Raw genomic sequence first — 57,657 nt, 5'->3', positions numbered from 1 at the left:
CGCTCAGTCCTCGGTGAGGGAGAGCAGTTCGTCGAGATAGCAGGTGGCCTCGCGGGCGGCCCGGACGGGGTCCGCCTCCCGGACGGCCTCGGTGAGACCGGCGTGGTCGATCCCCTCAGTGGCGGAGGAGGGACGGTCGGAGGCCTCGTCGCTCTGCTCGTAGGCGGTGTGTGCGATGCTCGCGTAGACGACCTGGGCGATGTCGTCGTAGAGGTCGATGAGCAGGGTGTTGTGGGTGGCGTTGACCACCGCGCGGTGGAAGGTGAAGTCGGCCTCCACGAAGGCGCTCATGTCCTTGGTCCGCCAGGCCTCCTCGCGCAGGGCCATGGCCCGGTCGATGTCGGCCATGTCCTCCTTGCTGTGGCGCATCGCGGCCAGGCGCGCGGCCTCCACCTCGAGGGCGCGACGCACCTCCAGGTTCTCCCGCAGCCGGGAGCGTTCGAGGCGGCGCCGCAGGGCCCCGCCGAGCTCGCTGGAGGCGCGGACGAAGGTCCCCGCGCCCTGTCGGATCTCCAGCAGACCCGCGTGAGCCAGGGCTCTGACCGCCTCGCGGACGGTGTTGCGGCCGACCTCCAGTTGTTCGGACAGTTCGGACTCGGTGGGGATGCGGTCACCGACGCCCCACTCACCGGAGTCGATCTGGGCTCGTAGCTGACTGATGACCTGGTCGACGAGACCGGTCCGGCGTGTCGACGCGAGGGGCACGCTCATACCTCCTAGGGGCGGGTCGCCGGATGACAGGCCCAGCGCACGGGTAGGGAACGGTTAAGGACGGAGCCTAGACCAGTTGCGCGCGGGAATAGGCCACGAACGGCAATGCGTTATCCTCATGAAGTACATAGGGTCATCCTACGAATTTGTGAGCCACGTCCTATGAGCGTCACCCCCACGCGCGAGAACACCGCGCCGGGAACCCCCCCTTCCGGCACCGAACAGCGACGAGCCGCGCCCCGCGCGGCTCTCCTGCTGATCGCCGTCGCGATCGCCCTGGCGGCGCTCAACCTGCGCACCGCGATCACCAGCGTGGGCCCCGTCCTCGACGAGGTCACCCAGGGACTGGGTATGAGTGCTGTGGGCGCCGGCGCCCTCACGACGCTCCCCGTCCTCTGCTTCGCGGTCTTCGGCGGACTCACCCCCCTGCTCAGCCGCCGTCTCGGCTCCCACCGTCTGCTCGTCCTCGCCCTGGCCGCCGTCACCCTCGGCCTCGTCACGCGGGCGATGGCCCCCGAACCCTGGCTGTTCCTCGCCCTCAGCGCCGTGGCTCTCTCCGGCGGGGCCGTCGGCAACGTGATCCTCCCGGCCCTGGTCAAGCAGCACTTCCCGCACCGCGTCGGCCTGATGACCACCGTGTACACGACCGGCCTGGCCGTGGGAACGGCGATCGCGGCCGCCGCCACCGTCCCCCTGGAGCAGGCCACGGGCAACTGGCGGATCGCCCTCGGCTCCTACGCCCTCTTCGGGCTCGCGGCGGCCCTGCCGTGGCTGCTGGCCCTGCGCCACGAACCCGCGCCCGGCGACTCCCGCGAGGCGCTCGGCGTCCGGCAGGTGCTCGGCACCGGGATCGGATGGCAGTCCGTGCTCTACTTCGGCACGCAGTCCTCCATCGCCTACATCATGTTCGGCTGGTTCGCGCAGATGCTCCGCGACCAGGGACTGGACGCCCAGTCCGCCGGGGTGATGCTGGCCTACCTCTCCGCCCTGGGCATCCCCATGTCACTGGTCATGCCCTCGATCATCGTGCGTGTGCGCGACCAGCGCCCCTTCGTGCTGCTCTTCGTCACCGCGTACCTGGTCGGCTTCGCCGGGCTGTGGCTGTCCCCGCTCAACGGCACCTGGGTGTGGACGACCCTGATCGGGATCGGCCTGGGCAGCTTCGTCATGGCGCTGACCATCTTCGCGGTGCGCACCCGCACCGCCGAGGGCACCGCGGCCATGTCCGCCTCCAGTCAGAGCCTCGGGTACCTGATCGGCGGAGCGGGACCGTTCCTGTTCGGACTCCTGCACGAGGTGAGCGGAGGCTGGCACGCCTCGATGGCGATGGTCGTCGGCATGGTGCTCCTCAACCTCGTCGTGGGCCTGCTGATCGCCCGCCCCCGCTACCTGGAGGACGCCATCGCGGCCAGGGCGGCGAAGGAGGGCTGAGTCCCGCGCCGGGTCAGACCGGCAGCCAGTCGATCCGGCCGATGAGGTACACGGCGCCCACGAACGCCACGACGTCGATCACCGTGTGGGCCACCACCAACGGCATCACCCGCCCGTAGCGCAGGTAGAACCAGCCGAACACCAGCCCCATGACCAGGTTGCCGAAGAACATCCCGACCCCCTGGTACAGGTGGTAGAAGGCGCGCAGGACCGAACTGGCCACCACCGCCTTCCACGGTGACCACCCCATCTGCCCCAACCGGTGCAGCAGGTAGCCCACCACGATCACCTCCTCCAGGACGCCGTTCTTCAGCGCCTGGAGCACCAGGACCGGGGTGTCCCACCAGTTGCCGTCCAGCGTGCTGGGCACGATGGTGCGGGTGAGCCCGAGTTGCCAGGAGACCAGGTACACGACCAGACCCCCGGTGCCGATCAGCGCGGCCAGGGCCAGCCCGCTCCCGAGGTCGAACCCCGGTCGGCGAAGGTCGAAGCCGACGGTGCGCGCGGACTCGCCGCCCCGGTGCAGCAGGTACACCACCAGCGCGACGGGAGCGAAGGCGAACACCAGGGCGTACAGCTGGAAGGACAGGTCCAGCCACGGCCGGTCCTCGGCGCGCGAGCGGATGAGGTTGGCGGTCTGGTCGGCCATCGACTCGGGCGAGGTGAGCACGCCCAGGAACGAGATGACCGCCGACACGGCGGCGGCGCCCAGGGAGAGGGCGAGGACGCACAGCACCTCCCAGCGCATCAGGGAGCGGCTGGCGAGCAGGTGCTGGACGGTGGTTCCCGCGCGCGCCGCCTCGGCGGGGCCGGTGGGGGAGGGGAGGGGAGCGCGCGGGTTCGGCTCGGTTCTGTCGGTCACGCGTCGAATCTACGCGCTGTCGACGGAGTGGGGCACGACCTACTCGTCGTCGCCCTCGTCTCCGTCCTCGTCGCCGCCGTCGCCTTCGTCGTCGCCGCCGATGACGTCGTCGATGCCCTGCTCGATGTTCTCCTCGACCTCCTGCTCGATCCCGTCCTTCACCTCCTGCTCGAGGTCGTCGGTGTTCTCGCAGGCGGCCGCACCGAGGACGGCGACGGCGGCGATCGCGCCCGCGGCCACCACGCGGCGGGTCGAGGAGAGGGTCACTCTGCTGAGGTCGTCGAGTTTCACGTCGGCTCCGTGTGTGAGGTCGGGTGCTCGGGGAGGTCGTCCGGAACGTCCCGGGGCCGTGGGGGGCGGCCGGCGGACCCGCGCGGGCGGGCTGTGGCGCTCCGCTCCCGTCGCTTGGAGCCACCGTATAGGGCGGGCCGCCCCCACGCGGGCGGTCACGGGGGATTTCGGGCATACGAAGGCCGCCGGTCATACGCGAGTGACACGGACCGCGCATGGCCGACGGCCAAGGGGAGGCCGTCCCGCCCCGCCCCAGCCACGAAAGCGGGGAGGGACGGCCTCAGGGAACGAAGACCAGGGTCAGTGAGCCGCTGAGAACTGGTCTTCTTCGGTGGAGCCGGTGAGAGCCGTGGTGCTGGCCTCGGGGGAGATGGTCGTGCTGATCGCGTCGAAGTAGCCGGTGCCGACCTCGCGCTGGTGACGGGTGGCGGTGTAGCCGTCGGCCTCGGACGCGAACTCGGCCTCCTGGAGCTCGACGTACGACGTCATGCCGTTCTGGGCGTAGCCCTTGGCCAGGTTGAACATCGAGTGGTTGAGCGAGTGGAAGCCCGCCAGGGTGATGAACTGGAACTTGTAGCCCATGTGGCCCAGCTCGCGCTGGAACTTCGCGATGGTCGCGTCGTCGAGGTGACGCTTCCAGTTGAAGGAGGGCGAGCAGTTGTAGGCGAGCATCTGGTCCGGGTACTCGGCCTTGATGCGCTCGGCGAAGTCGCGGGCGACCTCCAGGTCCGGGGTCGCGGTCTCCATCCAGAGCAGGTCGGAGTGCGGGGCGTAGGCGAGGCCGCGGGCCACGCAGGCCTCGACGCCGTTGCGGAAGCGGTAGAAGCCCTCGGCGGTGCGCTCGCCGGTGGTGAAGGCCTGGTCGCGCTCGTCGATGTCACTGGTGATCAGGGTCGCGGCCTGGGCGTCGGTCCGCGCGATGACCAGGGACGGGACACCGGCGACATCCGCGGCGAGGCGGGCGGCGTTCAGGGTCTTGACGTGCTGGCTGGTCGGGATGAGGACCTTGCCGCCCAGGTGGCCGCACTTCTTCTCGGAGGCGAGCTGGTCCTCCCAGTGGACACCGGCCGCGCCCGAGGCGATCATGCCCTTCATGAGCTCGTAGGCGTTGAGGACGCCGCCGAACCCGGCCTCGGCGTCGGCCACGATCGGGGCCAGCCACTCGGGAGCGGTGTCGTCACCCTCGGACCAGGTGATCTGGTCGGCGCGCATGAGCGCGTTGTTGATGCGGCGGACGACGGCCGGGACCGAGTTGGCCGGGTAGAGGCTCTGGTCCGGGTAGGTGCTGCCGGAGAGGTTGGCGTCGGCCGCGACCTGCCACCCGGAGAGGTAGATGGCCTTGAGACCGGCGCGGACCTGCTGGACCGCCTGGTTTCCGGTGAGCGCGCCGAGGCTGTTGACGTAGTCCTCGGTGTGGAGCAGGTCCCACAGGCGCTCCGCGCCGCGCCGGGCCAGGGTGTGCTCCTCGGTGACCGAACCGCGCAGCTTGACGACGTCGTCGGCGGAGTAGGTGCGCTCGATACCGGCCCACCGGGAGTTGGTCTCCCAGTCGCGCTGGAGTGCGGCGCTGGCTTCCTGACGTCGAGCGCTGGTGCTCATGTTCGTTCCCGCCTTACGTGTAGTCCCCAAGGTCTTCGCACCGGTCGAGAGTCCTTCCAAGGGCCAGGGGGTGAGCCCCTGAGCGGTAAGTTCCCCGCCGGTAACTATGATTCTTGGGCAAGATCCAGGGGTTTTCCACTCGAAATCGGGTGAAGATCGTTGTTTCTTTCCGTAAGATGAAGCCATGGCGTACTTTGGTGCTGAAGAAATACCGTCTTTGACAGGTGACCTGGATCTCGTCACGTTTGGCCAGAGGCTCCGACACCTGCGCAAGGCGCGCGGGATGACCCTCTCCGACCTGGGGGAACGTGTCGGGCGGGCGCCCTCGCAGCTCTCTTTGCTGGAGAACGGAAAACGCGAACCCAAGCTCTCCCTCCTCACGTCCCTGGCCTCCGCCCTCGAGGTGTCCGTCGAGGAACTCCTGTCGAAGCAGCCCCCGAGCCGCCGCGCGCAGCTGGAGATCTCCGTGGAGGAGGCCCAGCGCGACGCCCTGTACCAGGGCCTCAACCTTCCGCACCTGAAGGTGGGCAAGCGGGTCCCCAACGACGTCCTCGAACACATCGTGGGGCTCTACGACGAGCTCAAGCGGCGCAACGCCAAGCCGACCGCCACCCCCGAGGAGGCGCGCCGGGCCAACGCGGACCTGCGCCGCCAGATGCGGGAGCGGGGCAACTACTTCGAGACCATCGAGGCCGCGGCCGCCGACACCCTCTCGGCGGTCAACTACACGGCGGGACCGCTCTCCCAGGGGCAGATCCTCGCGATCGCCACCCACCACGGGTTCTCCCTGAAGTACGTGCAGGACCTTCCCCGCTCGGTGCGCTCCCTGACCGACCACGTCAACCGGCGCATCTACCTCAAGCGCGAGACAACGCTGGGCATGCACAGCCCGCGCACGATCCTCCTCCAGACGCTGGGCCACGTGATCCTCGGCCACAACCAGCCCCGCGACTTCGGCGACTTCCTCCGCCAGCGCGTGGAGGCCAACTACTTCGCCGCCGCCGTCCTCATCCCCGAGTCCACGGCGGTCACCTACCTCCAGGAGGCGAAGAAGGCGCGCGACCTGTCCGTCGAGGACCTGCGGGACGTCTACTCCGTCTCCTACGAGATGGCCGCGCACCGCTTCACCAACCTGGCCCACCGCCACCTGGACCTGGTCTGCCACTTCATCCGCAACGACGAGACCGGCATCATCTACAAGGCCTACGAGAACGACGGGCTGGTCTTCCCCACCGACGACACCGGCGCCATCGAGGGCCAGCGCATGTGCCGCCAGTGGTCGGGCCGCCAGGTCTTCCAGTCACCGGACCGGTACTCGATCTACTACCAGTACACGGACAAGCCCAACGGCACCCACTGGTGCGTGGCCCACGTCGACCCCAGCCGAGAGCGCAACTTCGCCATCACCCTGGGCGTGCCCTACAAGGAGTCCCGCTGGTTCCGTGGCCGCGAGACGACCAACCGCACGAAGTCCAACTGCCCCAACGGCGAGTGCTGCGTGCGTCCGCCCGCCCAGCTCGCCAGCCGCTGGGAGGGCAACGTGTGGCCCTCGGCCCGCGCCCACTCCCACGTGCTGTCGGCCCTGCCGTCGGGCACCTTCCCCGGTGTCGACGAGCACGACGTCTACACCTTCCTGGAGAGCCACAGTCAGGACTGAGCTCCGTTCCTTCCGACCCCACCCGTGAGAGGGGGTCGACGCACACGCGTCGGCCCCCTCGTGGTCTCCCTCCCGTTCCCGGGACCGTTCAGGCGCGCAGGTCCCGCAGCGCGTCCGGGCCGAGGTCGCTCAGCGACGGGTAGCCGTCGACCGCCATGAGCAGGTCCGCCTCGGCCAGCAGGGACCGCAGCACGTGCACCACCCCGTCCGCCCCGCCCAGGGCCAGTCCGTAGACGTAGGGTCGGCCCACCGCCACCGCCGTGGCTCCCAACGCCAGGGCCTTGACCGCGTCGGTGCCGGACCGCACCCCGGAGTCGAAGACCACCGGCAGGTCCGTGGCGGCGGCCACGTCCGGCAGGCACTCCAGGGCGGGGATGCCGCCGTTGGCCTGGCGGCCGCCGTGGTTGGACACGTAGATCGCGTCCACGCCCCCGTCCGCCGCCCGCCGGGCGTCGTCGGGGTGGCACACGCCCTTCACGATCAGCGGCAGGTCGGTCAGGGACCGCAGCCAAGGAAGGTCGTCCCAGGTCAAGGGGTTACCGAAGACGCCAGCCCAGTGCGCCACCACGGTGTCGCGCGGGGCGTCCGCGCCCACCCGTGCCTGGAAGACCGGGTCGGACGTGTAGTTGGCCAGGCAGTGGCCGCGCAGCATCGGCATGTTCGCGGTGGCCAGGTCGCGCGGACGCCAGCCGGTGACCCAGGTGTCCAGGGTGACGACGATCCCCGCGAACCCCGCCGTCTCGGCGCGGCGGACCAGACTCTCCGCCAGCTCGCGGTCGGTCGGCGTGTACAGCTGGAAGAACCCGGGGGTGTCGCCGAACCGCGCCGCGACCTCCTCCATCGGGTCCTGGGACAGGGTGGAGGCGATCATCGGGACCCCGGTACGCGCCGCGGCCTCCGCCGTGGCCAGGTCCCCGTGCCCGTCCTGGGAACAGAGGCCCACCACCCCGACCGGGGCCATCATGAGCGGGGAGGGCAGGCGGAGCCCGCACAGGTCGACAGCGGTGTCGCGTTCCCTGGCGCCGACGAACATGCGGGGGTAGAGGCCCCACCGTCGGAACGCGGCGGTGTTGGCCTCCTGGGTGTGCTCGTCGCCCGCGCCGCCCGCCACGTAGGACCACACCCACGGCGGGAGCGCCTCGGCGGCCCGGCGCTCCAGTTCGGCGAAGGTGAAGGGACGGGAGGGAACGACACCGGTGAGGCCGTCGAGGTGGATCTCCAGCTGGTAGTCGCCGTAGTGCGAAGCCATGGTCGCCTCCGGAAGGGGGTGGGGGTGGGATCCGCATCATTCAGACGGGCCCGCGCGCGTGTCAAGTGCCGTGCGGGACGGGTGCGCACCGTGGGGCGGTGGTCCGACCCACCCTTAGCGGTGTGTTGGTCTCCCGATGAGCTGGTGCGGGGTAGGGGGCGGGCGTGGAACCGATGCTCGCGAGCGCCGTCGATCACTTCCCCACGGGCGAGAGCCTGCTCTACGAGCCCAAGTGGGACGGCTTCCGGTGCCTGGCCGAGACCGGGCCCGTGCGCATGGACAGCAGGCAGGGGCGGTCGCTGTCACAGCGGTTCCCCGAGATCGTCGAGGCTTTGGACCGGCAGCTCCCCGAGGGCGCTCTGCTGGACGGGGAGATCATCCGGTGGGCGGACGACGGGAGGATGGACTTCGGTGCCCTGCTGAGGCGCAACGGGGCCTCGGTCCGCCACGCCCGCGCGCTGGCGCGCACCGACCCGTGTCACCTCGTGGTGTTCGACCTGTTGAGGATCGGTGGCCGCGACCTCACGCACCGGGCGCTCTCCCACCGGCGCGGGGAACTGGAGCGTCTGATGGGCCTGGTCGAACAGCCCTCACCGCTCACGCTCGGCTGGCAGACCGACAACCCCGAGGTCGCCATGCAGTGGTGGGAGGAGATGCCCGCCGTGGGTGTGGAGGGCGTGATGATCAAGGACGCGCGCCGTTCCTACCGGCCGGGCCGCAGGGACTGGCGCAAGTGGAAGCACCGGGTCACCACCGAGGCGATCGTGGGCGGGATCGTCGGGCACGCGCGTGCCCCCCGCGCGCTCATCCTCGGCCGTGTGGACTCGGTGACCGGTGAGCTGCGGGTGGCCGGTCGGACCTCGGACCTCTCCCCGGAGGAGTCCGAGGAGCTCGCGGGGCACGTGGTCAAGACGGACGACCACCCCTGGCCCCGGCTCCTCGCCGCGACGTGGGGCGGGGACGCCTCCCGCCAGACCTACACGCGGGTCGTCCCGGACCTGGTGGTGGAGGTGTGCCCGGACTCGGCCGAGGTGGCCGGCCGGTGGCGGCACGTCGTCCAGTTCCTCCGTGCCCGCCCCGACCTGGCGCCCGAGGACGTGCCCCGGGACCTGCGCACGGAGTAGTCAGCCGGCGTCCGCGACGGCGTCGGCCAGTTCGTCCCTGGTCATGCGGGAACGGCCGGGGATGTCGAGCTTCTTCGCCTGTTCCATGAGCTCGCCCTTGGTGGGCCGGTGGTCGTCCGAGGAGCGCGGCGCCGGGGCGCCGCCACGGCGTCCGGACCTCGCGGCCCGCTTCTCGCGCCGCTGCCGCAACGACGCACGGAGCGCGTCGTCCAGCGCGACGACCTTGCCCTCGCCCTTCTCCTCGGGCTCCCGGCCCTCGTAGCTGACGGTTCCGCCCCGGGCCTTGGTGGCGATGAGCTCCTCCAGCCGCCGCTCGTACTCGTCGGAGTACCGCGAGGGCTCCCACTCGGCGGTCATGGCGTCGATCAGCTGGGAGGCGAGCTTGAGTTCGCCCTGGTCGACCTCGCCCGTCGGAGGCCGCATGACGTCCTCGGGGTCGCGGACCTCGTCCGGCCAGTAGAGGGTGCTCGCCGTCAGGACGCCCTGCTGCGGGGTGACGAGGGCCAGGTGCTGTCGGTTGCGCATGACCAGCGTCCCGAGGCCCGCCCGGCCGGACTCCTCCAACGCGGCGAGAAGCAGCCGGTACGGCTTCGCCGAACTCTTGTCCGGTCCCAGGTAGTAGGTGGACGAGAACCACAGCGGATCGACGTCGTCGGCGGAGATGAACCCGGTGATCTCCAGGGTTTTGCTCCGTCCGGGCTGGATCTGCTCCAGGTCCGCGGGTTCCAGGAGGACGTAGGAGTCGGACTCGTCGACCTCGGCTCCCTTCACGATGTCCTCGTTGGCCACACGCTCGCCGGTGTCCTCGTTGACTCGCTGGTAGCGCACGCGCGCGTTGGTGCCGCGCACGAACTGGTGGACGGTCGGGCCGTGTCTCTCGCGTGCGGAGTACATGCGCACGCCGACCGACACCAGTCCGAAGCTGATCGTTCCGGTCCACACGGTTCCAGGCACTGCTCACACCCCCTTTCCTCCAGTGTGGGAGCGGACCGGCAAACACCGGACAGGAGTGCGTCAGGAATCTTCCCGTTCGGGAGGGAACGCGTCGTTGTGTGCGCCGGGGGCTGACTGTTACCGTTGGTAGCACTTCTTGGTCGTCCCTCCGCCTCCCGGAGGATCCAACAAAGGACGCAATCGCATGAGTGAGGCCACCGCTCCCGCCTTCAGCCTGGAACTGAGCGAGGACGTTCGCGACGTCCGGGACTGGGCCCACGGGTTCGCCGCCGACGTCATCCGCCCCGCCGCCGCCGAGTGGGACGAGCGCGAGGAGACCCCCTGGCCGATCATCCAGGAGGCCGCCAAGATCGGCCTGTACTCCCTGGACTTCTTCGCCAACCAGTGGCTGGAGCCCACCGGCCTCGGTATCCCCGTCGCGTTCGAGGAGTTGTACTGGGGCGACCCGGGCATCGCCCTGGCGATCACCGGCACCGGCCTGGCCGCCGTCTCCGTCGCCTCCAACGGCACCCAGGAACAGCTCTTCGAATGGGTGCCGCAGATGTTCGGTACCTCCGACGACGTCAAACTCGGCGCCTTCTGCTCCTCCGAGCCCGACGCGGGTTCGGACGTCTCCGCGATCCGCACCCGCGCCGTCTACGACCAGGCCAAGGACGAGTGGGTGATCAACGGCGTCAAGACCTGGGCCACCAACGGCGGCATCGCGGACGTCCACGTCGTCGTGGCCTCCGTGGAACCGGAACTGGGCTCGCGCGGGCAGGCGTCGTTCATCATTCCGCCGAACACCCCCGGCCTGTCCCAGGGTCAGAAGTTCGCCAAGCACGGCATCCGCGCCTCGCACACGGCCGAGGTCGTCCTGGACGACGTACGCGTCCCGGGCTCCTGCCTCCTGGGAGGGAAGGAGAAGCTGGACGAGCGGATCGCCCGTGCCAGGGAGGGCAGGCGCTCCAAGGGCCAGGCCGCCATGAAGACCTTCGAGGCCTCCCGCCCGAGCGTCGGTGTCATGGCGGTGGGCTGTGCCCGCGCCGCCTACGAGTACGCCCGCGACTACTCCACCCAGCGCGAGCAGTTCGGTCGGCCCATCGGCGACAACCAGGGCGTGGCCTTCCTCCTGGCCGACATGGCCACCCGCATCGACGCCGCCCGGTTGCTGGTGTGGCGGGCGGCCTGGATGGCGCGCAACGGCAAGGACTTCACCAACGCCGAGGGCTCCATGAGCAAGCTCTACGCCTCCGAGACCGCCACCTACGTCACCCAGAACTGCCTGCGCATCCTGGGCGGCAACGGCTACACGAGGGACTACCCCGTGGAGCGCTGGCACCGCGACGCCTCCATCTTCACCATCTTCGAGGGCGCCAGCGAGATCCAGAAGCTCATTATCGGCCGCACCATCACCGGCCTGCCGATCCGCTAGGGAGGTTGCAGAGCCTCCGGAGCGGGCGGTCCGTGGCGGGGCACGGGGTGAGGGCACCCCGCGTCCCGCCACGTCCGCTTCGGGAAGCGCCAGGTCATCGGCCCGTTCCTCGGTCCACCCTGACCGGGATCCTGGGGCGCACCCCGGCTTCCACCAGCGAGGTTCCGCATGGTGGGCGCGCACGCGTTCCGCCAACCCGGTCCCGCGCGAAGGGGGCACTTCGGGGGACGCGCCGAGTCCTCGCGCCCGCCCGCCGAGGCGAAACGTCCCGCCCGCGCCGCTCCCGTTACCCTGTGGCCCATGACACCAGGCAACGGCGCCCCCACCCTCACCATCCCGGCGGCCTTCAACGGCCCCGACGGCTCCGGCAACGGCGGCTACAGCGCGGGACTGCTGGCCGCACGGCTGACCGCACCGGGTGGCCCGGCCGTCCAGGTCACCCTGCGCAACCCGCCCCCGCTGGACCGCCCCCTGACGGTGGAGGGCTCCTCACAGGAGGGCCTGCGCCTGGTCGACCCCACCGCCGAGGACCGCGCCCGCCTGGTGGCCGAGGCCGTGACCGTCGACCCCCTCGACCCCGGACTGATCCCCGGCGGGCCGGTCACCGTCGCCGAGGCCGAGGAGGCCCGGAAGCGCTACGGCGGGCTGGACGCGCACCCCTTCCCCCGTTGCTACAGTTGCGGCCCCGAGCGCGCGGCGGGCGACGGTCTGCGCCTGTTCGCGGGACGGGTCCGTCCGGGGGAGGGACCCGACGGGGTCGGCAACACCGTCGCCTGCACCTGGGAGGTCCGCCCGGAGGTGGACGGAGGCGACGGCAACGCCGCCCTCGCCCAGGTCTGGGCCGCACTGGACTGCCCCGGCGGCTGGTCCAGCGACGTGTCCGGCCGACCCATCGTCCTGGGCCGGTTCACCGTCCAGGTCCTGGCACTCCCCCCGGTCGGCTCCCCCCAGGTCGTCATGGGCCACCTGGAGTCCGTCGACGGCCGCAAGGTCCACACGGCCAGTTCCCTCCACGACGCCGACGGCCGTCCGCTCGCCCTGGCCCGCGCCACCTGGATCGCGATCCGTACCTGAGGGGCGCGTCCGGGCCGCCGTGCCCCGCCCTCCAGTACGGTGAACCCTTGTGGCCCTCGAAAACACACAGCAGACCGCGCCCGACGACGACACCCCCGCGCCGGCGCCCCGGCGGGGACGGAGCGGGCGCGGCCGCGACCCGGAGCGGCGGCGGGCGATCCTCGACGCCGCCGACCGGGTGATCCAGCGCGACGGCCCCGACGCCTCCATGCTCGCCATCGCCACCGAGGCCGGGATCAGCAAGCCCATCCTCTACCGGCACTTCGGTGACAAGGGCGGCCTCTACCGGGCTCTGGCCCAGCGTCACGTGGACCCCCTCATCGAGGCCATCCGCTCCGAGCTGTACCAGCACACCGACTTCGACGTGCGCGCCCGGGCCACGGTCGGCGCCTACCTGTCGATGATCTCGCAGAACCTCAACCTCTACCGGTTCCTGATGGACCGGGCCACGTCGGAGGACGTCCGCACCCGCAGCGACCTCGGACTGATGGTGCGCCGCCTGGGCGAGGAGCTCGCGGACCTGCTCATCACCGAGGGCCGGATCAGCGGCCGACTGCGTGCCCAGATCGCCGCGCACGCCGTCGTGGGCATGGTCCAGGCGGCGGGGGAGTGGTGGCTCGAACACCCCGAGGTGAGCGAGCGGGAGATCATCGACGACCTCACCGACGCCGTGGTCGGCGCCATCCGGGGCAGCGCGGAGTCCGGTTCGCGCTGAGGGGCGGAGGCGGTCGGCGGTGACGTTCGGCGCCCTTCCCGTGCCTCTGACCTGCCGGGCGGGGGCTCCGCGCTGCCCGGTTCGGAAACGCCTGGTCCCACTCTTGATCCTCGCCCCGCCCGTCCCTTCGGTCCCCCTCACGGAACGAACTTCGCGCCGGGACTTGACCTGGAGTGCGCTCCAGGTCGCATGCTTGCGGCATGAAGGACTACTACACCCCCGGTGAGGTCGCCGAGCGCTTCGGCCTCACACTCGACACCCTGCGGTACTACGAGAGGGCGGGCCTGCTCCGGAGAGTGGAGCGCGCCTCCAACGGCCACCGCCGCTACCGCTCCGATGACGTCGACCTCCTGGACCTCGTGCGCTGTCTGCGCGAGACCGACATGCCCATCGCCCGGCTGCGCGACTTCGCCGAACTGGTCCGTGGCGGCGAACACACCATCCCCGACCGCCTCGAGGTCCTCCAGGGCCACCAACGACTCCTCGATGCCCGCGTCGAGGAGCTGCGCCGCCGCCAGACCACGATCCAGCACAAGATCGACTACTACGCGGGGGTGCTCGCCGACGACGTCCCGGAAGCGGCCTCCGTGGCCGGGGGGAGCGCCTGATGCGACACACCACGATCAACGGCCGCACCGTCAGCGCCCTGTGCCTGGGGGCGATGCAGTTCGGCAGCACCACGGACGCCGCCACCTCCGCCGCCATCCTCGACCGCTTCGTCGAGGCCGGGGGAGCCTTCGTCGACACCGCCGACTGCTACCAGTTCTGGATCGAGGGAGGCCGGGGAGACGAGAGCGAGACCTTCCTCGGCCGTTGGCGGCGCGAGCGCGGCGTGACCGACGAGATCGTGATCGCCACCAAGATCGGCGCCCAACCGACCGCGCCCGGAGCCGGCCTGGAGGCGGCGGAGGGTCTCTCCGCGGAAGCGGTGGCGACGGCCGCCGAGCGCAGCCGCCAACGCCTGGGGGTCGACACCCTCGATCTTCTGTACGCCCACAGGGAGGACCCCGACACCCCGGTCGAGGAGACCATGGAGGCCCTCGCCCGGCTCGTCTCCGAGGGAACGGTCCGGGAGCTCGGGCTCAGCAACCACCGGACGTGGCGGCTGGAGAGGTCCCGCGCCGTGACACAGGCTCACGGGTGGCCGCGTCCCCGGGTGCTCCAGTACCGCTACAGCTACCTCCAGCCCCGTGGCGACGTCCCGCTCGCATCCGCGGGACACATGCACGCCACCCCCGAGCTGTTCGACTACGTCCGCGCCGAGGCCGCCCAGGGGCGCGAGCATGTCGTGGTGGCGTACACCTCCCTGCTGAGCGGCGCCTACACCCGCCCCGACCGCCCCTTGGAGTACGCCTACGACCACCCCGGAACCGCCGCGCGCCTGGCCGCCCTGGACGAGGTGGCCAAGGAGACCGGAGCCACCCGCAACCAGGTGGTGCTCTCCTGGCTCGCGGGCCACGAGCCGAGCGTTGTCCCGTTGGTCGGTGTCAGCAGTGTCGCCCAGCTGGACGAGGCGCTGGAGTCCCTGGACCTGACCCTTACGCCCGCGCAGCACGCCCGGCTCACGGCGGCCCGCTGACCAGAACCGACAAAGTGCGCAAGTGTTCCTATAACTCCGCTTTCGCGGTTTCCTGACGCTTCCGGCGGATACCTTCCCTAGGTAGGCGTGCGGCGGATCCGCGCGCACCGCAGATCCGTGAACCAGGGGGAGGGGCCCAGTTGCCCGAGAGCACGACGGCGTCGGAAGCGGACTCCGGTGCCTACCACCAGATCCACTTCGCCTGGGCCGAACCCACCCTCCTCGGTCGCGTCGGGCCGGGACCGTCGGCCACCTCCCTCCCGGAGCAGGACCAGCCGGTCCTGCGCTCCTGGCGCGACCGCCTCATCCCCGCCCTCACCGCCGACTACCGGTCGGCGCTTCCCGGCACCGACCCGGCCGCCTATCCCGAGACCCTCTGGGCCCACCACTACCCCGACGGCCAGAGCGCCCTGGTCTACCGGTGGCCCGGTGACGTCCGCGACGCCCACGCCTGGGCGATCGTCGGGCCCACCCGTGGCCTGGACCTCCCCCGGGTCCTCGCCTTACACGAGAACCCCAACACCCGGCCCGCCGCGAGCAGGCCGCCCAAGCCGGGCTGGGCCGCGATGCGGACCCTGCCCGCCCCCGCGCCCTGGGAACGCACCGCCGCCCCCGGCGCCCTGCGCACCCGCGACCGGCGCGCCGCCGAGACCCGGATCGAGGGCGAGCCCGTCCTCGTCGGGGCCGTGGCCCACGCGCTCGCGCACCCCGACCGCCCCCTCCGCCTGACCCTCGACCCCGACCACGCCGACCTGTGGCAGGCCACCCAGCTGCGCTTCCTGTGGGGCATGCACCGCGTCCTGCACGACGTCCTCACTCCGCGCGCCGCCGTGCCCGCAGCCGGATGGAGCTGGTCCTTCTCCACCTACGAGCCGGTCACGGACCCGGAGGACGGCCCCCACCTGGCCTTCGTGCCACCCTCCTCCGCCGCCGGATCGCCCTTCCTCTCCCCGGTACCGGGGGAGCACCTCAGGATCGCGGAGGGCCTGGTCGCCGTCCTGAGGGAGGAGGGTGGCGACGCCCTGGCCGACCACCTCAGAGAACGGGGCGTGCCGGAGGCCACCACCTTCGGTGAACGCCGCGACCTCCTCCGCGACTGGCTGGATCCTGCCCCCGCCCCGCTGGTGGAGGAGCCGGTGGCCGTTCAGGAGGCCAGTGCGGAGCTGGCGGGGGAGAGCGCTCCGACGGAGCGGGGCACGCCCTCGTTCTTCGCCCCCTCGCCGCCGACGGGGATCGACCTCACCCCCGACTCGCGGGCGGACACACCGGCCCCTGATCCGTTGACGGACGAGGCGGTACCCGAACCCGAGGACGACCTCGAAGAGGCCCCCGACCCCTTCGCGGACGACGACACCGACACCGCCGAGCAGGAGACCTGGGCCGGTGGCGGGCGGAGCCACACCTTCCTCGGGGTGGCACGGCGCCGACCCGCCCCCGAACCGGAGCACGACCCCCTCTCGATCTTCGGTCGGCCCCCACGCCCGGCAGCACCCGAGGACCCGAGCACCGAACCCGACCCACCCGTGTCCCGGGACGAGGCCGCACGGTCCACGGCCGCTGACGAGGAGCCCCGCGAGACCTGGACCATCGCCGCCTCCACCGACCGTCCCGAGCCCAGGGCCCCCGAGGACGCACCACCCCTCGCCGTCCGCCCCCTCCCCGAACAGGAACCCGTCGACTACGCGGCCGAAACCGAGCCCGAGACCGACGAGAACCTCGACGACCCCGACGACAACTGGCCCACCCAGTACGCCGACCTCCCCCTCGCACGCCTGGAGCGGTGGCACTCCAAACGCGGCCCCGAGGGCGCCCACGTCGACGTCGTCGACGCGCGCGCCGCCGTCCGGGCCGAACGCGCCGAACTCCAACGGGTCCGTGACGAGCGCGACCGGTACCACACCGAGGTCCAGGACCTCCGCAGGGAGATCGCCCGCCTGGACCAGTCCTGGATCGACGCGGAACCCTTCCCCGAGACCCCCGAACACAAGAGGCGCTGGCCCCTGGTCCTGCTCGTCACCGCCCTCGCCGTGACGGCCCTCGTCATCGGTCTGGAGGTCGGCTCCGGCACCCGGTTGGGCGTCCTGGACCTCCTCGGCCGACTCACCCCGTGGGGTTGACGTCCCGTGTGACGGGCGGCACCCACCGGACACGCCCTAACCTGGAAGGATGACCGACACTTCCCCGGCCCCCGCAGCGGTCCCGCAGCCGCTGTGGGACGCGATCCGCGACCTGGACCTGCCCAAGCGACACCTCAGGGATCTCACCGCCCACCCCGAGGAGGCGGGTGAGATCCTCCTCGACGCGGTGGACGTCCTGCGCGGACGGGACGAAGGCGCGGCGCACGCACTCGCCCGGGCGCTGCGCGAACACGCGCCGAAAGCCGGACACCGCCAGTTCGCGACCCACCAGATCGCCGTGATGCTGCGCGCCGAGGGCCGGGCCGACGAGGCCGACGCCCTGCTCGACGAACTCATGGACTCCGGTCCCGACCGCGGCGTGGCCGTGCTCCTGGCCGAGGACCTCGCGTCGCGGGGCGACTACGCGAAGGCCCTGCACTGCTACAACGTCGTCTGCCGGGGCATGCTCGCCCAGCCGCCGGAGACCGTGGCCGAGCTCAACCGGCTCGGCCTCATGCCGCTGCTCGGCCGCGCCCGCATGCGCGAGGCGCTCGGCATGGCCCCGGACGCCCACGACCTGGCCACCCGCTCCACCGACGCCTACCTGCCGCCGCTGGACGCCCGCGCCGACCTCGGCGGCGCCCCGAACCCGCCCCTCGACACCGCACCGCGCCCCGGACGCAACGACCCCTGCTCCTGCGGCTCGGGCCGCAAGTACAAGAAGTGCTGCGGTTCGCCCCTGGCCCGCTGAATCGTTGCGAACCGGACACCCCTTCCGGGAGTCACATCCCGCGTCGGTGCGCGCTCGGCGCACCGGGAGAAGAGGTGGCGGTTCGTGTTCGGAATCCTGCGGCCCTGTCGGCACACGCTGTCCGAGGACCTGGCTCGGGAGTGGATGTCCCACATGTGCGGGCTGTGCCTCGCCCTGAGGGACGACCACGGCCAGGCCTCCAGGGTCGCCACCAACTACGACGGCCTGGTCGTGTCGGTCCTCACCGCCGCCCAGTCCCCTGACCAGGCCGGGACCCGCACGGCAGGCCGCTGCCTCCTGCGCGGCATGCGCGGGGCCGAGGTGGCGGACGGTTCCGGCGCCCACCTGGCCGCGGCGGTCTCCCTGATGCTCGCGTCAGCCAAGATCAGCGACCACATCGAGGACGGTGACGGAGCCTACGCCCGCCCCGGCGTGCGTGCCGTGGCGGGTCGCGTGGCCACCCGATGGCGGAACGGAGCCCAGCGGACCGGAGGCGGACTCGGGTTCGAGGGCACTGCCCTGGCCGCCGTGGTCGACCGCCAGCGCGAGGCCGAACTCTCCGCCACGGAGGGCACCGACGTCCTCACCGTCACCCGACCGACCGAGGAGGCCACCGGCGAGGCCTTCGCGCACACCGCCGCCCTGGCGGGGATCCCGGGGAACGCCGCCCCGCTCCGGGAGGCGGGACGCCTCTTCGGCCGGGTGGCGCACCTGCTGGACGCGGTCGAGGACCGCGAGGAGGACCTGGCCAACGGCTCGTGGAACCCGCTCACCGCCACCGGCACCCCGGTCAGCCGGGCACGGGAACTCTGCGACGACGCCGTCCTCGGGGTGGACCTGGCCCTCCGGGAAGCCGAGTTCACCGACGACCGCCTGGTCCGCGTCCTCCTCGTCCAGGAGCTCAAGCGGGCCGTCGCCCGTACCTTCGCCCACGGCGGCCACCCGGGTCACGGTGGGTACCCGGGCCACGGCGGCCACCCCGGCCACAATCCGCACCCTGGTCACGGAGGCCACCCGGGCCACGGCGGCCACCCGGGCCACGGTCCGCACCCCGGTCCCGGCGGACACAGCGGCCATCCCGGTCACGGCGACCACGTCGACTACCCCGGTGACGGCGGGAACGGCGATCACCACGGCCACGGCGGGCACTCCGGTCACGGCGGAGAGGGCGCGAAGCGCTCCGGCAAGGGCGGCTGCTGCGGCGCCTGCTCCTGCGACACCCCCGGGTTCCGGGAACCGCAGCGCGGCCGGGGCCTCCTCGCGGGCTGCGCCGCGGCGCTGTTCATGTGCTGCACGTGCCAGTTCTGCTGCCGCGACCCCCACCCCGGCCCGTGGTCGGGCGAGCCCCGGGACTCCTGGTGCGAGGCCTGCGCCTGCGTGTCCGACACCTGCGGCACCTGCTGCCAGGCGTGCAACTGCTGCAGCAACTGTTCCTGCTGTGAGGGGTGCGACTGCAACTGCGGCTGACGCGGTACCGGGACGGCTTCACGGAACCCGTCCCGGTGTCCGTCAGTGGTCGCAGCTCCGGCACCGCCGGGTGGCCGCGCGCTTGGTGTTGCCCCCGGTGGCGCGGAGCGGCGAACTCTCACTGATCCGCTGCCACAGCCCCGGGTCCGGGTAGTTGATCCAGCCCCACAGCGGGGCCCTGACATCCGAGCCGGACTGGTGGGAGCAACCCAGCCGGTGGGCCACACCCCGAAGGGAGATGATGATGGCGTCGCCGGTCGGGTACGGCTTCACGGTCGAGAACGGCGTCCCGGTACCACAGCTTCCGATGTAGTCCCGTGGCAGCGCACAGGCGCAACCCTCCCCGATGGGGAGCTCACAGAAATCGCAGCGCTTCATTCTCTTACAGTGCACCCACGTGGTGACGATCCGGCAACTTTCGGTACCCAACCCGCCACCAATCGAAGAGAACCTCCTGTGGGGCCTCCGCCCGGGTGCTGCGCGGGCCCCTGGTGGCCCAGAGACGGACCACTCCCGTATCGCTCACCTCGACACTGAGCAGACGAAGCTCATCCGGTGTGTCCTGGGCCGTATCCCAATACCGGTGGGCGGCTCGCGGCGGTCGCACCGGGTGGGGATGCCTCGGCCGAGAGATCCGCGGTGCGTGGAGCGACAGGCTCGGCGTGAGCGCAGGAGCTGACCGACATGGAGAACCCGACAGGGACGATGCCTGACCGGGTCCTCCTTGCTCCACTTCTCGGTGCTCAGAACGATCCGACGACGGACACCAGGCTCACGAGTGCGATGACCACGAAGACCGGGATGACCAGGGTCACGACACCGAGGTCCTTGTAGGACTGGCGGTGGGTGAGCCCGCAGACGATGAGCAGGGTGACCACGGCCCCGGAGTGCGGCAGGGTGTCGAGACCGCCCGCCGCCATGGCCGTGAGGCGGTGCATCGCCTCCATGCTGACGCCCTCCTGCTCGGCCATGGTCCGCAGGTCGTCGCCGAGGGCGTTGAGCGCGATCGTCATACCGCCTGAGGAGGAGCCGGTGAGACCGGCGGTGATGGACACGGAGAGGACCGAGGTCCACAGAGCGCTCACACCGAGACCGAAGACGGAGTCGCGGACGACGGCGAAGGCGGCGACCGAGGCGACGACCGCGCCGTAGCCCACCTCGGAGGCGGTGCTGAAGATCGGGAGCATGGACCGCTTGGCCCCGTCGACGCATCCGGTCCACACCGTGGCGAGCTGGCGGAGGTTGAGGGCGACCAGGACGAGGATCGCCGCGATGATGCCCAACAGCACGGCCCACAGCCCGAGGCGCTGGTCGATGGTGATCCCGCCGAACTTCTCGTCGGCCAGGTAGGACCAGTCGAGTGCCGGAAAGATGATCAGGGTGCACGCGAAGTTCACGGCGAAGACCGTGAGCAGCGGCAGGAACGGAACGAGGTGGTTCGCCGGTGTGAGCGTGGTGACCTGGTTGCCGGCGTCGTCGTCGGAGGCCCCGCCGACCGCACGCGCGCTCTCGGGACTGTCGAAGCTCTCACCCTTGCGGATCAGCGCGGTGCGCCTGTACTCGAGCCACAGCAGACCGAGACCGAAGATGAGGGCACCACCCAGCAGCCCGGTCCCGGCACCGGCGAACGAACCGGTGCCGAAGAACTGTCCCGGAATGATGTTCTGCAGCTGCGGGCTGCCGGGCAGGGCGGTCATCGTGAAGGTGAAGATTCCGAGCGCGATGGTCGCGGGAATGAGGCGTCGCGGGATGTCGGCGACCCGGAAGAGCTCGCGGGCCAGCGGGTACATCACGAAAGCAACGACGAAGAGGCTGACGCCCCCGTAGGTCATGAGGGCCGAGGTGACGATCGTCGCCGCGATCGCGCTCCGCGAACCCACCAGCTTCGTCACGGTGCGGGCGATGCTCTCCGCGTAGCCGGTGACGGTCATCAGGACGCCGAAGATCGCACCGAACAGGAACACCGGGAACCAGCTGCCGACGAAGCCGGCCATCGCCGGCATGAAGATCTCGGTGTAGGAGGCCAGGATCGGGGCCCCGGAGAAGACCACCGCGACCGCCGAGGCGAGGGGCGCGGCCAGGATGACGGGGACGCCGCGGTAGGCGAGGGTGATGAGCAGGAGCAGGGACGTGACGATGCCTATGATTCCCAGTGCCATGGGACTCCTCGGGGGGTTGGGGCAACCAGTGCCGAATTCTCACCGGGAGACGAGGGCGTCTCCAAGGGCTGGGCGCGGTCGTCCGGTGGCTGGGGGACGTTCCGCGTCGGTGGGGTCGTTACCGCTGGTCGGGCGGTCGATCACGTCGGTCATCCTCGTGCCGAAGCGGCGGCAGGGGAAATGGTGAACAGTGGGGTAAACCACGTGAAGCTGTGGGGGGTTTGGGGGTTGAATCTACGTTGGGATTTGTGGTAATTGGAGCGATTTCGCACCGTTCTCACCCCTCACCGGGCACGGGGACGGGGGAGCTGTGTTCTCCGCCTGCCGCCTCCCGGCGGTGTACGCGACCTGTGCGAGGGCGTCGCACGTACGTGCCCGCGCACCCCCCAGCACCGCTCACGGCCGGACCCGACTGCCCGGTGGGGAGAGACTCTCCGGTGCGCGGCTGCTCCAGCGGGCCGAGGACCGTGCTGCGCCTTCCACGACCTGCGTGCCCGTGCCAGCGTCCGGCTCGAATGCTCGGACGCGGTCCGGTCGGCGGCACGCGGTCGACTTCGACCGGCTCGGCGGCAATGGCTCGTCGCTTCGGCCCGACCGCGATACGGCCGGGCCTTGCGGTCAGGGCGTCGTTCTACCAGGATCGCGTCCACGTGCCTGCCGGACACGGCCGGACCGACTCGGATGAATGCGCGGACCTCGAGCAGAGGGCGATCGTGCGGGACAGTGCGGTGTTTTCCAGAAGAGGATCGTCAACTCGCAGGGGTACGGCGTATCGGAGGTAGGCCGCCAATTCACACTCCGGGATGGCTGTGAACAGGCGATTCAACGGAGCACTCCGAATGTCGTTGGATTTCCGTAGCATAGGAATTCCTGAGAGTCGGCTGCCGCCGGCCGGAGGATACGACCACGCAGCCACCCACGAAGGTGGGGAGCGCGAAGAGGAGGGCTGTGGAGCAGGAAGCGGGAGACAAGAACGTCGCCGAGGCCTACGTCTACGTCGGCAAGGACGGCGCGAAGAATCTGCGTCGCGGTATTGACGCATCGGTCTGGGGTTGGAAACCGGAGACCGCGGAACAGAAGGGGCACCACGAGGTGATCTCTTCCCTCAAGAAGGGGGACCTCCTCTACCTCGGGCATCTCGGGCTGGGGAGGATGCCCGGTCCTGAAGCGCAGACACGAACGGTCTCCGAGCTCGTGGTCACCCGACTGACCGGCGCTTCCTATTATGACGAGGCGCCCGTCTGGGATGACGAGACCTATCCCTACCGAGTGCCGCTGGAAGTCGTGGAGACCCGGTACGACGTCACTCGCGAGGACATCGGTGCCGAGGCCATCGAGGCGCTTCGCAAGTCCGCGAGCGGCCAAGGCGGCCCCAAGCACCCGGAGACCTACCAGTCGGTTGTGGAGCAGCTCCTGGACGAGGCGATCAAGGCCCACAAGGGTGATCTCCTCGACCCCGAGGACCCCGCTGACCAGACGAACCTCGATCTGCCCCCGGTGCTGGACCGTCCCGCCTACATCTTTGTCCGTGCTGAGCAGAAGAAACTTCGCGCCAAGAAGTTGGGTGACAAGACCGAGGTGGCCTGCGATCTGTGCCAGCTGGTCCTGCCCAGGCGGCTGGTGCACACCGCGCACATCAAGCGTCGCAGCGAGAGTTCACCCTACGAGCGCGGTGACCTGAACAACGTCATGAACGCCTGTGTCATGGGTTGCGACTCCCTTTTCGAACATGGTTTCGTGTATGTGGACGTCGACGGCTTTATTCATGCGTCAGATCAGGTCAAGGGCGAAGGTCTCACCGTGGCGGCCCTGCGCGTCGGCGACGACTGCTCCGCGTTCTCGAAGAAGAGCGCGCCCTACTTCGCCTGGCACCGCGAGAACATCGCCAACGTGAACGAGAGCTGATGCAGGAATCCTCCCCCATTCCCCTGAGGTACGTACATCCGATCCGTGGTTCAGGACACCTTGGACGGTGGGCACCGCTCCGTCATCGTAGTGCGGGGCGGCCCGGGGAGCGGCAAGACGGTGCTCGCCATGCGGCTCCTCGCTGAGTACATTGACAATCCCCAGGTCGGCGCCCGTTATGGAACTCCTTCCGGATCCCTGACCAGCAACCTGAGGGACACCATCGGAGTCGATGGTTCGGACCCTCTCTTCCAGCTGCCGGAAAACCGGGTTTCAGGCTGCGGGGTGTTGATCATCGACGAGATCCACCGCTTCCGCCGTTATCAGGGCGGCTTCCGTTCCTACGTCCTGGGAAACCTGTCCAAGGTGCCGGTGGTCGTGGTCTTCCTCGATGAACGTCAGCGAGTTCGGCCCAATGAGGGCGTGACCGAGAGCGAGATTCGCGAGATCGCCGCAGAAGCGTCATCACCTTTCAACGTGGTGAGTTACAGCCTGGAGGGTAGCTTCCGATGTAACGGTTCCCGCGAATTCAACGCCTGGGTCGACGACCTCATCTACGACCAGCCCAGGCCCTGGAGCGGATCCGACTATGACCTGGCCGTCAGTCCCCATCCGCATGAGATGGACCGCTGGCTCGAGATGTGCCTCGAACAGGAGCACAGTGCCCGGATCAGCGCCGGGTTCTGTTGGGGTTATGAGGAGGCCAAACCGGGGGAGGAGCTGCCCGGGGTGCGAATCGAGTGGCGGGGCGAACCCCACGGTGCTCCGCAGCGATGGCAGCGACCGTGGAACCTGCACACGAACAACACGGTGCACACCAAGGGCGGGCTCATCGGTCCTCCACGCTGGTTGTGGGCCACGCGGCCCGGCGGAGAGCGCCAGGTCGGTTGTGTCTACACGGCACAGGGTCTGGAGTATGCCCACGCAGGGGTCATCTTCGGCCCGGACCTGGTTCGACGCGGGGACCGTTGGGAGGCACACCCCGAGCACAGTCATGACAGAGCCATGAGAGGGATCGGTCCTGATGAATACCTCGAACTGGCCAGCAACGCCTACCGAGTACTGATGACCCGTGGGATGAGATCGTGCCGTGTCTACTCCACCGATGCAGAGACCCAGACGTTCTTCTCCTCGCTCGTACCGGGCGACACCAGATAGCCAGGGTGCGCCTGGAGCCCAGAGGCACCATCAGAACCGGTCCCTGGGTCGGGGCTCTCCGCAGTGTCGAGATGGTAGCGGTTACTCAGCTAACGGTGACGTACTCGATCAGGTGCTTTTTGCAGTGGTCAGGTGGGTCTACCAGTGTCCCTTCTTCTTCCACCTGGATTCGAGTTCGCTGAAATGTGGTGGTACCGCCAGCCTGGTGGTGGCGCGCGGAGGCCACGATTCGTCCTGGACGAAAGGGGAGAGGCAGTACCGTACGGCGGATGCATGGTGCCACAGGTCAGGGCAGGTGGCGGCTCCGACGAGACGCAGGTAATCGATCTTTGTAGCTTCCGGAATGTGCCGGGTCGTCCTGAACGAGTCCGCGACGTGCTGAAGGCCCAACCCTCGGACGCCCTTGAGAGAGCTGGGCCTCCCGCCTCTGCTCTTTCGTGGGTAGCAGATGCTCGAGAAGGTTGTGGGGGTTGGCGACGAGGGGCTGTCCTCGCTGGACCGAGACAGGAACTCTGACACGATGCTGCACCAGACGTGTGCCTCTGTGACGCTTTTCAATGTGACTTCTGAGCCAACGATGGAGATGGCATCGCTTGTCACCTTGCTAACGAACTTCTCCTGGGCTTCTCTCGTTTGCGCGCTACTTCGGAGGCTGGCTTCCGCTAGCTTGACGAACGTAGCGTGCAGAGCCTCATCGACCAGGAGGGTCTCCAACCAGGTGGCACCCTTTCTCTTGTTGAGGGCAAGTGTGGAGATCTCGCTCTGAGTGGGGACGTTGCGGGCTGGACGAGTCCGAGTGCCTACATCGCGCGCATCCTTGTGGAATCCTCCGAAGACTTCCTGGAGGCTTTCACGTAGTGACTCGTATTCAGCAGAATCCGAGCATCGTGCCGCTCGTATGAGCAGATTCTTCTAGTGGCCTGCCCCACGGCAGTGGCAATGGCAGTTTGCCTGCTCGGCGTTCTCACATGAGGCGTTGTGGGGGGGGTCCGTCATCTGGCTCCGTATTTGATTACGTGCTCGGTGATCTACGACAACGAAAGCGTGATCAGTGAACTTCGCAGGAATCAGGTCCCGCCGCGAAGATTTCTAAGTCGGTCGAGGTGGCCTTGGGTTGACGATGGGCACGATTGTCACCCGTGGGTGTAGGCACAGAATCAGCTGCTGGGGTTCCCCTTCGGGTTTCTGCTTTCACTCTTCCCCCTTGCTCCCCAGCGTGCACAGGAATGACCGGTAGCGGCCACGGAGGAAACCACCCATGGTTCTGGATTGACGGTGAGTTTCTTGAGTTACGGCTCGGTCAAGGGCAGCTTTGTCCAGCGCTCTCAGGATCTGCTGGCCCGGCTGACGTCGACCCTCACCCCAGGGCCGAGGTGTGGATGGGCAGACCCCAAGGACAACCCCTGCTGTCTCACGGGAGTCCTATGCTGGGCGGGCAGTCGCGCGTCGCAGAACCGGACAGGGAGCGGATCGGATGTCGAACCGGTGGTGGGGAAAGCCCTCGGAGTTCCCCTGGGAGCAGGCCGCGCTGGAGCACATCCGGGAACGGTTCCCGACCACCGGCAACTACCGTGCCTGGGCCGGATTCACCTTCACCGCGCGCAACGAGCGCATCCGCGAGTGCGACCTGTTCGCAGTCACGCCCACCGGTGCCTACCTCATCGAGATCAAGAGTCACCCCGGGCACGCCACCAACCAGGGCAGTGAGTGGACCTTCGTCGACCGTGACCGGCGTCGTCGGACCATCAGCAACCCCCTGCACCTGAACGACCTCAAGGCCAAGGAACTGAAGAACCGCCTGCAGTGGGCGGTGAACAAGCTCGGTCTGCGCAACGTGCGGATCCCCTTCATCGAGGCGGGGGTGTTCCTCTCCGACCCCGATCTGCGATGTGAGTTCGACGAGGTCCAGGCCGCCCACGTCTACGGCCGCGACGGACTCGAGAAGCAGACCGGCCTGCCCGGGGTGTCGGACGGGCTGATCAACACCCCCCACAGCAAGGTCGACCCGGGATTCCTCAAACACGTGACCCGCCTGATGGAGACCATCGGCATCACGCCCATGGACCGCGCCCTCAAACTGGGGGAGTACACCCTGGAGAAGCGGTCCTTCGACAGCGGACCCACCTGGACCGACTTCAAGGCCAAGCACGAGCGCCTCGGCGGACTCAGCCGCGTGCGCCTTTACCACTACGGTGAGGACGCGAGCGAGGACGAACGCCGCTCCGTCGAGCGCGCGGCCAAACGCGAGTACATGTCCCTGGAGGGGATCTCGCACGAGGGCATCGTCAAGGCCGAGTACTACGGGCTCATCGAGGAGGGCGGCACTGACCTCGGTCCGGCGATCGCCTTCCGGCACCACAAGTCCTGGCAGCGCCTGGACCACTTCATGGCCGAACACGGCGAGGGCCTGGACGTCGACACCCGCATGGTGATGGTCCGCCAACTCGCTGAAGCGGTCAACCACGCCCACCGCAACCGGCTCTACCACCGGGCCCTGGCGGCCCGCAGCGTGTGGGTGGAGATGGACGGCAGCTACCCCCGCCTGTACATCGCCGACTGGCAGGTGGCCTCCAGGGAGAGCCTGCGCCTACGGGGTAACCGCACCTCGCATGCCGCATCCAGCACTGGAGCCACCGAGCACCTGGACGCTGCCCTGGGAGGTCGAGCCCTCGCCGCGCACGTGGAGAAGGCCGCGGCCGCGTACCTGGCCCCCGAGTTCCCCGACTACGCGGGACGGGCGGCCGCCCAGGACCTGTTCGGCCTGGGAGCCCTGACCTACCTGATCTTCACCGGGCGGCCTCCTGCCAGAGACCGTGCCGAGCTCAGTCAAACCATTCAGCAGCACGAGTGCCTCACCCCGGCGGCGGTCAGCGACGACATCGTCCCGCAGCTGGACACCCTGGTGCGGGAGTCGACGCAGCGCTCCCCGAACGACCGGCTGGCCACCGTGCAGGCGTTCCTGCGCGGACTCGACGAGGTCGAGGAACGCCTGACCCTGCCCGAGGTCACCACCGACCCGCTCGAAGCCCGGACGGGGGACGAGGTCACCCCGGGATGGGAGGTGCGCGAGATCCTGGGTAAGGGGGCCACCTCCCGGGCGCTGCTGATGCGCAACCAGGCGGCCGGGCGCGAGATCGTCTACAAGGTGGCGCTGAACACCGGATCCGCGGCGGCCGCTCTGCGCAGTGAGGCCAAGACCCTGCGCGAGGTGGGCGCTCATCCGCGGATCGTGGACATGGCCGCCACCGAGAAGGGGGCCGACCCCGGCCTGGAGGAGATCGGGGAACGCACCGTCCTGGTCCTGGAGCGCGCCGGACAGAAGACCCTCTCCGACTTCCTGGGTGAGGAGGGTGCGCTCACCAGCGGTGAGCTGCACACCTTCGGCCAGCACCTGTTCGAGGCGCTGGAGCACCTGGAGGAGAGGGCCGTCCTGCACCGGGACATCAAACCCGCCAACCTGGGGGTGGCGCAGACCCGTAAGAAGGCGCGCGCCCTGGTGCTGTTCGACTTCTCGCTGTCCAAGGCTCCGCTGACCCACACCTCGGCCGGAACCCGGGGCTACCTCGACCCCTTCCTCGGTGAGAGCCGCCCCTACGACGACTTCGCCGAGCGCTACGCGGCGGCGGTGACCCTGCACGAGATGGCCACCGGTGAACTGCCGCTCTGGGACGAGGACGGAGTCTCTCCCGAGTTCCTCGGTGAGGACGTCGAGGTCCCCCGTCTCACGGAGGAGGCCTTCCCCAAGCAGAGCCGTGCCGCTCTGGTGGACTTCTTCCACCGTGCCCTGCACCGGGACCTCGCCAAGCGCTTCGCCTCCCTCGCGGACATGCGCACGGCGTGGCAGGCCTCCTTCCATGCCGCGCCCCCCGCTGAAGCGGCGCAGGACACGGAGGAGACCCGTCGGCGCAACATGGAGAGCGCCACGGTGGAGACCCCTCTCCACCTCGCGGGCCTTACCCCCCTCGCGGTGGACACCGCCCAGCGGATTCTGCGCTGCGAGACCGTCGGTCAGCTCCTGCGCACCCCGGTCCGGGACATCACACACATGCGGGGCAGCACGCGAGGGATCCGCAACGAACTCAGCAGTGCCACGGCCTACTGGCGCAAGAGTCTGGACGTGGCCGAGTACGCCGTCCCGGCCAAGGCCAAACTGCCCAGCGGCGCCGATGAAGAGACCAAGCGCAACGCCCTGCTCGACCAGGTGATTCGTCAGCTGCTGCCCAACACGACCGAGGCCAACCGCTGGTGGGTCCGGGTGGTACGTGAGCTGCTGGGCACGCCCGAGGGCAAGAAGGGTCTCCTGGACTGGTGGCCCACCCGGCGCGAGATCGCCGACCGGCTCTCCCTGCCCCAGGAACGGGTCGAGGAGGCGCTGCAGGAGGCCTTCGCACACTGGGCGAAGAACGCCTCTCTGATGGGTTCGGTCCGCGACGACGTCACGGACATCCTGGACCGCAACAACCGGCTCCGCGAAGTGCGCCAGATCGCCTCCGAACTGCTGTCCATGCGTGGTTCCACCCTGGAGACGGAGGAGCGCTCGGTGTACGCGCTCGCCGCGGTGCGGGCAGTGGTGGAGTGCGAGGAACAGCGGACCGAACAGCGCTTCGTGGCGCGGCGCTACCCGCGCCGGGTGATCGTTGCTCGGGTCATCGACAACGACCCCCTGGTCCCAGTCGAGGGTGACCTGTTCGACTACGCCGAATCCCTCGGTGAGCGCGCTGACGAACTCGTGGCTCTCGGCGGCTCCGACGCCCTACCTGGTCCCGGTACGGTGCGGGAGGCCCTGCGCGGAACGGAGTCGCCGGAGGGCATGAAGCCTCTCCCCGACACCGCGTTGGTGCAGATCGCCGCGGCAGCGTCGGAACGCGCGGCGGCGACCCCGCGACTGGAGCTGTACCCGGTCGACCTCGACCTCGAGCGGGCCCTGCGCATCACCCAGGCCATCGGCTATCTGGGCAAACCCGGGATCACCCCGGAGCAGATCAGCGACCGGGTGCGTTCGCGCTTCCCCGCACTGCCCGCGCCGAGCCGAAAGCAGCTGCACGCGCTGCTCAAGCACCGCCACCCCAAACTCCGTGAAGAGCGGGTCGGCGACACCGTCTGCTGGTATCTGGAGCCGGAGTTCACCACCTACCAGCCCTCGACCCACACCGGACACCACCACGAGCTGGACCAGGTGGGTACCGCGTCCCTGCAGGCCTGGCAGCGACTGGAGCAGGCGGTCCAGCGGGGCGGCTACCGGGCGCTCAAGACCTGGCTGCCCGACACCGAGCGCTCAGCTCGGATGCTCACGCGTATGCCGGGCACCGTTCCCCTCGACGTCTCGACCGAGTTCGTCCGCGTGGTCGACGAGGTCATGGAGGCCAAGGGCAGGGGACTGACCTGGGAGCACTTGGCCAAGGCCGACAACAGTGAGCCCCGGCCCAGGCCCTTCGAGACCCTGCTCCAGGAGGTGTTCCAGCGCCTGGGAGAGAGGGTGCGCACTGCCAGTGCGGAATCACCCGCCGGTAGTGGTGTGGTGGTGCTGTACCGGGCGACACCCCTGGCCCGGTACGAGGCGGGCCGGTCCCTCCTGGGCCGCCTGATCCAGGAGGCTCGCGAGGCCGACCGTGCCCCGTACGGCCTGTGGCTGCTGTGCCCCATGCGGGGTCCGCAGACCCCGGCCACGCTGGACGGCCAGCCCGCCGGCATCATCGCTGACTCCGAGCAGGTTCTGCTGCCAAGAGGCTTCACCGCCCCGGAGGGGTCGCTGGTCGGGTAGCCCGTGACACACGCCGTCACCCCTCTCCACGGGGTGGCGGCGTTTTGCGTCGTTGCGAACCTTCCCCGCGGCCGAAACGCTGTTCATTGAAGACCTGCAAGTTGCAGGCTGTTCACATGCTGCGGAGTGCTGAGGATCCGCCTGATGAAGGAACGCGAATAGGTCCTTGAGTGCCTAGCCGCTTCCCGGACTCCAGGAGTTTCTAGGTTCCCCGACGAACCATCCTTGCGCAGTGCTCGGCAAGGTCCGGCGCCTCAGCGCTTGGTCAGCCATCGGTCGCACTGCTGATACGGGTGATGATTTCTTCGCGGAGGCGCTCGGCCCTGGGGTCGGCGAAGTCCTGGAGAGCTTCCACGGCCTCGTGCCAGTGCGCCTGGGCGGGTTCAGGGGCGCCATCGTCGGCCATGACCGTGGCCAGGCGGTCCAGGCAGACCGCCAGGTTCCAGCGGGCGCCGTCGCGGCGGTAGCCGTTGGCGGCCTGGCGGTAGAAGCGGGCCGCCTCGTCCAGGCGGCCGAGGGACTGGTAGATCCCGCCCACACCCTCGAAGGACTCGGACTCGCGGACGTGCTCACCCATCGATCGGTGCAGGCTGGCCGCCTCGTGGAAATGGTCGAGCGCTTCCTCCGGCCGGTTGAGTATCGCGTAGGCGCGGCCGAGCTCCAGGTGAGCGAAACCCTCGTACGTGGTGAGGTCGAGATCGTGGGCGATCTCCAGGGTTCTCTGCGTCAGAGACAGGGCCAGATCGGCCTGACCCGCTTCTCGCCAGGCTGTGCTCAGGGCGGTGAGACAGGCGAACTCGCTGGTCCTGTCCCCGGTCTCCCGGTGGATCGCCAGAGCGTGGTCGGCCAGCGCCACCGCTTCCTCCCATCGCCCCAGTTCCAGGAGGCAGCGGACCAGGTTCCCCATGGCGATCCCCTCCCACAGGCGGTTTCCGAGTCCTCGGGCCGCAGCGAGGGAACGCTCGAAGTTCTCGCGTGCATGGACGAGCCTGCGGCCGCGTTGCTGAGCCAGGGCGAGGGCGTTCAGGGACATGAGGACCCCGTGTTCGTCACCCAGTTCCCGCCTCAGTTCCAGGGCACGTGTGTGGTGCTCGATACCTGCCTCGAACCGGTTGGCCTGGAGGTGGGCTATGCCGAGGTTCTCCCAGAGGTCGGATTCGGCCCGAGGGTGGTGTTCTGTGCGTAGGGCCCTCAAGCCGTGGTCGAGCATCCTGATCCAGGGTTCGCCGTAGACGGGGAAATGCCCCAGCACGTGGGGGAACCGCCAGGTGAGGTCGGTGAAGTCGTGCTCGGCAGCCGTCTGTGCCGCGGCTCTCAGGTTCGGTTCCTCCAGCTCGAACCAGCGGAGCGCGTCCGAGTTGTCGGAGAGAACCGGCCCCGAGGACGGAGCAGTGAGGACCTCGTCCGGCTCCGGGCGGCGCAGGTTGGAGTCCACGGTGAGAGCCGCGGAGTAGGCCGTGCGCAGATACCAGGTCAGGAGTCGCTTCAGGGCTGCTGTTCGGTCTTTGGCAGCCTCCTCGTCGCGTACCTGGTCCATTGCGTAGGAGCGAATCAGGTCGTGGAACCGGTAGCGGTCCGTGCCGGTCTGCTCCAGCAGGTGCGCACCGACGAGCGTGTCCAGCGAGCGTCGGGCCCGGCGCACCGGAAGGTCGGCGAGTGCGGCCGCGGCGTCGGTGCCGAAGTCCCTTCCTGGGTGCAGGCCCAGGAGCCGGAACAGGCGTGCCGCGTCCGGAGGCAGGACCCGGTAGGACCAGGCGAAGACGGAACGGACGGTGTCCGCCTCCTCCTCGTCATCGGTGGCCAACGCGTCCCACAGTCCGGACTCGTCGCGCAGGTCCTGGATGAGGTCGGCCAGGGGCATGTGCGGACGGCTGGCCGCACGTTCGGCCGCGATGCGCAGGGCCAACGGAAGTTGTCCGCACAGGCGTGCGAGTTCGGCGATCTCTCTCGGGTCATCCTTGGGGCGGTGCTGTACGGTCACGTACTCGAGGAGTTCCACCGCCTGTTCCGTGTCCAGGGTGCGCACGGTGAGACGCTGTGCCCCGTTTCTGGCGACCAGCCCGGACAGCCGGTCCCTGCTGGTGATGACGACCGCGCTGTCGGCGGAGCCGGGCAGGAGCGGGCGCACCTGGGCGGCGTTGGCCGCGTTGTCCAGCAGGATCAGCACCCGCTTCTCCGCCAGGTACGAGCGGTACAGGGCGGACCGACTGTCGGTGTCGGGTGGGAGTGAGTCTGCGGTGACGCCGAAGGCCCGGAGGAACCGCTCCAACACCTGGTTCGCTGGCAGGGGCAGCCCTGGACCGTACCCCTGGAGGTCGACGTAGAGCTGTCCGTCGGGAAAGCGGCCGCGGACCCGGTGTGCCCAGCGCAGTGCCAGGGCGGTCTTCCCCACCCCGGCGGTGCCGACGATGACGTGCATCGCCGCCTCTGCTCGCCCGCCGGACTCCTGACCGGTACCGGGCATGTGGTTGCTGAGTAGCTCGAGCTCACCGGTGCGGTTCACGAATCCGCGCACGTCCGCGGGGAGCTGTCGCGGTACCGGGGCACCGGAGCTCTCCTGGCCGTCCCCGTGGAAGTGCACTCCACCACGGACGTCCCGAGCCTGGATCGCTCGTCCGGAGACACCCGACATCCGTGACTGGTGGCCGCTGGTCGAACCCTCCTCGGGTTCCTCGCCCGGAAGAGGCGTGTGCTCATCGAGCACGGGGCGTTCCCACTTCGGCCACCTCGCGGACGAAGTAGTCCTCCACGGGTTCGGCCCGCTCGTGCAGGGCGGCGATTTCGGACCGGCACTGTTCGAGGAGAGCGTGGTCGGTATAGCGAACCGCTCCCTCGGCCTCTCCGTGAGCGTCGTAGAGGATCCGGTAGGTCACCTCCTCACCGAGAATGACGATCTCCGGGACGGGGCCTTCCTGTTCGAAGGCGGAGAGCGCCTCCGGGGTGATGACACGGATGTCCTCGCCGCACTGGGCTCGGATCCGTGCGGAGTGCAGCTCCCACAGCAGGTAGGTCGACAAGGGCTGCTCGACGACCCGAACCCGCCGGACCCGGCACGCGGCCTGGGCCAGACCTTCGAACATCTGGCGTAGCGCGGGACGATCAGCCTCCATCAGCTGAAGGGACTCCTCCCGGCGGCCCTGGAGGAAGGCCATCCAGCTCTCGCTCTCCGGCTCGTGGAACTCCTGCTGCCGTTCGAGTTTCCAGACGTCGGCGTTGCTGAGCGATCGGAAGCGGTCTCCGAAGTCATCGCCGTACTCGGAGAGACTCAGGTGGTCGCCGGGGAAGGAGCTGACGGAGTCAAGCATCTGCGATGTCCGATTTCGCTGAGACGAGTGTGGAACGGGGGATGATGACCAGCCGTTCGTCTTCTGCGATAGCCACACCATCAGGGAGGCGTGGAGCGTAGGAATCAGTGAGATCACGACCTATGACCGCGATGTCCCCGTTGTCGAGCTCCCAGATGTCCGGGCATTTGTCGATGTTGTTGGAATTGCCGAGTTCGGCCGGTGAGGCTCCGAGCCTGCGCTTCATTTCCGCTGAAGAGTCCGCTTCCCAAGGGTCTGCCATGGGTTCCCCTCTCGCGCGCTCCGGCATGGGGGTGAGCGCGCTGCAAGCAAAATAACATGCCTCGGTCGTGGGCCGAGAGTGGATTTGGTGAGGGAGATCCATGATTGGTTTCGCCGTGGTGGCAGGGCCTTCGGCTCTCGCCAGACAGCCGGTCGACTCCGGGGAACCAGCAGCTCATGGCGAGATGCGGGACTGGAGCGTGAACGGTTGATGTCCGGTTCCCTTGGGTGGCCTGGGCCGGACGAGGTGGGAGATCCCTGAAAGTCTCCGTAGGTCCTTGAGTGCTTCTGCGGAGTGGTCACCAGCGTGGGTCTGAAGTCTTTCTGTCCGCAGTTCAGGAGACTGATCGGTTGCGATGCTGTCAGGGCCGGAGTAAGCGACAAGAATCCCGATGTGGGGAGTTTGCGCGATCGGTCAAATATGGGCTGAAAGCACTGGGCGCAGCGGGGGTCAATCGCCCGTGCGTGCGTCCGGTGCTGGATCGCGCTTAGCGCTTCCCCCTGGGATTCGGAGGATCTTCGGTCAGTCGCGTTGGAGCGTGGTCCCCTCGACGTCGCGGGGGGAGTGGTGCACCAGCTTTTCGCCGGTGTGGCGGAGGGTGGCGATCTCCGCGCGGCATCTCGCGGTGGGGCGCGGCCAGTGAACCGATCGCCCTCCAGGTACGCACGCTGCTCGTCGTACCGGCTCGTCTACGCCACCGTCTCCTAGCGGGAAGACCTCGGGAACCTGACCACTGTGCCTGCCTCGCGAGCGGTGCCAGGGATGCCCCGGATCCCAGCAGAGATGACTGGTGGTTCCCCTGGGTGTTCGTATTGCCGCTCGCGGGAGATCAGCGCGAGAGCTCGGCGTCGAGCTGACTGATCGTCGACGGGAGGTGGAGTCGCGCTATCGTCGGCGCTCAGGGGGACCGTGGCTGCGAGAAACAGCGTGGTGGCCGACTGGACTGTGTCCCTCGACCACCACGTGACCCTGAGGTCAGCTCTGGGAGGTGCGGGCCGATGTCAGGAAGGCGGACCACTCGGCACCGGGGAAGGGGATGTGTCCCTTGGCGGGGTTCTCTGAATCCCTGAGAGCTGCGCCCCTGGGTAGGTCCGCGACCTCGACGCAGTTCTCACCAGCTCCGCTGTAGCTGCTCTTATGAAATACGAGGTCAGTCACGATCAATCCCTCATCGACTCAGCAACGTCATGCACGAAGTCTATGGTTTCGGCCACTGTAAGAGCAGCGCTGCTTGCTTCACGCCACATGGCATCGTATCGGCGGATCTCTTCCAGATCCTCCACATACAGGGTGGACGTGGGTGTTTCGGAGTACCCGATGGTGGGGTCGTTGGACTCCGGGAACTCCATGATCTGGAAGCTGCCCAGGTTGGCAGCGTGCAGGCCTGCGGAGAACGGGAGCACCTGGATCGCGATGTTGGATCGTGTCGCCATCTCCACGAGGTGGTGCAACTGTTCCCGCATGTTCGAGGCATCACCAGAGTGCCTTCGTAGAGCACCCTCATCGATGACAGCTGCATACTCCGGAGGGTGAAGGCGGTTCAGGATCTCCTGACGCTCCATGCGCGCCTGGATGTGGCGTTGGATGCGCTCCTCTGAGTAGGCGTTGGCACCCAGGAACACACCTCTCGTATACCCGGGGGTCTGCAACAGCCCCGGGATGACCTGCGCCTCGTAGACGCGAATGAACGAGGCCTCCACCTCGAAGGACGGCAGTCCCGCTGGGCTGAAGACGTCCTTGTACTTGGACCACCAGCCCGGCTCAGCCGCATCCTTGGCGAGCTGGTGCATACCCTCCCAGGCGCTCTTGTCTACCTGGTAGATCTCCGCGAGAGAGTCGATGTGGGCAGGTCGAATGCGTTTGAGCGAGGCCGTCTCCATTTTGCCCAGGGTTGCTCGCGGAACACCTGACTTCCTGGCAGCGATGTCGAGAGTCTCACCGGATTCCGCACGAAGGTCACGCAGGATGCGGGCAAGGCGGCGACGCCTGATGGTTGGGCTGAAGGAGGGCTTCATGAAGGCAATCTATCAAAATTTTCCGGAGATTCTCCAGAGAGCTTGACTCCAGAGAATCTCCAGAACATGATGATGTTGTAGCCAGTGACTGAGACCTCACAGACAGTCCACAGGATCTCTGGCACTCAGGCTACGTCGTGCCCCTTTCCCTCCGCAGGGAAAACGTGAAGGTCATCGGCCTTGCGGGCACTCCCTCGACCCACATGCAGCTTCCCTCTGTGTCAGGAGTCCGTTCGTCATGCCCTTGCTCGCCCCCGTACCCCCGATGGCACAGGTGACTATCGCCCTCCACGAGCTGGTGCCCCACTCCTACCGGCACTACTTCAACGGCCGCCCGGACCGCCCCTACTACCGGACCCGCCGCTATGACTTCGGCGCCTCCCCGCTCTTCCTCCCACTGGTCCGCGCCTTCCTGAACACCTGCGCCGCCGAACAGAGCCCCGACTACCGCTACCTCTTCACCCTCATCGGCTCCGAACTCGCCAGCAACGCCCTCAAACACTCCCGCTCCGGCCTGCCCGGACGCTCCTACCGGCTCCTGTGCGAACGCCACCGCGACGGACTACGCGTCATCTGCCGCGACGACGGAGTGGCCACCGACCGCAGGATCGACTACAGGGAACGCCACCACCTCACCACCGACCCCGGCGGACTGGACCCCACCAGCGACTCCGGACGCGGACTGGCCATGATCGACGCACTGGCCACCGACTGGGGCGACAACGGCCGACCCAGCCACCGCGAAGTCTGGGGCTTCCTCGCCTACGACCTCCACGGCAGCGCCTGGCCCCACCTGACCCACTAGAGCCCCAACGCACACGCGAAAAAGGGCCCAGGAAAGCGCGCCAACGCTTCCCGGGCCCCCACACAACCCCGAATTCCAGACCTAGCGAAGTCAGAAAGCAGGATCAGTGACGCATCCTATCCCCGCACCCCGACAGCCCTACACTCCCGGCACTCTCCTGCGCCACACCTCCATGACCGGACCGGCCTGCGCCTCCTGCGCCCACCGCTCCTGCCGCGACCGCCGCGCCGAGCACCTGCCCCGCCTGGGCGGACACCTGGCCGAGTACCGCACCGAACACGACCTCGCCGCCTCACTCCAGGCCCGCAACCCGCACCTGATCATCTGGTACGGAGAGCGCACCGGCTCCTACTGGATCGCCAACCCCACCGGCCTCACCGAGGTCCCCGACGCCCCCACTCTCACCCGGCTCCTGCCGCACCTCGTCGAACTCTGGTAACCCTGCCGATCGAAGACGGTGGTGGACCTCCATGCCTAGATGTCCACCACCGTCACACAGTGGTGATCACGATCGAGGATGCCGGTGTGACCAAGGTGCTCCACGCGTGACAATGGAGAGGTACCCCGTCCCTCTCGTTGTGGTTGGAGCCCCCCGTGGTCGATCAGGCGGCGCTGTTGAAGGACCTGCAAGAGCAGGTGAAGTTGTTGGAGGACGACCTACGCGAACGCGGTCAGGACCCGACAGCAATCAAGGGAACCGACTCCACGGGAGAGCCTGAGACCTTCGATGCCTCCCTCAAGCGCGAGTACCAGCGTGCGCGGGACGCCGAGCGTACGGCTGTCACCGAGGCGGAGTGGCGCGAGGGTCAGATCACCCAGGCCGCAGTGGCGTGGGTGCTGTCCACGGTCTTCTTGCGCTTTTGCGAGGACAACGGACTTCTTGAGCAACCGTTCATCGCAGGTCCGAAGGATGAGCGTGACCGGTACGGCGTCGCCCAGGAGCTGAAGGAGGCATGGGTTCTCCAAGGACGGAGCGAGAACCCCGATGCTCCCGAGCGAACTGACCGTGACTGGCTGGAGCATGCCTTCGAACAGATGAGCGTCTCCTCGGTCATGGCGGGACTCTTCGACAAGCGGCACAACCCCATGTGGACCATTACCCCGTCCCACTCGGCCGCCAAGCAGATCATCGACTTCTGGCGTGCCGTGGGCGAAGACGGCCACTTGGTCCATGACTTCACAGACTCCGAGTGGAACACCCGTTTCCTGGGGGACCTCTACCAGGATCTATCTGAGGCGACTCGGAAGAAGTACGCGCTGCTCCAGACCCCGGAGTTCGTCGAGGAGTTCATCCTCGACTACACCCTGGAACCAGCGATCGAGGAGTTTGGCCTCGACGGTAACCGGATCTACCAGCATCAGGAGAGCGATGGTTTCCGCCTGATCGACCCGACCTGCGGGTCGGGTCACTTCTTGCTAGGCGCGTTCCGTCGACTGCTTAACAAGTGGCGCGAGGCTGAGCCGGGTACTTCGGACTGGGATCTGATCAGTCGCAGCCTGCGCAGCGTCCATGGAGTGGATAAGAACCCGTACGCCGTGGCCATCGCACGCTTCCGCCTCCTCATCGCTGCGATGAAGGAGGGAGGAATTGACGTTCTGGGAATGGGGGCTCCAGAGTGGCCGATTATTGTCGGAATCGGAGACTCTCTGATTCATGGGCGTGATGTTCCGGGGGCCAGGGACGAGCTGTTCACGGTAGGGGAATCTCACCGATATTCGACTGAGGATTATCACCAATTCTCAAACGAGCATGACTTGCTAGGCGCACACAGCTACCACCTGGTCGTGGGTAATCCTCCGTATATCGCAGTAAAAGATAGCCACGAGAGGGTGGAGTATCGAAAGCGGTACTCGGCTTGCTCTGGGGCTTATGCGCTCTCTGTTCCTTTTGCGCAGAGGTTTTTCAACCTCGCGAAGCGTGGATCTGGAGGGATTCACAATTCTGGATTCGTGGGCCAGATTACCGCCAATTCTTTCATGAAGCGGGAGTTCGGGAAAAGGCTGGTTGAAGATTTCTTCAGGAATGAAGCAAGGCTCACTCATGTGATCGACACTTCGGGTGCCTATATTCCAGGCCATGGAACACCGACTGTCATCCTGGTGGGGCGGAATGCGAGGAATTCTCATAAATCCAGAATTCGTTCGATTCTCGGTGTTCGAGGCGAGCCAGATCAGCCGAAAAGTGCAGCCGAAGGAGTTGTATGGAATGCGATAACTCGACAGGTTGACAATCCGGGCAGTGAATCCGAATGGGTAAGCTGCACTGACCAGTCGTGGGATCGATTTAGTTCACATCCCTGGAGTCTTTCTGGCGGAGGGGCTCCCGGGGTGATGAAAATCATCTCATCTGCGAGCTCGAAGAGTGTCGGGGATATTACTGAAGGAGTTGGCTTCTGCGCTGTTACGCGTTTGGATGATGCGTACATGGTGGGTGCGAACAAACTGACTCGATCTGGTTTTCGTCCAGAACGAACTGGCCGACTCGTGGGGGGTGAAGATGTCAGGGATTGGTCTTGCGCTGGAGGGGTCCATTCTGTTTTTCCTTATGCCGTTGATGACGGCAAGATTAGGGCGGATCTGGCCGCAGGGGAAAAACAGGTCCTTTGGCCTTCGCGGTCCTTGCTCAGGGGGAGAAAGGCCCTTTCTGGATTTCAAGAAGATATTGGTCTAACTTGGTTTGAGTATTCGGGCATGAATGAGCGGAGATTCCTGTCTGAATTCTTGATCGCCTTCGGTGAAGTGTCGACGCATAACAATTTTGCGTTGGGGCGAAATGGTGCTGTATTTACTAGGACGTCCCCAGTAATTAGTTTCTCGGATGACTGCGGGATCGAGAAGTGTCTTGGTCTTCTGGGTGTTCTGAACTCTTCTGCTATATGTTTCTGGTTGAAGCAGGTCTGTCATGACAAGGGTAATAGGGGTGGAGAGAGGTCTACGGGAAGATGGGGGTGGGAAAAATTCTATCAGTTCAACAGTACTCGCGTAGCGGAGATCCCTATTCCTGCGACCCTTCCGACTGTATGGGCTGCTGAAATCGACAAGCTTTCCGTTGAATTGGCTGTGCTTGATTCGGAAATGGAGTTCGGTGAAAACGTGCCGAGGGTATCGTCACTTCGGAAAAATTATCTTGATTATGCTAAGGTGCGTAGTCGGATGATTTCGCTCCAAGAGGAGCTGGATTGGGATGTTTATAGTCGATTTAATCTCGTTGATGAAGGCGCGGAGTCCGTCCTTCTTGATGCTTCGTTGGTTCCGGATATTAAGTTGGGGGAGCGTTCTTTCGAGATTGTCCTGGCGCGAGCCTTGCATTCGGTCGAAGGCTCTAAAGAGTGGTTTAAGCGTCATGGCTCTACGCCCATCACTGAGATCCCCGAACACTGGCCGGACGCCTACAAGAAGGTCGTCGCTAAGCGCATCGAACTCATCGAGTCGGACAAGAACATCAACCTCCTCGAACGTCCCGAGTACAAGCGGCGTTGGCAGTCCGAGCCCTGGGAGAAGAAACAGAAGGCGGCACTCAAGTCCTGGCTTCTGGACAAGTGCGAAGACCGGCGTCTCTGGTTCAACACCGATGACTACGGGGACGAGCGGGCCCACCCGCTCTCACTTCGCGCCCTGGCCAACCGTGTCCGGGACCTGTTCCCCGAGGTAGCTGAAGTCGCTGCGCTCTACGACTCCAGCAAGGATTTCGGTGAGGTCATCGAGGAGATCGTCAAAACCGAGCACGTTCCCTACCTCGCCGCCCTCCGCTACAAGGACACCGGTCTGCGCAAGCGTGCCGACTGGGAGCAGGTGTGGGACCTCCAGCGTGAGGAGGACAAGCTCAACGCCGATCTCGCGGAGGGGGAGAAGGAACACCGCCTCGACATCCCCGTCCCGCCCAAGTACACGTCCGCTGACTTCCGTCGAAACGAGTACTGGTCCAACCGCGGAAAGCTCGACGTACCCAAGGAGCGGTTCGTCTCCTACCCGGGTGCGGAGACGGACACAGACTCGACCCTCCTCCTCGGTTGGGCCGGGTGGGACCACGCCGAGCAAGCGGACGCGCTCGGAACCCTGGCCCATGAGCGCCTCGACGAACTCGGCTGGGGCAAGGACGAGGACACCCGCGACAAGATGGTTCCGCTTCTCGCGGGGATGCTCGAGCTGCTTCCCTGGGTCCAGCAGTGGCACACCGAAGCCGACGAGTACGGCGAGACCCCTGCCGACCACCTCAGGGCGGACCTCGCCGAACTGCGTGACACCACCGGCATCACCGAGTCGGAGATGAAGGCCTGGCGTCCGCCATCCACCCGAGGGCGCAAGAAGGCCTGATCTCCAGCTCCTCCCGTTCAACGTTGCCGAGCGTCCCCACTCCACGGCCGGAGACCGCCCGCTGGTCTCCGGTCCGGGAACGGACAGCACCCCTCAACTCGCGCCCATCCCTTGGACGCGGCGTGCTCACGCCGCCGCTCCTGTGGGTAAGCAGTGGGTTGAAACCGTATGACAACCCGAATCCCACCCCGTTCGTCACATCAGTGCCCCAACCATGCTTCCAACACAGCAAGACGAACCTCCCCCAGTACCTCGCCCTTCACCGCTCCACCGCACAGGGTGTTCCTGTCCTCACCCGGACTTAGGCTGGAACCCCGGCCCAGAATCGGGAACCGTGCGCCCCACCGGACGCCCCAGCGCCCGGCGTGTTCGCACTGGCCGCGCCCCACGGTTCCCACTCCCCGAGCAGAACGCAGAAAGGCGCGCCCCGGCGATGACGACCCCTTCCCCTGGTTCGAGCGGCACCGGCCGAGTGATCAGCGACCTGATCGACATCCCCCTCGCCGTCCAGGACGGCGACCTGGTCGTCAAGCTCACCGAGAGCACCTCCACCCGCCAGGCCCAGGCCCTCGCCGAGTACGTGGTCACCCCCCAGCTGGCCGAGAGCTTCGACCAGGCCCTGGAGACCATCCGCTCCTCGGTCACCGACGGCAAGTCCCAGGCCGCCTACCTGCACGGTTCCTTCGGTGCCGGTAAGAGCCACTTCCTCGCGGTGCTCTCCGCGATCCTGGACCACCACCCGGACGCCCGGAGCAAGCCCGGCCTGGCCGACCTGCTCGCCAAGCACGACAGCTGGCTGTCCGGGAAGAAGTTCATCGAGGTCAAGGCGCACCTGGTCGAGAAGGACGTCTCCATCGAGGCCAACATCCTCGGCGGGTACGTGCGCCAGGTGCGTCACGAGTACCCGGACGCTCCGGTCCCGGCGGTCTACCGCGCGGACGGACTGCTGGAGGACGCTCGTGAGCAGCGCGCCCGCACGGGGGACGAGGCGTTCATCGACCTGCTGCCGTCCCGGGGCGACTCCGCCGAGGGTGAGTTCGACGACGTCTGGGGGGAGCTCGCCGGCCCCTCCACCTGGAGCACCGAGACCCTCGACGCCGCCTTCGCCGTCCACCCGGACACCGAGGTCGCCACCGAGCAGGGCCTGCGCCAAGAGCTGATCAGTGCCCTGATCAGCGGTCCCTTCAAGCGCTACACCAGCGCGGTGGGGGACTCCAGCGGTGCCTACGTCAGCATCGACGAGGGCCTGTCCGTCATCAGCCGCCACGCCAAGAAGCACCTGGGCTGCGACGCCGTCGTCCTGCTCCTGGACGAGCTGATCCTGCGCTTCACCGCCTTCATCGGCGACGAGGGCCGGATCAGCAGCGAGGTGCAGAAGATCGCCAAGCTGGTGGAGTCCTCGCACAGCCACCGCCCGGCCCCCATCATCAGCTTCGTGCCCCGCCAGCGGGACCTGCGCGAACTCGTCGGCCTCGGCGGAGGCACCGAGGGCATCTCCCAGACCATCAGCTACTGGGACGGCCGCTTCGGCCACATCAAGCTCGCCGACGCCAACCTCACCGAGATCGCCCGCCACCGCCTCATCAAGCCCCGCAGCGACGAGGCCGCCGCCGAGATCGACGCGGCCTTCGAGCGGATGCGCGGCAGCCGGGCCGAGGTACGCGACACCCTCCTCGACAGCGCGGGCGGAGCCGACACCAGCACCTGGGAGGACTTCCGCAGCCTCTACCCGTTCAGCCCCGCCGCGCTGCACGTCCTAGTGGAGATGTCCTACGCCCTGCAGCGCCAGCGCAGCGCCATCAAGCTCCTCCTGGAACTGCTGGTCAAGTACCGCACCACCCTGCCCGTGGGCCAGATGGTGCCGATCGGCGCCGTCTTCGACGTGCTCATCGAGGGCGAGGCCAAGCCCTTCAAGGACCACCTCAGCGCCGAGTACGCCAAGATCAGCAACTTCTACCTCAACAAGGTCCAGCCCTGGCTGCTGGAGAAGCACGAGGTCACCAAGGCAGAGGTGGCCGGTCTGGACGTGCGCTCCCCGTTCCGCCGGGACGACCTGCTGGTCAAGACCCTCCTGCTGAGCGCGCTCACTCCCAACGTGCCCGCGCTCAAGGACCTCACCGTGGGCCGGGCGATGGCGCTCAACCAGGGCATCGTCAAGGCCCGCCGCCCCGGGCAGGACGTCAAGGCGGCCACCACGTTCTTCCAGGACATGGCAGCCCAGTTCGGTGAGGTGCGGGTCGGCGCGCAGAGCGACAACCCCACCCTGTCCCTGAACCTGCTGCGAGTGGACACCGAGTCCCTGATGCGCAGCGCCTACTCCGCCGCCAACGACCACGCCCTGCGTCGGTTGTTCCAGCGCCTACTGTGGGAGCAGTTCAGGCTGGAGCCGGGGGCCGAGCGCGCCGGGGTGGTCTGGCGCGGCACCCAGCGCGCCGTCGAGCTGGTCTTCGGCAACGTGCGCTCCACCGACGACCTCGGCCGGGAGGAGTTCCGGCCGGTCGCCACGAACGCCGTCCGGGTGGTCATCGACTACCCGTTCGACGACGGCGACCACAGCCCCTCCGAAGACCGCTACCGTGTGCAGGCCCTGCGGGAGGAGTTCGGCGAGACCGTTCCGGGTCTGGTCTGGCTTCCGACGTTCCTGTCGCCGGGCAAGCTGGAGGACGCCCGCCGGATCCTCATGATGGAGTACCTCCTCGAACCCAACGTGATCGAGGAGAAGGCACCCGACTGGAGTAGCGACGACCGCCGTGAGGCCCGCGCCCAGCTGGACAACCAGCGCAACCAGCTCATCGCACAGATCAGCAACCTGCTGCGCGGGGCCTACGGACTGGTGGAGGTGGAGCGGGACAGCAGCGACTACGGCGCCCCCGCCGACCCGCACATCGAGCCGATGCCGCAGGGCCTGAACATCCCTTTGGAGGCCGGCAGCCAGTTCCCGGCCGCCCTCGAGCGGATCACCACCAAGCTCCTGGACCACCTCTACCCCGAGCACCCCGACCTGGCCAGCCCCACCAGGAAGTCCGCGCTGCGGCGCGGCGACCTCAGCATCGTGCTCAAGGCGGTGGAAGAGGCCAAGGCCGACAAGCTCAACCGGTACGAGAACGCCCCCAAGAGCGACCTACCCACCCTGCGACACATCGCCGGTCCGCTGCGCATCGCCACCGTCGGCGAGGTCTTCGTGCTGCGGGACGACTGGCAGCGCGAGATCGACCGGTTCGTCAAGCTCAACATGCCCACCAGCACCGACGTGCGCGTCGGCGACCTCAAGAAGTGGATCCGTGCCCGCGAGGACGGGCAGGGGCTCCCCGAGGACATCGTCGACCTGCTGGTCCTCGTCTACGCCGTACAGAGCGACCGGGCCTGGATCCGGGCGGGCAAGCGCTACACCGGCGCGGACATCGGCCAGCTCGCCGACGACATCGTGCTCCGCCGCCAGGAGCTGCCCTCCGAGGAGGACTTCCAGCAGGCCAACGAGCGCGCACAGCGGATCTTCGGGCTCCCCGCCCAGCCGCTGCTCAACAGCCGGTCCGTGCAGCGCATGGCCGAACAGCTCAAGGAACAGGCACACCGGCTCCAAGCGGGCAGCGAACACCTGGTCCGTGAACTCACCAGGCACACCCAGGTGCTCGGACTGAACGAAGAGGCCCCGCGCCTGCGCACCGCACGCGCTGCGGACGAGCTCCTCGGCCGACTCAGCGGGTTGGCGGACGACACCGAACTGGTCAGGGCGCTCGGCCAGACCGACCTGCCCGAGCAGAGCGGCGTCTACCACCTCAGCATCACGGGGGCGGGTAACCTCGCCCAGGCCCTGGCCGCCGCCCGGTGGGACCTGCTGGAGTCGCTGGAGACCATCATCCATGCGGGTGGCACACACTCCAGCCGGGCCGAGCAGATCCTGGGCGCGCTTCGGGAGGCCGCGCGGCACAACGAGAGCACCCAGAAACTGGCCACCGCCCTCAGCTCCGCCAACAGCGCCGCCAGCGCGCTGAACAACCTCATCATCCGTGAGGCATCCGGAGGACGGGGGACTCCGCCGCACACAAAGCGGGGTGGCGGCACCTGGCCGGAGCACACCGGGGTGCGCGTCGAACACGAACCCACCCTGCCGCAGCCCCCCGCCACTCCCGCCGGGGCCTGGGCCACAGTCGACCCCGGGGTTGGCGTGGACGCGGCCGTCGCCGAGCTGCGCACCCGACTCGGTATCCCCGAGGACCGCAAGATCCAGATCACCATTCGGGAGGCCGAGTGAACAGCGCCACCACCCGGGCCGGTGCGTCCCGTCCCACCGCCCCGGCGCTGGGACGGGTGAGTGCGGAGAGCGTGGCCGGCGCGCTGGAGCGCGCGCTGGACGCCGAGGCCCGGCGCGTCGCCAAGGGCCACCCGCGTTCCGGCGCCACCGCTCTGGCCCTGTCCGCGGCCCCCCATTGGGACGGCACCGACACCCTCACCGTGCAGATCGAGACGGGGCAGGGCACGAACGAGCAGCGAACCGTACGGGTGGTGGGTGCCGACAGCGTCCTGACCCTCGTGCACGCGCTGAGCGGCAACCACGAGGACGTCGACCACGTGGTCGTCCTCACCCCGCTCGACCCCGCCGACCTCGGTGAGGCGCTGCTGGGACGCTTCCTCGGCGAGGAGGTGGTCCGCCTCGACGACTGGGAGCTGCTGCGCGGCGAACTCAAGGTCACCCGGATCGACCCTCGGCTGTACTCGGGCCGACTGAGCTGGCTGGCCGACACCCTGCGCGAGATCAGGGCGACCCACCAGCTCAAACTGGGCACCGGTGTGCTCAAGCTCGAACAGGCACTGTCCATCGCCGTCTCCGCGCGCTTCGGCCGCAAACCCGGCGAACAGGTGGACAGCGCGGCGCTCCTGGAGTGGACCCGCAACCCCGCCTCCGTGGCCGCATTCACCCGTCTGCACGAGGACGAACGGGAGGACCTGCGCCGCGAGGTCGAGGAGAACCTCGGAGCCGTCCCGCGGGTGCTGTTCAAACTCCTGGACCGCGGCCACGCGCTCGACGCCGTCCCCATCGGCCTCACCCTGTCCGAACTCGACGAGGCCGCCCAGGAGGACCGCCCAGACGGGGACCGCGACGCGGCCCGCGCGGCCCAGCACGCCCTGATCCGTGCCCAGGAACGGTACTTCGGCGCCAACCAGCCACAGGCCGGAGAACTGAGGGAGTTCGGCAACGCCTGCACCGCGTCCCTGGTGCGGTTGCTCGACGGTGCGGAGGAGGACCACGCCGACGAGACCGTCCGCCGCACCGAGGAGCTCCTCTTCCAGCTCGACGCCGCACCGGTCGCCCAGGCCAGCCGACTGCTCGACGCGGGGCTGCACACCCGCTTGGCCGAACTCGGGCGGCAGATCACCCTCGCCCTGGGCGAGGACGGACGAGGAGGGCCCCTGCCGCAGGACCTGCGGGAGGTGGAACGGGCACTGGGGCGGCTGCGCGACCACCGCCGCCACGACTCCCGAGACAAGCAGGAGCAGGCACGCGCCGCCACCAACGCGGTGCGACTGCTGCGCCGCATGGCGCTCGGTTCCGCAGATCAGCCTTTGGGGGCCACCACACCCAGCACCGCGCACGGATGGATCCAGGTCCACGTTCAGGAGACCGGATGGGTGGACCGCGCGGCCTCGGCGATCTGGCACCACCACGGTGACGTGCCTGTCTTCGTCCAGGCCCTGGGCACCCTCTACACGCGGGTCCGCGACTGGCGTGCACGCGTTGACGCGGCCTTCGCCACCGCCGTGAACCGCTGGAACAGCGGGCACGCACCCACCGACACCCAACTGCGGGCCGAGAACCTCCTCAACCGAGTGGCCCTGCCGATTGCACAGGACCAGGCACCGCTCGTCATCGTGCTCGACGGAATGAGCGTGGAGGTCGCCGTCCAGCTGGCGGAGGACGTCAACGGAGGCGGACGCCTGGCCGAGGTCGGCCGCACCTCGAAGGGAACCCAGGCCGGTGTGCGCGAGGGCGCTCTGGCCACCGTCCCCTCCATCACCAACTGCTCGCGGGCATCCCTGCTCACCGGCGAACTCACCACGGGCAAACAGGACCGCGAACGCTCCGGCTTCACCGCCCTGTGGAAGAGCACGGCCTTCGGTCAGCGCAGAGCGGTGCTCTACTACCAGCGCGACCTGGAGGTCGGTGCCGGGCTCCACCTGCCCGCGCAGGTACAGGAGGACATCGACGACGCCGAGACCGTCGTCGGAGTCGTCCTCAACACCATCGACGACGCCCTCTCCCGTGGCCGGGAAGCGGACCAGGCCACCTGGTCCACGAAGCAGATCGGCAAGCTCGGTTCGCTCCTGGACGCCGCGGCTCGGGCCGGTCGCCCCGTCGTGCTCACCTCCGACCACGGTCACGTGTGGGACCGGGGGCAGGCCACCAAGACGGTGTCGGGGGAGTCCGCCCGCTACCGCGTCGGGGAACCCGGTGCCGGGGAGATCCTCGCGACCGGAGACCGCGTCCTGTTCGGCGACGGCACCCTCGTCGTGCCCTACCGGGAGGACATCCGCTACACCGATCGCAAGGACGGCTACCACGGCGGCTTCTCCGCGGCCGAGATGGTCATCCCCGTGCTGGTGTTCGTACCCGTGGAGACGGCACGCCGAGGCTCGGGGGAGGGCGGCCACGCCCCCGCCCCGCATGGCTGGCAGCGACTGGGCCCGGCCGAGGTCGAGCCGGTCTGGTGGTCCCAACCGCTGGAGAGCACCCCGGCGGCCGACAACGGGCACCACACGCGGTTCGACGACCTCACCGGGTTCCCCACCCGGGCTCCCCAGAAGGAGAAGGGCGCCAACACCCCGAAACGACGGCCGGGAAAGAAACAGGCCCAGCCCGAGCAGACCCCCGCTCTCTTCGGAGACCAGACCCTGGGGGCGCAGGTGATCGACACCTCCGCGTTCAAAGCCAGCCTCAGCAGGGTCGGCCGGGCACCGGCAGCGGAGGAGATCGCCTCGCTCGTCGACGCCCTCGCCGCCGTGGGCGGAGGCAACCCGCGCCTGCCCGTCGGCGCGGCCTCCCGTGCGGCCAACGGGCCCCAGAGCCACCCACGAGCCGTGCGCTTCCTCAAGATGGTCGGCAAGGTCCTCAACGTCGAGGCCTACCCCGTCCTCACCCTGACCGACGGCGACCGTAGCGTCGAACTCAACACCGCCCTGCTCCAGCAGCAGTTCCTCCGAGGGGGCCGAGCGTGAACTCCGTCAGCGCCGCACGCCGTGAGGAGGTCGTCGGCGCCCTGCGCCGCGGCACCGTCCCGCACGGTGGCCTCGACCTGTTCGCCGTCGGACTCGACCGCTACGAGAACGCCCTCGACAAGGAACTCGGCAACGTCAGCACCGGCGGGGCCGACTTCAAGGCCGTGCGCGGTGAGTACGGCTCCGGCAAGACGTTCTTCGTCCGGTGGCTGGGTGAGCGGGCCAAGCGAGCCAACTTCGCGGTCACCGAGATCCAGATCTCCGAGACCGAGACGCCGCTGCACCGGCTGGAAACCGTCTACCGGCGCCTGACCGAACGGCTCACCACGTCCACCCAGCCCCCCAGCGCGCTGCGCGAGATCGTCGACAACTGGGTGTACTCCCTGGAAGAGGACGTCCTCGCTGACGGCACGGTGGAGGAGACCGACGAGGAGGCGCTCAACCAGGCCGTGGCAGCTCTCCTCGAGCGTCGACTCACCGAGGTCGCCGCCACCAACCCCGGGTTCGCCGCAGCCCTCCGGGGCTACCACCGAGCCCAGGCCGAGGGACAGCCAGCCATCGCCGAGGCACTCATCGCCTGGCTGGGCGGACAGCCCAACGTCGCCGCCGCGGCCAAGCGCTACGCGGGGATCAAGGGCGACCTCGACCACTTCGGCGCGCTGGCAGCGCTCAAGGGGTTGCTGGTGCTGCTGCGCGACTGCGGCCACCCGGGACTGGTGGTCGTCCTGGACGAGCTGGAGACCCTCCAGCGGGCCCGCACCGACACCCGGGAGAAGGGGCTCAACGCGCTGCGACAGCTGCTGGACGAGATCGCCAACAAGCAATTTCCCGGGCTGTACCTGGTCATCACCGGAACACCGGCGTTCTTCGACGGCCCCCAGGGCGTGCAGCGGCTGGCGCCCCTGGCCCAGCGACTGCACACCGACTTCCTCCCCGACCCCCGGCACGACAACCTGTACGCCTCCCAGATCCGCCTCGGTGGTTTCGACCTGGACAAGCTCCACAATTTGGGGGTCGCGGTGCGGGAGCTGTACGCCGACGGGGCCGACGCACCCCAGCGGGTCCGGAGCCGGGTGGACGACAGTTACCTGCTCGGTTTCGCCGAGGCGGTCGCGGGTGAACTGGGTGGCAAGGTCGGCATCGCGCCCAGGCTGTACCTGCGCAAGCTCGTGGACGTGATGGACCGGGTGGACCAGAACGAGGACTTCGACCCCCGTCTGCACTACCACCTCACCGTGGGGGGCAGTGAACTGACCGAGGTCGAACGCGGCGCCCACGTGCGGCGGGCCAACAGCGCGGACGAGGTGGAGCTCGACCTGTGAACGCCTCCTCCGCCGCAGGGGAGGGCAGCAGGGTGGGTGGTTCGGCTCCCGCCGGTGCGGAGCCCAGCACCCTGGACCTGCTGCATCCCACCCTCGCCCACCACGTCGTCAACACCCTGGGGTGGCCGGGGCTGCGCCCCCTGCAGCGCGAGGCCCTGGCCCCGCTCATCGACGGAGACGACGCGATCCTGCTCGCGCCCACGGCTGGAGGTAAGACCGAGGCGGCCCTGTTCCCCCTACTCACCACCATGGCCGGACGAACGGGGGAGGGGCTGTCCCTGCTGTACGTGTGCCCCATCAAGGCGCTGCTCAACAACCTGCTGCCCCGGGCCCAGGCTTATGCAGGGTGGATGGGCCGTACCGCCGAGCTGTGGCACGGTGACATCTCCTCGGCAGGGAGGCAGCGGATCCTGCGCAACCGGCCCGACATCCTGCTCACCACGCCCGAGTCACTCGAGTCGATGCTCGTGAGCACCAAGGTCGACCACCGGGCGTTCTTCAAGAACCTGCACGGCATCGTCGTGGACGAGGTACACGCCTTCGCGGGGGACGATCGGGGCTGGCATCTGCTCGCTGTCCTGGAACGTCTTTCCCGGGTGGCCGGGCGACCGATCCAGCGGGTGGGGCTCTCCGCGACCGTCGGCAACCCCGAGGAGCTGCTGGCCTGGCTGCAGGGGTCCTTGTCCGGTGAGCGACCTGGGCGGGTGATCGCCCCCGGGGTGAGCCTGCCCCGGGCAGGCCATGTCCCTGATGACCCCCCGCCCGGTGAGGTCGAACTCGACTACGTGGGTTCTCTGCGCAACGCCGCCAAGGTCATCGCCTCCCTCCACGCGGGCGAGAAGCGCCTGGTGTTCTGCGACTCCCGCAAGTACGTGGAGGAACTCGGCCACACCCTGCGCGAGTTCGGGGTGACCACCTTCCTGTCACACGCCTCCCTTGCCCTGGACGAACGCCGCCGCGCCGAGGCGGCCTTCACCGAGGCCCGCGACTGCGTCATCGTTGCGACCAGCACCCTGGAGCTCGGCATCGATGTGGGCGACCTCGACCGGGTCATCCAGATCAACGCGCCAGGGACCGTCGCCTCGTTCCTGCAGCGCATCGGCCGCACCGGGCGCCGCCAGGGGAGTGCTCGCAACTGTCTGTTCCTCGCGGTGGACAAGCCCGGCCTGTTGGACGCCGCCGCGCTCCTGCACCTGTGGGGCGAGCACTGGGTCGAACCGGTGGTTCCCACCCCGGAACCCCGGCACATCGTCGCCCAGCAACTGCTCGCCCTGTGCCTGCAGGAACCCCAGGTGGCCCGAGAGCTGTGGCCCGAGTGGTGGGGTGACCTGGAACCGTTCCGCAAGGGGGAGCCCATCGCAGCGCACCTGGTTCGCGAGGGCTTCATCGACCTCGACGGCGGGTTGATGATGGTCGGCCCCGAGGCGGAGAAGCGCTTCGGGCACCGCCACTTCATGGAACTGACCAGCGTCTTCACCGCGCCGCCCCAGTTCACCGCCCTGCACGGGCGTACCGAGATCGGCCGCGTGGACCCTTCGCTGTTGGCCGCGGACGAGAAGGAAGCCGGTCCCCGCCGCCTCCTTCTTGCCGGTCGTACCTGGGTGGTCACCTGGGTGGACTGGCGCCGACAGCGCTGCCAGGTCGAACCGGTCGAAGGCGGGGGTGGCAAGGCCAAGTGGGACTCGGGCGGTCACCTGGGCTCCTTCTTCGCCCTGACCCGAGCCGTTCGGGAGGTGCTGCTCGGAGCCGACCCCAAGGTGCGGCTCACCCAGCGCGCGGTCAAGGCCCTGGCTGAGGCTCGTGAGGAACATCTGGACATGGTCCACCCCAGGGGAACGGTCATCGTCCGTGCCTCCAACGGCGACCTGCGCTGGTGGACCTGGGCGGGAGCACGGGCCAACCTGACCCTGGCCGCCACGCTCGGTTCTGCCGCTGATCCCAAACAGCAACCCAACGACGCCTGTCTGCGCCTCAACCCTGAGTTGGACCCGCGTTCCTGGGCCGCCGCCAAACAGGCGGCCCAGGAACGGGTGGTGCTTCCCGAGGTCTCCATCCGTGCACTGGACGGATTGAAGTTCAACGCGGCTCTACCGGAGCACCTGGCCCGGCGCACGTTGTCCGCGAGGCTGGCCGACGTCGAGGGTGCCTCAGCCCTGCTGAGAGCTCCCACCCGCTTTGTTCAGTTGTGACCTGCTCGGGAATTGCGCCGGTCACTCGTTGGCGGGACCGGGGGGTCGTTCGGCTTGCTGGCCAGGTCCTGCCAGTTCATCTGATCGACAAGAGCACGAGCCAAGTTGAGGAAGGCCTGAAAACGAGTCTCGTCAGTCTCCATTCGCTCGATCAGAGAGGCGAAGAGGGAGGCTGCTCGTGTGTACCGGCTCTGTGGGTCGTCCTGCTTACGCACTAGAGGGAGGATGACACTGTTGAACTTTTCCCAGGACTCGATCGATGCATCGTGGTGTTGTAACCACCAGGCACGTGCGATATCCGCATCGTGAAGGATGTGTCTGCACAAGTGTGTGGCTTGGTCGCTGAGCATTGCCCGCTCGATATGCGCTTGACGGCGTGCGGCGTCATACTCCGCTAGTCGCTTCCTGCTCGCGGCGCTGAGGCGTAGCCTGACTCGTGCGCAGACGCTCAAATCAGGGTGAATCGTGGACGCGGCTCGCTGCCAGGAGACCAATTCCAGAGTCACCCTCTCCTGGAGATCGCGATCGATGTCAGGAAACGAACGATGCTCGACCCGCTGCGCGATCCCCTGCACCGCGACGACGGTTGCGGCCCGGGCCACGGACCGTTCGGATAGGGACAGCTTGCCCTGGCCGCAGCGGTACCAAGCGGTTCCGCGCATACGTAGGTCCACACCGGGGATCCCGGAAGGCAGCGTGGAATTCAGGCGAACCCGTCCTTGCCGACGAATTCGGTACGCGGTCATTTGGACGGGGCCTCCTCGTTCGGGTCGGCCATGATGAACCTCAGTAGGCCTCGACTTCCCGGCGTGTCCTTTGCGATGTACTGGTACATCAAAGAATCCTGTTCGCGCCTAAACACCTCAGCCAGCAGCTGTTGGCTTTCCTTGGGGAGCTCGCCTTGGCTGACTAGCTCCGACCACTCGGCGAAGGCACGACCCGCGGGTGACCCTAGGTCCTGTCCCTCCACCGCCCTGCTCCAGGTCTGCACGAGCCAGGTCCGATCCTCGGCCGAACGTAGGCGTTCTCCGTTCGGCCCGAGAAGGAGAGTTCGCCCTGCGGAACTGCCAGCCAGGGATAGGAACGCCGCTCGGCCTGCAGCTTGGAGCTCTTCCTTCGAAAGCCAGGAACGTAGAGCTCTGAAAACCAGGTCGGGTTCGGTCCTGGCCAGATTTGCCAGGGCCCGGGCCAACTCGGTCGAATCGCTCTGATCGTTCTCGGCTACCAGTCGGAGTCGGATGAGCGCGATCTCTGGCTTACGAGTGCCCAGTTCACCCCCGCAGATCTCGGTGACGAGGGACAGAGCGTTCTTGTTCGGCTTCCCCTTGACCCAGCGGTACAGCTGGTTGCGCACGTAGGCTCCATTTCCGGAGCTGAGCGCCGCCTCTGTCAGTACCTGAACTGCGATGGAATGCCGTGCTTCGGACAGGTCCGTGGTAACCGTGCGCAATAGTTCGGCGTCGTTCTCTTCGCATGCCAGGTGAACGACGCGTTCCATCGCCCGCTTGACATCGCCCTTGGGCAAAGGCCCGAGCGCGAAAACCTCTCCGATCCATTCTAGGACCTGCTTCCGAATCCCAGGGAACTCCTTCAGGAGATGGCGGAGCACAGCGAGATCCAACTTCGCGCGGTCTTTGCTGAGGTTCACTATCCCGTTCTCATGGGGCACATGCGCGGCCTGCATCTTCTTCCCCAAGGTCGGTTCCTGGGCGAGTGCAACGGGAGTCCGATCTACTCCCAGGCGTCCGAGAAGGAGGTTGGAGCTGGCGATCACGGATCGTCCCGGGGCCTTATCGATCAGGGCCGTCGACCAGAGTACGGTACGGGTGGTGAGCAAGTCAGGTGCGGGTTTGATATCCGCTGGATAGAGCAGTCTGCCTTCGATGTACTCCCGCCACCCGGTGAACTCACCCAGCCTTTTCGCGAGGTCCTCTTTATCCAAGGAAGCAGAGATGATTTCCGAGAGCCGAAGGGCATCCGACGGTCGTGGCCGGGAGGAGATGATCGCGGCGACGCCACTCTCGGACAACCAACCGACTCGATCCTCACTTTTGCGTAGCTTGAGGTTCCTCGTGATGAGTGTTGTGGGGTCGGGACCATCGAACCGGAACGTGACCTGCTGGGTTGCGTGAGCCAGTGAACCGTCCCAAAGCTCTGGTGTCGAAAGGACCACGGTGTACTGGCGACGTTGCAGGTTCTGCTTGCCGTAGTCGACCAAATGTCGCCCGAAGTCCTCATCCGGAAGCTCATGGGAGGTGAAGGACAAGTCCAGTACTACCCCTTCTCTTTGGAGCTCTGGGAGGTACTTGGTCTTGGGCTTCGACCAGTCAGGGTTCAGGCGGTAGATGCTTCCATTGGGTGGGAGCGCAAGCCGGAGAAGGCGTAGTCCTAGGATTCCGCGGCCGCTGCCAATCGCACCCACCAGCACGATGAGGCCGTGGCGCTGCAGAGCGGTTTGGGCGGCGTGCCACTGCGCTGTCTCACCGGGTTCGACGAAGTCGGCACCGGAAGCCCTCAGGTCGTCCCATGAGACGGGTTCGGGAGCGACGTACTCTTCACCGAAGAACGCGTTGTGGGCCTGGACACCTGTTCCTCCGGTCTGCACTTGCATATGGTTTGTAGTCATCGGTCGCCCCCGGGGTGGTTGTTGATGCTGTGGTTGGTGAAGTGCTCGGTCTGGACGATGGTGCCGTTGCCCTTGGCGCTGAACTTGGATACTGGTGGCTGTCTGAGATCCGCCCGCTCCGAGGAGACAGGGTTGGGTGCCTGCCTCTGCTCGGTGAGGAGTAGATCTGGGTCGGCAAGAGCCCAGTCGAGTCCGGGGACGTGTATCCAGGCGGGCTTCTCGAAGGACTTCACCCGTACCAGACAGTGGGCGAACTCCTGCGGACCGGCTCCGTTGGTCGCGCAGCCGCTGCGGTAGACGTCCTCGTAGGCTCGCTCGGAGACGATCATGGCCAGCGGAGTCAGAGCCGGAGTGGCACGCGAGAGCAGGCCGCGGAGCCGGTCGTCGTCCAGTAGCCGGTGGGTTTCCACCATGGGTTCGCCGATGCCGCTGTCGGGGAGTGGCCCGACATGCACGCTGAGGCGGAGCTGGAGCGGTCGGCCGTCAGGCCGTGGGTGGTCACGCAGTACGTCGTTCAGTGCGCGGGGAAGGCAGCTCACCAGCGCGGGAAGGTGTTCCGGGTCGACACCTGCCACGTACCCGTCGCCGGTGTGCTGGCCGAAGTAGCGCTCTTCCCAGGTATCGAGACCGACAGCGGACATTGCCTCGCTCAAGAGGAGTAGGACGTCCTCGTTCACCACCGCCATGCCTTCGCTGTCGAGCGAGCCGAAGTCCCGGGCGTCCACCGCGACCACAGCTCGGTAGGGGTTTAGCTTCTGTGAGTCCCAGAGCGTCATCGTCCGGCTTCCGAACATCCTGATTTCGTTCATGTTCGGAGCATCGTTTGTGACGAGCGGGGATATCGTCTGATTCTGGACGTTGGCGCGTGGGTCAGATCACGTTTCTCATCTCCTGGCTCGTGTAGAGACCAAGCGCTTCAATATCTGCGACCTCGATGTGCTTTCGTCCACATTTGATGAGTCCGAGCGCTTTGAGTTGCCCCAGGGTCTCGATTGCAGTCGCGCGGCTCATCCGGAGCATGAGCCCTAGCTCCGCTCGGTCCATCCCGAGCTGGATGGTGACACTCTGTCCGTTGCGCTCACCCACCTCGAGCGCGAGGTGGGTGAGGAAGCGCGCCATGCGGATCTCTGTCGGGTCACACCTGAGGCTTCGGAGGTGGGCTTCTTTCTCGAGCGAGCGATTGAGGGCGAAGCGGTGCAATGCTCCGGTCAGTTGCTTCCGCTCCACCAGGGAGCGAAACGTGGAAGCGGGGATGCTGTGACCGACGCACCTGTTCACTGCCCACACGGAAGCGCTCCTGGGCTGATTCAGGAGTACGCCTACTTCACCCAGGAGTTCACCGGGACCTCGCAGTGCCAACGGGACGACCTGCCCAGCCCGAGAACTCTCGGTGACCTTGACGGTCCCTTGGATCAGTACAACAACGGAGTCCGATGTTTGGCCCTGCTGCATCAGAGGAGCGCTTGGAGAATAGGACCGGCGAGTGCCACCGCGGAGCAGCTCGTCCCATGCCGGTTCCGGTACGTAGTGGTGGAAGTTCATGATGTGGTTCTCCGGTTCAAGGTGGTAAGCGGTGCTGTCCCGGAGTGTGCCAAGGTTCGCTGACATTTTTCTTCCGCTAATGTCACCATTGGTGAAATGCACAGCTTGGAAAGTGTTATTCGTACGTGAGTTCTGACTTCGGGCGGACGTCAGTTCGGTTCTCCTGGGGCGCGCACCGCTCGCCGGGGAAGAGCTCGAGCCTCATACAGGCGTGCGCAGCTCGGTGGCGATGGTGTCCACCTGGGTGAGTAGCACATCCGGTTCGGTGTCCAGGTTCAGCGCGTGCTGGTGGACGGTGACGCCCGGACCTCCGTGGAGGTGGTGACGCGTGGTCGCAGTTCCTGGGCCCGCCGCATAGACCAGGTGGCCCTCGGGCAGGTTGAGGCGCGTGCAATAGGCCAACAGCTGGTAGAGGTCACCCGTGTTGCCTCCAGCGCCCTTGACCTGCTTGTACTTGACGTCCACCACTCCGCCAGGACTGTGGGCCCCTGGCGGCTCGTAGACGAGGTCTGGGCGGAGTTGGGCGGTTTCTGCGTGGTCGAGGTGGAAGCGCCGATCCTGCAGCAGGCAGCGTCCGCCGGTGGAACGCAGCGCTTCGGTGAGGGCACGGGTCACGAAATCCTCGAAGACCTGCCACATGCGCAGGACGAGACCGTCAGCGCGTAGACCGGGGCTTTCCTCGAACTCGTAGGAACCGGACCTCAGAACGATTTCGGCCAGACGGAGAGGCGACTGGAGACGGGCATTCAGCCGACTCGGACTCCAGGTGGGAAGGCCCTGGCGGGGGTCAAGAGAGCTCACCCCATCCAGTCGGACGAGGATCCGGCGAAGAAGCGCGCGGGTGGCGGGTGCGAGGTCCCGCTCACGAAGCAGCTTCCGTGCTGCGGTCAACAGAAGCCGGTTCTCCGGGATGTCCACGGTGTGGTCGTCGTAGCGAATCTCCGCGGGCAGGGGCCTGCCGAAACGGTGACGGATCTGGTCGGCGGTCCGCAAACGGCCCCGGAGAACAGTCGACGACTCCTCGACGGTTCTGTAGCCCTGGAGAACCCCCTGGTTCAGGGCACTCTCACACATGCGCGCGAAGGCATGCGCGATGGCGGGAACCAGCTCTTGGTGCTCCTCGACGTTCGTGGCGTGCCGGTGCCATTCGACGCCCTTCTGCGCGTGGCCGAGGAGGAAGAACAACCGCCGGACGGGCAGCTTGGGGGTGATGACCAGATCGATTGAGGTCTGCGCCGAGCTCAGCCGCGTGGATCCGACCATTTCGCGGTCAGCGGTGACGCACCAGTCGCCGCCGGGTTCCGGAGTCACGGTGACCAGTTTCGACACGGTGAGCAGCGCGGCCTGCGCGGTCGTGAGGGGAACACCTCGCTGCGGCCTGTGCTCGGTCAGCCGCAGGACCCCGGTCATGGCCGCTCGTCCAGTCCCAAAGCCCTGTACAGGGACTCGAGTCCGTACCTCGCGGGCACGTCCGTGCCGTCGCCGTAGTGGTGCTCCTCGAGCAGTGGCAGGATCTGGTGTCGCCAGACGCGTTCCAGACCGGCGGCGGATTCGTGGACCGATGTTCTCATCAGGTATGAGGGGCCGACACGGAAGTCGTGGTCCTCGATCCGGCTGTTGAGTTCGTCCAACAGCAGAGCCGGGGTGGCCGGCAGAGCGTGATGTTCCAACCAGCGTCGCAGGACTGACGACACTGGTGCGGAGCTGGGGTGCAGTTCGGTGAACCAGAAACGTCGGCGCATCGCCGTGTCGACAAGAGCGATCGAGCGGTCCGCGGTGTTCATCGTGCCGATGATGATGAGGTTCTGAGGGAGGACGAACCCGGCGTCGCCCTCGGAACCGTACAGAAGGCGGACGGATCTGTTCCGGTACTCCAGTAGGAAGTAGAGCTCTCCGAAGACCTTTGCGAGGTTGCCTCGGTTGATCTCGTCGATGATGAGGACGAACGGTTCCGCTGGGTGCCGGCGAGCGGCGCTGGCGAGCGTGCGCAGCGGTCCGTGAGTCAGAGTGAAGCCTGCGGATCGTTCCGCGTCACCGGGGTACGGCCGGTACCCCTCGAAGAAGTCCTCGTAGGAGTAGGACGGATG

Annotated in this window: 40 protein-coding genes (1 of these 40 running past the window's edge); 21 read left to right on the top strand and 19 right to left on the bottom strand. The window is 67.7% G+C overall.

Features of this window, described 5'->3' with window-relative positions; genetic code table 11:
- Positions 1-3: 3 nt before the first annotated feature.
- Entirely contained in the window at positions 4-705 is a 702-nt protein-coding gene (locus tag ACRWK8_RS06550; RefSeq protein ID WP_378742064.1) for a FadR/GntR family transcriptional regulator, read from the bottom strand.
- Between the two features lie 168 nt (positions 706-873).
- Between ACRWK8_RS06550 and ACRWK8_RS06545 the strand changes: the two genes are divergently transcribed.
- Positions 874-2,142: a CynX/NimT family MFS transporter gene (locus ACRWK8_RS06545; RefSeq protein ID WP_431868951.1), complete on the top strand. Its 1,269-nt coding sequence runs from the start codon at positions 874-876 to the stop codon at positions 2,140-2,142.
- 13 nt (positions 2,143-2,155) lie between these two features.
- Here the strand turns inward: ACRWK8_RS06545 and ACRWK8_RS06540 are convergent, their stop codons facing one another.
- The 3 genes from ACRWK8_RS06540 to aceA form a co-directional block, all read right to left on the bottom strand.
- On the bottom strand, positions 2,156-3,004 hold the full coding sequence (locus tag ACRWK8_RS06540; protein ID WP_431868949.1) for a CPBP family intramembrane glutamic endopeptidase: 849 nt from the start codon (positions 3,002-3,004) through the stop codon (positions 2,156-2,158).
- A 39-nt stretch (positions 3,005-3,043) separates the two neighbouring features.
- The gene (locus ACRWK8_RS06535; protein WP_378741726.1) at positions 3,044-3,295 is read right to left on the bottom strand and encodes a hypothetical protein; all 252 of its coding nucleotides are present in this window, start codon (positions 3,293-3,295) and stop codon (positions 3,044-3,046) included.
- A gap of 300 nt (positions 3,296-3,595) precedes the next feature.
- Complete coding sequence (gene aceA / locus ACRWK8_RS06530; RefSeq protein WP_378741724.1) at positions 3,596-4,894, bottom strand: isocitrate lyase; 1,299 nt, start codon at positions 4,892-4,894, stop codon at positions 3,596-3,598.
- 217 nt (positions 4,895-5,111) lie between these two features.
- On the opposite strand from aceA, the gene ACRWK8_RS06525 reads away from it, so the two are divergent.
- A complete protein-coding gene (locus ACRWK8_RS06525) occupies positions 5,112-6,551 on the top strand; it encodes a helix-turn-helix domain-containing protein (protein ID WP_431868946.1) in 1,440 nt (479 codons plus the stop codon).
- An 88-nt stretch (positions 6,552-6,639) separates the two neighbouring features.
- Here ACRWK8_RS06525 and ACRWK8_RS06520 read toward each other — a convergent pair whose 3' ends face one another.
- Positions 6,640-7,800 (bottom strand): alpha-hydroxy-acid oxidizing protein, encoded by a 1,161-nt coding sequence (locus tag ACRWK8_RS06520; protein ID WP_431868944.1) that lies wholly within the window; start codon positions 7,798-7,800, stop codon positions 6,640-6,642.
- A gap of 173 nt (positions 7,801-7,973) precedes the next feature.
- Here ACRWK8_RS06520 and ACRWK8_RS06515 point away from each other — a divergent pair, with 173 nt between their 5' ends.
- A complete protein-coding gene (locus ACRWK8_RS06515; protein ID WP_431868964.1) occupies positions 7,974-8,924 on the top strand; it encodes an ATP-dependent DNA ligase in 951 nt (316 codons plus the stop codon).
- Here ACRWK8_RS06515 and ku read toward each other — a convergent pair whose 3' ends face one another.
- Positions 8,925-9,878, bottom strand: coding sequence for a non-homologous end joining protein Ku (gene ku, locus ACRWK8_RS06510; protein WP_431868942.1), 954 nt, complete (start codon positions 9,876-9,878; stop codon positions 8,925-8,927).
- Between the two features lie 184 nt (positions 9,879-10,062).
- Between ku and ACRWK8_RS06505 the strand changes: the two genes are divergently transcribed.
- From ACRWK8_RS06505 to ACRWK8_RS06470, 8 genes are all read left to right on the top strand, one after another.
- Positions 10,063-11,292: an acyl-CoA dehydrogenase family protein gene (locus ACRWK8_RS06505; protein ID WP_431868939.1), complete on the top strand. Its 1,230-nt coding sequence runs from the start codon at positions 10,063-10,065 to the stop codon at positions 11,290-11,292.
- A 300-nt stretch (positions 11,293-11,592) separates the two neighbouring features.
- Positions 11,593-12,366, top strand: a complete 774-nt coding sequence (locus ACRWK8_RS06500) for a hypothetical protein (protein ID WP_431868937.1) — start codon at positions 11,593-11,595, stop codon at positions 12,364-12,366.
- A gap of 49 nt (positions 12,367-12,415) precedes the next feature.
- The gene (locus ACRWK8_RS06495) at positions 12,416-13,081 is read left to right on the top strand and encodes a TetR/AcrR family transcriptional regulator (RefSeq protein WP_431868935.1); all 666 of its coding nucleotides are present in this window, start codon (positions 12,416-12,418) and stop codon (positions 13,079-13,081) included.
- 200 nt (positions 13,082-13,281) lie between these two features.
- The gene (locus ACRWK8_RS06490) at positions 13,282-13,689 is read left to right on the top strand and encodes a MerR family transcriptional regulator (protein ID WP_378741709.1); all 408 of its coding nucleotides are present in this window, start codon (positions 13,282-13,284) and stop codon (positions 13,687-13,689) included.
- Positions 13,689-14,660, top strand: a complete 972-nt coding sequence (locus ACRWK8_RS06485) for an aldo/keto reductase (RefSeq protein ID WP_431868933.1) — start codon at positions 13,689-13,691, stop codon at positions 14,658-14,660. The genes ACRWK8_RS06490 and ACRWK8_RS06485 overlap by 1 nt, the downstream gene beginning before the upstream one ends.
- 140 nt (positions 14,661-14,800) lie before the next feature.
- The gene (locus tag ACRWK8_RS06480; RefSeq protein ID WP_431868931.1) at positions 14,801-16,777 is read left to right on the top strand and encodes a hypothetical protein; all 1,977 of its coding nucleotides are present in this window, start codon (positions 14,801-14,803) and stop codon (positions 16,775-16,777) included.
- 49 nt (positions 16,778-16,826) lie between these two features.
- A complete protein-coding gene (locus tag ACRWK8_RS06475; RefSeq protein ID WP_431868929.1) occupies positions 16,827-17,528 on the top strand; it encodes an SEC-C metal-binding domain-containing protein in 702 nt (233 codons plus the stop codon).
- Between the two features lie 84 nt (positions 17,529-17,612).
- On the top strand, positions 17,613-18,995 hold the full coding sequence (locus tag ACRWK8_RS06470; protein WP_431868927.1) for a DUF5685 family protein: 1,383 nt from the start codon (positions 17,613-17,615) through the stop codon (positions 18,993-18,995).
- A gap of 42 nt (positions 18,996-19,037) precedes the next feature.
- Here ACRWK8_RS06470 and ACRWK8_RS06465 read toward each other — a convergent pair whose 3' ends face one another.
- Together ACRWK8_RS06465 and ACRWK8_RS06460 are read right to left on the bottom strand one after the other, a co-directional pair.
- Entirely contained in the window at positions 19,038-19,268 is a 231-nt protein-coding gene (locus ACRWK8_RS06465) for a hypothetical protein (protein ID WP_431868925.1), read from the bottom strand.
- Positions 19,269-19,738: 470 nt separating this feature from the next.
- Positions 19,739-21,154, bottom strand: a complete 1,416-nt coding sequence (locus tag ACRWK8_RS06460) for a GntP family permease (protein ID WP_431868923.1) — start codon at positions 21,152-21,154, stop codon at positions 19,739-19,741.
- 948 nt (positions 21,155-22,102) lie between these two features.
- On the opposite strand from ACRWK8_RS06460, the gene ACRWK8_RS06455 reads away from it, so the two are divergent.
- The 3 genes from ACRWK8_RS06455 to pglW all read left to right on the top strand — a co-directional run bounded on the left by ACRWK8_RS06455 (position 22,103) and on the right by pglW (position 29,978).
- The gene (locus tag ACRWK8_RS06455) at positions 22,103-23,059 is read left to right on the top strand and encodes a hypothetical protein (protein WP_431868921.1); all 957 of its coding nucleotides are present in this window, start codon (positions 22,103-22,105) and stop codon (positions 23,057-23,059) included.
- Positions 23,060-23,104: 45 nt separating this feature from the next.
- Entirely contained in the window at positions 23,105-24,217 is a 1,113-nt protein-coding gene (locus ACRWK8_RS06450; protein WP_431868919.1) for a DNA/RNA helicase domain-containing protein, read from the top strand.
- Positions 24,218-25,691: 1,474 nt separating this feature from the next.
- Positions 25,692-29,978, top strand: coding sequence for a BREX system serine/threonine kinase PglW (gene pglW / locus ACRWK8_RS06445; protein WP_431868917.1), 4,287 nt, complete (start codon positions 25,692-25,694; stop codon positions 29,976-29,978).
- A gap of 265 nt (positions 29,979-30,243) precedes the next feature.
- On the opposite strand, the gene ACRWK8_RS06440 is transcribed toward pglW, so the two are convergent.
- From ACRWK8_RS06440 to ACRWK8_RS06420, 5 genes are all read right to left on the bottom strand, one after another.
- Complete coding sequence (locus ACRWK8_RS06440; protein ID WP_431868915.1) at positions 30,244-32,682, bottom strand: ATP-binding protein; 2,439 nt, start codon at positions 32,680-32,682, stop codon at positions 30,244-30,246.
- Entirely contained in the window at positions 32,672-33,283 is a 612-nt protein-coding gene (locus tag ACRWK8_RS06435; protein WP_431868913.1) for a DUF6879 family protein, read from the bottom strand. The genes ACRWK8_RS06440 and ACRWK8_RS06435 overlap by 11 nt, the downstream gene beginning before the upstream one ends.
- Positions 33,276-33,545: a hypothetical protein gene (locus ACRWK8_RS06430; RefSeq protein WP_431868911.1), complete on the bottom strand. Its 270-nt coding sequence runs from the start codon at positions 33,543-33,545 to the stop codon at positions 33,276-33,278. Before ACRWK8_RS06430 ends, ACRWK8_RS06435 begins: the two co-directional genes overlap by 8 nt.
- A 975-nt stretch (positions 33,546-34,520) precedes the next feature.
- Entirely contained in the window at positions 34,521-34,703 is a 183-nt protein-coding gene (locus ACRWK8_RS06425) for a DUF397 domain-containing protein (RefSeq protein WP_431868909.1), read from the bottom strand.
- A gap of 2 nt (positions 34,704-34,705) precedes the next feature.
- Positions 34,706-35,560, bottom strand: a complete 855-nt coding sequence (locus tag ACRWK8_RS06420; RefSeq protein ID WP_431868907.1) for a DUF5753 domain-containing protein — start codon at positions 35,558-35,560, stop codon at positions 34,706-34,708.
- Positions 35,561-35,798: 238 nt separating this feature from the next.
- On the opposite strand from ACRWK8_RS06420, the gene ACRWK8_RS06415 reads away from it, so the two are divergent.
- The 7 genes from ACRWK8_RS06415 to ACRWK8_RS06385 all read left to right on the top strand — a co-directional run bounded on the left by ACRWK8_RS06415 (position 35,799) and on the right by ACRWK8_RS06385 (position 51,402).
- Positions 35,799-36,365 (top strand): ATP-binding protein, encoded by a 567-nt coding sequence (locus tag ACRWK8_RS06415; protein ID WP_431868905.1) that lies wholly within the window; start codon positions 35,799-35,801, stop codon positions 36,363-36,365.
- 106 nt (positions 36,366-36,471) lie between these two features.
- On the top strand, positions 36,472-36,804 hold the full coding sequence (locus ACRWK8_RS06410; protein WP_431868903.1) for a hypothetical protein: 333 nt from the start codon (positions 36,472-36,474) through the stop codon (positions 36,802-36,804).
- A gap of 155 nt (positions 36,805-36,959) precedes the next feature.
- Positions 36,960-40,679 (top strand): BREX-2 system adenine-specific DNA-methyltransferase PglX, encoded by a 3,720-nt coding sequence (pglX, locus tag ACRWK8_RS06405; RefSeq protein WP_431868901.1) that lies wholly within the window; start codon positions 36,960-36,962, stop codon positions 40,677-40,679.
- Between the two features lie 433 nt (positions 40,680-41,112).
- Positions 41,113-44,931 carry a DUF6079 family protein gene (locus tag ACRWK8_RS06400; protein WP_431868899.1) on the top strand — a complete coding sequence of 1,273 codons (3,819 nt, stop codon included), beginning with the start codon at positions 41,113-41,115 and terminating at the stop codon, positions 44,929-44,931.
- Positions 44,928-47,891, top strand: a complete 2,964-nt coding sequence (gene pglZ, locus ACRWK8_RS06395) for a BREX-2 system phosphatase PglZ (protein WP_431868897.1) — start codon at positions 44,928-44,930, stop codon at positions 47,889-47,891. Before ACRWK8_RS06400 ends, pglZ begins: the two co-directional genes overlap by 4 nt.
- Positions 47,888-49,213 (top strand): BREX system ATP-binding protein BrxD, encoded by a 1,326-nt coding sequence (brxD, locus tag ACRWK8_RS06390; protein ID WP_431868895.1) that lies wholly within the window; start codon positions 47,888-47,890, stop codon positions 49,211-49,213. The genes pglZ and brxD overlap by 4 nt, the downstream gene beginning before the upstream one ends.
- A 32-nt stretch (positions 49,214-49,245) precedes the next feature.
- Positions 49,246-51,402, top strand: a complete 2,157-nt coding sequence (locus ACRWK8_RS06385) for a DEAD/DEAH box helicase (protein WP_431868962.1) — start codon at positions 49,246-49,248, stop codon at positions 51,400-51,402.
- Here ACRWK8_RS06385 and ACRWK8_RS06380 read toward each other — a convergent pair.
- The 6 genes from ACRWK8_RS06380 to ACRWK8_RS06355 form a co-directional block, all read right to left on the bottom strand.
- Positions 51,393-52,148, bottom strand: coding sequence for a hypothetical protein (locus ACRWK8_RS06380; protein ID WP_431868893.1), 756 nt, complete (start codon positions 52,146-52,148; stop codon positions 51,393-51,395). The genes ACRWK8_RS06385 and ACRWK8_RS06380 overlap by 10 nt on opposite strands.
- A complete protein-coding gene (locus ACRWK8_RS06375; protein WP_431868891.1) occupies positions 52,145-54,007 on the bottom strand; it encodes a hypothetical protein in 1,863 nt (620 codons plus the stop codon). Before ACRWK8_RS06375 ends, ACRWK8_RS06380 begins: the two co-directional genes overlap by 4 nt.
- Before the next feature lie 17 nt (positions 54,008-54,024).
- Positions 54,025-54,837, bottom strand: coding sequence for a hypothetical protein (locus ACRWK8_RS06370; RefSeq protein ID WP_352387915.1), 813 nt, complete (start codon positions 54,835-54,837; stop codon positions 54,025-54,027).
- 61 nt (positions 54,838-54,898) lie between these two features.
- The gene (locus ACRWK8_RS06365; protein ID WP_431868960.1) at positions 54,899-55,570 is read right to left on the bottom strand and encodes a Crp/Fnr family transcriptional regulator; all 672 of its coding nucleotides are present in this window, start codon (positions 55,568-55,570) and stop codon (positions 54,899-54,901) included.
- Positions 55,571-55,771: 201 nt separating this feature from the next.
- Positions 55,772-56,980 carry an McrC family protein gene (locus ACRWK8_RS06360; protein ID WP_431868888.1) on the bottom strand — a complete coding sequence of 403 codons (1,209 nt, stop codon included), beginning with the start codon at positions 56,978-56,980 and terminating at the stop codon, positions 55,772-55,774.
- A protein-coding gene (locus ACRWK8_RS06355) for an McrB family protein (protein WP_431868886.1) crosses the window boundary here: on the bottom strand, positions 56,977-57,657 show its 3' end. 1,413 nt of this gene lie beyond the right edge of the window; the window shows 681 of its 2,094 coding nt (coding positions 1,414-2,094); the start codon falls outside the window, past its right edge; its stop codon occupies positions 56,977-56,979. The genes ACRWK8_RS06360 and ACRWK8_RS06355 overlap by 4 nt, the downstream gene beginning before the upstream one ends.

The sequence above is a fragment of the Nocardiopsis eucommiae genome (genome assembly GCF_965344335.1).
Taxonomy (GTDB): domain Bacteria; phylum Actinomycetota; class Actinomycetes; order Streptosporangiales; family Streptosporangiaceae; genus Nocardiopsis; species Nocardiopsis eucommiae.
The sequence above is the reverse complement of the archived record's forward strand: the minus strand, read 5'-3'. Positions and strand labels throughout refer to the sequence as shown.

What these genes read in the sequence shown, in the direction of transcription:
- ACRWK8_RS06400 (WP_431868899.1), top strand. Translation starts at nt 41,113, where the DNA reads ATGACGACCCCTTCCCCTGGTTCGAGCGGCACCGGCCGAGTGATCAGC.
- ACRWK8_RS06500 (WP_431868937.1), top strand. Translation starts at nt 11,593, where the DNA reads ATGACACCAGGCAACGGCGCCCCCACCCTCACCATCCCGGCGGCCTTC.
- ACRWK8_RS06415 (WP_431868905.1), top strand. Translation starts at nt 35,799, where the DNA reads ATGCCCTTGCTCGCCCCCGTACCCCCGATGGCACAGGTGACTATCGCC.
- ACRWK8_RS06515 (WP_431868964.1), top strand. Translation starts at nt 7,974, where the DNA reads ATGCTCGCGAGCGCCGTCGATCACTTCCCCACGGGCGAGAGCCTGCTC.
- ACRWK8_RS06520 (WP_431868944.1), bottom strand. Translation starts at nt 7,800, where the DNA reads ATGGCTTCGCACTACGGCGACTACCAGCTGGAGATCCACCTCGACGGC.
- ACRWK8_RS06360 (WP_431868888.1), bottom strand. Translation starts at nt 56,980, where the DNA reads ATGACCGGGGTCCTGCGGCTGACCGAGCACAGGCCGCAGCGAGGTGTT.
- ACRWK8_RS06420 (WP_431868907.1), bottom strand. Translation starts at nt 35,560, where the DNA reads ATGAAGCCCTCCTTCAGCCCAACCATCAGGCGTCGCCGCCTTGCCCGC.
- ACRWK8_RS06430 (WP_431868911.1), bottom strand. Translation starts at nt 33,545, where the DNA reads ATGGCAGACCCTTGGGAAGCGGACTCTTCAGCGGAAATGAAGCGCAGG.
- ACRWK8_RS06475 (WP_431868929.1), top strand. Translation starts at nt 16,827, where the DNA reads ATGACCGACACTTCCCCGGCCCCCGCAGCGGTCCCGCAGCCGCTGTGG.
- aceA (WP_378741724.1), bottom strand. Translation starts at nt 4,894, where the DNA reads ATGAGCACCAGCGCTCGACGTCAGGAAGCCAGCGCCGCACTCCAGCGC.
- pglW (WP_431868917.1), top strand. Translation starts at nt 25,692, where the DNA reads ATGTCGAACCGGTGGTGGGGAAAGCCCTCGGAGTTCCCCTGGGAGCAG.
- ACRWK8_RS06460 (WP_431868923.1), bottom strand. Translation starts at nt 21,154, where the DNA reads ATGGCACTGGGAATCATAGGCATCGTCACGTCCCTGCTCCTGCTCATC.
- ACRWK8_RS06485 (WP_431868933.1), top strand. Translation starts at nt 13,689, where the DNA reads ATGCGACACACCACGATCAACGGCCGCACCGTCAGCGCCCTGTGCCTG.
- ACRWK8_RS06380 (WP_431868893.1), bottom strand. Translation starts at nt 52,148, where the DNA reads ATGACCGCGTACCGAATTCGTCGGCAAGGACGGGTTCGCCTGAATTCC.
- ACRWK8_RS06490 (WP_378741709.1), top strand. Translation starts at nt 13,282, where the DNA reads ATGAAGGACTACTACACCCCCGGTGAGGTCGCCGAGCGCTTCGGCCTC.
- ACRWK8_RS06435 (WP_431868913.1), bottom strand. Translation starts at nt 33,283, where the DNA reads ATGCTTGACTCCGTCAGCTCCTTCCCCGGCGACCACCTGAGTCTCTCC.
- ACRWK8_RS06545 (WP_431868951.1), top strand. Translation starts at nt 874, where the DNA reads ATGAGCGTCACCCCCACGCGCGAGAACACCGCGCCGGGAACCCCCCCT.
- ACRWK8_RS06365 (WP_431868960.1), bottom strand. Translation starts at nt 55,570, where the DNA reads ATGAACTTCCACCACTACGTACCGGAACCGGCATGGGACGAGCTGCTC.
- ACRWK8_RS06370 (WP_352387915.1), bottom strand. Translation starts at nt 54,837, where the DNA reads ATGAACGAAATCAGGATGTTCGGAAGCCGGACGATGACGCTCTGGGAC.
- ACRWK8_RS06505 (WP_431868939.1), top strand. Translation starts at nt 10,063, where the DNA reads ATGAGTGAGGCCACCGCTCCCGCCTTCAGCCTGGAACTGAGCGAGGAC.